This window comes from Ralstonia flaminis (assembly GCF_958415495.1).
GTDB classification, from domain to species: Bacteria; Pseudomonadota; Gammaproteobacteria; order Burkholderiales; family Burkholderiaceae; genus Ralstonia; species Ralstonia flaminis.
The window spans coordinates 223,501-280,943 of record NZ_CATZLL010000006.1 but is presented as its reverse complement, the minus strand read 5'-3'; the positions used below and the strand labels follow the sequence as shown (position 1 = coordinate 280,943).

52 protein-coding genes and 1 pseudogene (2 of these 53 only partly in view) are annotated in these 57,443 nt (G+C 63.8%); 13 read left to right on the top strand and 40 right to left on the bottom strand.

Annotated features, from left to right (window positions below):
* Positions 1-434: the 3' end of an isopenicillin N synthase family dioxygenase gene (locus R2N11_RS11985; RefSeq protein WP_316681209.1), read on the top strand. The gene continues 574 nt to the left of window position 1, outside the view; the window shows 434 of its 1,008 coding nt (coding positions 575-1,008); the start codon falls outside the window, past its left edge; it ends in the stop codon at positions 432-434.
* 3 nt (positions 435-437) lie between these two features.
* On the opposite strand, the gene R2N11_RS11980 is transcribed toward R2N11_RS11985, so the two are convergent.
* A complete protein-coding gene (locus R2N11_RS11980; protein ID WP_316681208.1) occupies positions 438-2,261 on the bottom strand; it encodes an ABCB family ABC transporter ATP-binding protein/permease in 1,824 nt (607 codons plus the stop codon).
* A gap of 91 nt (positions 2,262-2,352) precedes the next feature.
* On the opposite strand from R2N11_RS11980, the gene R2N11_RS11975 reads away from it, so the two are divergent.
* Complete coding sequence (locus R2N11_RS11975) at positions 2,353-2,790, top strand: acyl-CoA thioesterase (RefSeq protein ID WP_316681207.1); 438 nt, start codon at positions 2,353-2,355, stop codon at positions 2,788-2,790.
* A gap of 64 nt (positions 2,791-2,854) precedes the next feature.
* Here the strand turns inward: R2N11_RS11975 and R2N11_RS11970 are convergent, their stop codons facing one another.
* From R2N11_RS11970 to R2N11_RS11840, 27 genes are all read right to left on the bottom strand, one after another.
* Positions 2,855-3,619: an enoyl-CoA hydratase gene (locus tag R2N11_RS11970; protein WP_316681206.1), complete on the bottom strand. Its 765-nt coding sequence runs from the start codon at positions 3,617-3,619 to the stop codon at positions 2,855-2,857.
* 27 nt (positions 3,620-3,646) lie between these two features.
* Positions 3,647-4,609, bottom strand: a complete 963-nt coding sequence (locus tag R2N11_RS11965; protein WP_199029323.1) for a DegV family protein — start codon at positions 4,607-4,609, stop codon at positions 3,647-3,649.
* Positions 4,610-4,834: 225 nt separating this feature from the next.
* Complete coding sequence (locus R2N11_RS11960) at positions 4,835-6,034, bottom strand: acetyl-CoA C-acyltransferase (protein WP_316681205.1); 1,200 nt, start codon at positions 6,032-6,034, stop codon at positions 4,835-4,837.
* A gap of 32 nt (positions 6,035-6,066) precedes the next feature.
* Entirely contained in the window at positions 6,067-8,547 is a 2,481-nt protein-coding gene (locus R2N11_RS11955) for a 3-hydroxyacyl-CoA dehydrogenase/enoyl-CoA hydratase family protein (RefSeq protein WP_316681204.1), read from the bottom strand.
* A gap of 81 nt (positions 8,548-8,628) precedes the next feature.
* Positions 8,629-10,416, bottom strand: a complete 1,788-nt coding sequence (locus R2N11_RS11950; protein WP_199032969.1) for an acyl-CoA dehydrogenase C-terminal domain-containing protein — start codon at positions 10,414-10,416, stop codon at positions 8,629-8,631.
* 50 nt (positions 10,417-10,466) lie between these two features.
* Entirely contained in the window at positions 10,467-11,057 is a 591-nt protein-coding gene (locus R2N11_RS11945; protein WP_199032971.1) for a TetR/AcrR family transcriptional regulator, read from the bottom strand.
* Between the two features lie 404 nt (positions 11,058-11,461).
* On the bottom strand, positions 11,462-13,126 hold the full coding sequence (locus R2N11_RS11940; protein WP_316681203.1) for an acyl CoA:acetate/3-ketoacid CoA transferase: 1,665 nt from the start codon (positions 13,124-13,126) through the stop codon (positions 11,462-11,464).
* A gap of 51 nt (positions 13,127-13,177) precedes the next feature.
* Positions 13,178-14,446, bottom strand: coding sequence for a cardiolipin synthase ClsB (gene clsB / locus R2N11_RS11935; RefSeq protein ID WP_316681202.1), 1,269 nt, complete (start codon positions 14,444-14,446; stop codon positions 13,178-13,180).
* Positions 14,443-15,189 (bottom strand): endonuclease/exonuclease/phosphatase family protein, encoded by a 747-nt coding sequence (locus R2N11_RS11930; protein WP_199026707.1) that lies wholly within the window; start codon positions 15,187-15,189, stop codon positions 14,443-14,445. The genes clsB and R2N11_RS11930 overlap by 4 nt, the downstream gene beginning before the upstream one ends.
* Position 15,190: 1 nt before the next feature.
* Positions 15,191-15,676 (bottom strand): dihydroneopterin triphosphate diphosphatase, encoded by a 486-nt coding sequence (nudB, locus tag R2N11_RS11925; RefSeq protein WP_316681200.1) that lies wholly within the window; start codon positions 15,674-15,676, stop codon positions 15,191-15,193.
* 123 nt (positions 15,677-15,799) lie between these two features.
* Positions 15,800-16,678, bottom strand: coding sequence for a hypothetical protein (locus tag R2N11_RS11920; RefSeq protein ID WP_199026709.1), 879 nt, complete (start codon positions 16,676-16,678; stop codon positions 15,800-15,802).
* Between the two features lie 148 nt (positions 16,679-16,826).
* Complete coding sequence (gene aspS, locus R2N11_RS11915) at positions 16,827-18,653, bottom strand: aspartate--tRNA ligase (protein ID WP_199026710.1); 1,827 nt, start codon at positions 18,651-18,653, stop codon at positions 16,827-16,829.
* A gap of 100 nt (positions 18,654-18,753) precedes the next feature.
* Positions 18,754-19,491: a DUF502 domain-containing protein gene (locus tag R2N11_RS11910; protein WP_199026711.1), complete on the bottom strand. Its 738-nt coding sequence runs from the start codon at positions 19,489-19,491 to the stop codon at positions 18,754-18,756.
* A 31-nt stretch (positions 19,492-19,522) separates the two neighbouring features.
* A complete protein-coding gene (locus R2N11_RS11905) occupies positions 19,523-19,864 on the bottom strand; it encodes an FmdB family zinc ribbon protein (protein WP_199026712.1) in 342 nt (113 codons plus the stop codon).
* Positions 19,865-20,135: 271 nt separating this feature from the next.
* Positions 20,136-21,575, bottom strand: coding sequence for a high affinity choline transporter 1 (locus R2N11_RS11900; RefSeq protein WP_316681199.1), 1,440 nt, complete (start codon positions 21,573-21,575; stop codon positions 20,136-20,138).
* Between the two features lie 221 nt (positions 21,576-21,796).
* Positions 21,797-22,426, bottom strand: coding sequence for a class I SAM-dependent methyltransferase (locus tag R2N11_RS11895; RefSeq protein WP_316681256.1), 630 nt, complete (start codon positions 22,424-22,426; stop codon positions 21,797-21,799).
* 23 nt (positions 22,427-22,449) lie between these two features.
* Positions 22,450-24,027 (bottom strand): ubiquinone biosynthesis regulatory protein kinase UbiB, encoded by a 1,578-nt coding sequence (gene ubiB / locus R2N11_RS11890; RefSeq protein WP_048933986.1) that lies wholly within the window; start codon positions 24,025-24,027, stop codon positions 22,450-22,452.
* Positions 24,024-24,680: a ubiquinone biosynthesis accessory factor UbiJ gene (locus R2N11_RS11885; RefSeq protein ID WP_199026714.1), complete on the bottom strand. Its 657-nt coding sequence runs from the start codon at positions 24,678-24,680 to the stop codon at positions 24,024-24,026. The genes ubiB and R2N11_RS11885 overlap by 4 nt, the downstream gene beginning before the upstream one ends.
* Before the next feature lie 135 nt (positions 24,681-24,815).
* The gene (locus tag R2N11_RS11880) at positions 24,816-25,862 is read right to left on the bottom strand and encodes a Tim44 domain-containing protein (protein ID WP_199026715.1); all 1,047 of its coding nucleotides are present in this window, start codon (positions 25,860-25,862) and stop codon (positions 24,816-24,818) included.
* Positions 25,863-25,992: 130 nt separating this feature from the next.
* A complete protein-coding gene (gene ubiE / locus R2N11_RS11875) occupies positions 25,993-26,724 on the bottom strand; it encodes a bifunctional demethylmenaquinone methyltransferase/2-methoxy-6-polyprenyl-1,4-benzoquinol methylase UbiE (protein ID WP_039599093.1) in 732 nt (243 codons plus the stop codon).
* A gap of 63 nt (positions 26,725-26,787) precedes the next feature.
* Positions 26,788-27,204: a gamma-butyrobetaine hydroxylase family protein gene (locus R2N11_RS11870; protein ID WP_199026716.1), complete on the bottom strand. Its 417-nt coding sequence runs from the start codon at positions 27,202-27,204 to the stop codon at positions 26,788-26,790.
* Positions 27,205-27,228: 24 nt separating this feature from the next.
* Entirely contained in the window at positions 27,229-29,073 is a 1,845-nt protein-coding gene (locus R2N11_RS11865) for an ABC transporter ATP-binding protein/permease (RefSeq protein ID WP_199026717.1), read from the bottom strand.
* A 102-nt stretch (positions 29,074-29,175) separates the two neighbouring features.
* Entirely contained in the window at positions 29,176-29,628 is a 453-nt protein-coding gene (locus R2N11_RS11860) for an HIT family protein (RefSeq protein WP_316681198.1), read from the bottom strand.
* The gene (locus tag R2N11_RS11855; RefSeq protein WP_199026719.1) at positions 29,625-33,653 is read right to left on the bottom strand and encodes a DUF3683 domain-containing protein; all 4,029 of its coding nucleotides are present in this window, start codon (positions 33,651-33,653) and stop codon (positions 29,625-29,627) included. The genes R2N11_RS11860 and R2N11_RS11855 overlap by 4 nt, the downstream gene beginning before the upstream one ends.
* Before the next feature lie 200 nt (positions 33,654-33,853).
* Complete coding sequence (locus tag R2N11_RS11850) at positions 33,854-34,435, bottom strand: YqaA family protein (protein WP_316681197.1); 582 nt, start codon at positions 34,433-34,435, stop codon at positions 33,854-33,856.
* A 31-nt stretch (positions 34,436-34,466) separates the two neighbouring features.
* Positions 34,467-35,714, bottom strand: a complete 1,248-nt coding sequence (locus R2N11_RS11845; RefSeq protein WP_316681195.1) for a nucleoside recognition domain-containing protein — start codon at positions 35,712-35,714, stop codon at positions 34,467-34,469.
* A gap of 31 nt (positions 35,715-35,745) precedes the next feature.
* Positions 35,746-36,678 carry an ion channel gene (locus R2N11_RS11840; RefSeq protein ID WP_199026722.1) on the bottom strand — a complete coding sequence of 311 codons (933 nt, stop codon included), beginning with the start codon at positions 36,676-36,678 and terminating at the stop codon, positions 35,746-35,748.
* Between the two features lie 142 nt (positions 36,679-36,820).
* On the opposite strand from R2N11_RS11840, the gene ilvA reads away from it, so the two are divergent.
* The 3 genes from ilvA to R2N11_RS11825 all read left to right on the top strand — a co-directional run bounded on the left by ilvA (position 36,821) and on the right by R2N11_RS11825 (position 40,766).
* Positions 36,821-38,341: a threonine ammonia-lyase, biosynthetic gene (gene ilvA, locus R2N11_RS11835; protein WP_199026723.1), complete on the top strand. Its 1,521-nt coding sequence runs from the start codon at positions 36,821-36,823 to the stop codon at positions 38,339-38,341.
* A 20-nt stretch (positions 38,342-38,361) separates the two neighbouring features.
* Positions 38,362-39,198 (top strand): NADPH-dependent 7-cyano-7-deazaguanine reductase QueF, encoded by an 837-nt coding sequence (gene queF / locus R2N11_RS11830; protein ID WP_199026724.1) that lies wholly within the window; start codon positions 38,362-38,364, stop codon positions 39,196-39,198.
* Positions 39,199-39,428: 230 nt separating this feature from the next.
* Positions 39,429-40,766: an acetate kinase gene (locus R2N11_RS11825; RefSeq protein WP_199026725.1), complete on the top strand. Its 1,338-nt coding sequence runs from the start codon at positions 39,429-39,431 to the stop codon at positions 40,764-40,766.
* Positions 40,767-40,793: 27 nt separating this feature from the next.
* Here the strand turns inward: R2N11_RS11825 and R2N11_RS11820 are convergent, their stop codons facing one another.
* The 5 genes from R2N11_RS11820 to R2N11_RS11800 all read right to left on the bottom strand — a co-directional run bounded on the left by R2N11_RS11820 (position 40,794) and on the right by R2N11_RS11800 (position 46,416).
* A complete protein-coding gene (locus R2N11_RS11820) occupies positions 40,794-41,351 on the bottom strand; it encodes a hypothetical protein (protein WP_199026726.1) in 558 nt (185 codons plus the stop codon).
* A 39-nt stretch (positions 41,352-41,390) separates the two neighbouring features.
* Positions 41,391-42,095 carry a C39 family peptidase gene (locus tag R2N11_RS11815; RefSeq protein ID WP_430715438.1) on the bottom strand — a complete coding sequence of 235 codons (705 nt, stop codon included), beginning with the start codon at positions 42,093-42,095 and terminating at the stop codon, positions 41,391-41,393.
* A 28-nt stretch (positions 42,096-42,123) separates the two neighbouring features.
* Positions 42,124-42,555: a hypothetical protein gene (locus R2N11_RS11810; protein ID WP_316681194.1), complete on the bottom strand. Its 432-nt coding sequence runs from the start codon at positions 42,553-42,555 to the stop codon at positions 42,124-42,126.
* Between the two features lie 125 nt (positions 42,556-42,680).
* Entirely contained in the window at positions 42,681-43,982 is a 1,302-nt protein-coding gene (locus tag R2N11_RS11805; protein ID WP_316681193.1) for a hypothetical protein, read from the bottom strand.
* A 706-nt stretch (positions 43,983-44,688) separates the two neighbouring features.
* A complete protein-coding gene (locus R2N11_RS11800) occupies positions 44,689-46,416 on the bottom strand; it encodes an AMP-binding protein (protein WP_316681192.1) in 1,728 nt (575 codons plus the stop codon).
* A gap of 222 nt (positions 46,417-46,638) precedes the next feature.
* Here R2N11_RS11800 and R2N11_RS11795 point away from each other — a divergent pair, with 222 nt between their 5' ends.
* On the top strand, positions 46,639-47,148 hold the full coding sequence (locus tag R2N11_RS11795) for a gluconokinase (RefSeq protein WP_316681191.1): 510 nt from the start codon (positions 46,639-46,641) through the stop codon (positions 47,146-47,148).
* Positions 47,149-47,160: 12 nt separating this feature from the next.
* Here the strand turns inward: R2N11_RS11795 and R2N11_RS11790 are convergent, their stop codons facing one another.
* The 3 genes from R2N11_RS11790 to R2N11_RS11780 all read right to left on the bottom strand — a co-directional run bounded on the left by R2N11_RS11790 (position 47,161) and on the right by R2N11_RS11780 (position 49,806).
* Positions 47,161-47,973, bottom strand: a complete 813-nt coding sequence (locus tag R2N11_RS11790; protein WP_316681190.1) for a hypothetical protein — start codon at positions 47,971-47,973, stop codon at positions 47,161-47,163.
* A 77-nt stretch (positions 47,974-48,050) separates the two neighbouring features.
* The gene (locus tag R2N11_RS11785; protein WP_199026732.1) at positions 48,051-49,013 is read right to left on the bottom strand and encodes an alpha/beta hydrolase; all 963 of its coding nucleotides are present in this window, start codon (positions 49,011-49,013) and stop codon (positions 48,051-48,053) included.
* Positions 49,014-49,113: 100 nt separating this feature from the next.
* A complete protein-coding gene (locus tag R2N11_RS11780) occupies positions 49,114-49,806 on the bottom strand; it encodes a TetR/AcrR family transcriptional regulator (protein ID WP_316681189.1) in 693 nt (230 codons plus the stop codon).
* Positions 49,807-49,839: 33 nt separating this feature from the next.
* Here R2N11_RS11780 and R2N11_RS11775 point away from each other — a divergent pair, with 33 nt between their 5' ends.
* From R2N11_RS11775 to R2N11_RS11760, 4 genes are all read left to right on the top strand, one after another.
* Entirely contained in the window at positions 49,840-50,949 is a 1,110-nt protein-coding gene (locus R2N11_RS11775) for a DUF2855 family protein (protein WP_199026734.1), read from the top strand.
* A 161-nt stretch (positions 50,950-51,110) separates the two neighbouring features.
* The gene (locus R2N11_RS11770) at positions 51,111-51,545 is read left to right on the top strand and encodes a YeeE/YedE family protein (protein ID WP_316681188.1); all 435 of its coding nucleotides are present in this window, start codon (positions 51,111-51,113) and stop codon (positions 51,543-51,545) included.
* Between the two features lies 1 nt (position 51,546).
* On the top strand, positions 51,547-51,960 hold the full coding sequence (locus R2N11_RS11765) for a DUF6691 family protein (protein WP_316681187.1): 414 nt from the start codon (positions 51,547-51,549) through the stop codon (positions 51,958-51,960).
* Between the two features lie 47 nt (positions 51,961-52,007).
* Positions 52,008-52,817 carry a c-type cytochrome gene (locus tag R2N11_RS11760; protein ID WP_316681186.1) on the top strand — a complete coding sequence of 270 codons (810 nt, stop codon included), beginning with the start codon at positions 52,008-52,010 and terminating at the stop codon, positions 52,815-52,817.
* 110 nt (positions 52,818-52,927) lie between these two features.
* Here the strand turns inward: R2N11_RS11760 and R2N11_RS11755 are convergent, their stop codons facing one another.
* Both R2N11_RS11755 and R2N11_RS11750 read right to left on the bottom strand, forming a co-directional pair.
* Complete coding sequence (locus R2N11_RS11755; RefSeq protein WP_316681185.1) at positions 52,928-53,761, bottom strand: hypothetical protein; 834 nt, start codon at positions 53,759-53,761, stop codon at positions 52,928-52,930.
* Positions 53,762-53,906: 145 nt separating this feature from the next.
* Complete coding sequence (locus tag R2N11_RS11750) at positions 53,907-54,488, bottom strand: tetratricopeptide repeat protein (RefSeq protein WP_316681184.1); 582 nt, start codon at positions 54,486-54,488, stop codon at positions 53,907-53,909.
* Positions 54,489-54,778: 290 nt separating this feature from the next.
* Here R2N11_RS11750 and R2N11_RS11745 point away from each other — a divergent pair, with 290 nt between their 5' ends.
* Entirely contained in the window at positions 54,779-55,360 is a 582-nt protein-coding gene (locus R2N11_RS11745; protein ID WP_199026740.1) for a TetR/AcrR family transcriptional regulator, read from the top strand.
* A 13-nt stretch (positions 55,361-55,373) separates the two neighbouring features.
* On the opposite strand, the pseudogene R2N11_RS11740 reads toward R2N11_RS11745, so the two are convergent.
* A pseudogene (locus tag R2N11_RS11740) lies at positions 55,374-56,068 on the bottom strand (glycosyltransferase family 2 protein).
* Between R2N11_RS11740 and R2N11_RS26395 the strand changes: the two are divergent.
* Positions 55,973-56,368, top strand: a complete 396-nt coding sequence (locus tag R2N11_RS26395; RefSeq protein ID WP_430715437.1) for a hotdog family protein — start codon at positions 55,973-55,975, stop codon at positions 56,366-56,368. The pseudogene R2N11_RS11740 and the gene R2N11_RS26395 sit on opposite strands and share 96 nt — an antisense overlap.
* A gap of 86 nt (positions 56,369-56,454) precedes the next feature.
* Positions 56,455-56,661: a hypothetical protein gene (locus R2N11_RS11730; RefSeq protein ID WP_430715439.1), complete on the top strand. Its 207-nt coding sequence runs from the start codon at positions 56,455-56,457 to the stop codon at positions 56,659-56,661.
* A gap of 75 nt (positions 56,662-56,736) precedes the next feature.
* On the opposite strand, the gene R2N11_RS11725 is transcribed toward R2N11_RS11730, so the two are convergent.
* Positions 56,737-57,443, bottom strand: partial view of an OmpA family protein gene (locus R2N11_RS11725; RefSeq protein ID WP_199026742.1) — the 3' portion only. Its footprint extends 211 nt past the window's final position; only the last 707 of its 918 coding nucleotides appear in the window; the start codon falls outside the window, past its right edge — the gene reads right to left on this strand; its stop codon occupies positions 56,737-56,739.

Here is a 57,443-nt window from a genome sequence, read left to right as displayed (position 1 = left end):
GGCTGCTGCACTACTTTCCGACCGATCCGTCCATGCCGAGCGGCCTCTGGCGCGCCGGCGCACACACAGATTTCGATTGCCTGACGCTGCTGTTCCAGCGTACCGGCCAGGGTGGCCTGCAATTGTGTCCGGGCAAGGAAATGCAAGGCGAGGCATGGACCAGCATCGAACCGGCGGACGATGTCATCACCTGCAATATCGGCGACATGCTGATGCGGTGGAGCGACGACCGACTGCCGTCGAACTTCCATCGGGTGCGCAACCCATTGCCGCACGAGTACCAGGGTTCGCGCTACAGCCTGGCTTTCTTCTGTCAGGCCAACCGTGACGTAATGATCGAAAGCCCGTCCGGCAAGTACGTGCCGATCAGCGCGGAGGACTACCTGCGCCAGCGTGTCGCCGCCAACTTCCACGCGGTAGCGCAGGCCATGTAGCCGTCAGATGGCCGCTTCCTGTTCGCGCTCGGGCTCGCGCGCCTGCATGCGCCACATCTGCGCGTAACGCCCTTCGGCGCGCAGCAGTTGTTCATGCGTGCCACGCTCGATGATGCGGCCGTGCTCCATCACCAGGATCTGGTGCGCGCCCACGATGGTGGACAGGCGGTGCGCGATGACCAGCGTGGTGTGATTCTGCGCCAGGCGCATCAGCTCTTCCTGGATGGCGTGCTCGGTGCGCGAGTCGAGCGCCGAAGTGGCCTCGTCGAACACCAGAATCGGCGGACGCTTGAGCAGCGTCCGCGCGATCGCCACGCGCTGCTTCTCGCCGCCGGAGAGTTTCAGCCCACGTTCACCGACCTGTGTGTCGTAGCCATCAGGCAGCGATTCGACAAAGTGGTGGATCTGCGCGGCGCGGGCGGCTTCGATCACCTCTTCGCGTGTCGCCTCGGGGCGGCCGTAGGCGATGTTGTAGTAGATGCTGTCGTTGAAGAGCACCGTGTCTTGCGGAACGATGCCGATGGCTGCACGCACGCTCGCTTGCGTAACGTCGCGCAAGTCCTGGCCGTCGATTTCAATGGCGCCGGATTTGACGTCGTAGAAGCGGAACAGCAAGCGCGCGAGTGTCGACTTGCCCGAGCCACTTTGTCCGACGACCGCCGTGGTGGTGCCTGCAGGAATGGTGAAGTCGACATCAAACAGGATCTGGCGCTTGGCCTCGTAGCTGAAGTCCACATGCGCGAAACGCACCTCACCAGCGTGGACGGCCAGCGGTTGGGCATCCGGCTTGTCGGCCACCTCGCGATTGGTTTGCAGCAGGTGAAACATGCGGTCCATGTCGGTCACCGCCTGCTTCAGCTCACGGTAGATCACACCCAGGAAATTGAGCGGAATGTAGATCTGCAGCATCAGCGTATTGACCAGCACGAGGTCGCCCAGCGTCATATGCCCAGCCGCTACACCCTGCGTGGCGCGATACAGGATCAGGATCAGCGCAGTGGCCACGATGACCTGCTGACCAAAGTTCAGCAGCGACAGCGAGCTCTGCGAGCGAATGGCGGCAGCGCGGTACTTCTGCAAGTTTTCGTCGTAGCGGCGCGCTTCGTACTCTTCGTTGCCGAAGTACTTGACCGTCTCGAAGTTCAGCAGCGAATCGATCGCCTTCTGATTGGCGCGCGAGTCCAGCTCGTTCATCTTGCGGCGGAAGTGCGTGCGCCAGTTCGTTACCGTCACCGTAAAGACGATGTAGCTGACCAGCGCGCAGAACGTGATGAGCGCGAACCACACGTCGTACTTCACAAAGAAGTACGTGATGACAAGGCCCACTTCCACCAGCGTCGGCAAGATGCTGTAGAGCGAATACGAGATCAGCGACTGGATACCGCGCGTACCACGCTCGATGTCGCGGCTCATGCCGCCGGTCTGGCGCTCCAGGTGAAAGCGCAGCGACAGCGCATGCAGATGCCGGAACACCTGGAGCGCGAGCGTGCGCACCGAGCTCTCCGTCACCTTCGCAAAGAGAATTTCACGCAGCTCAGAGAACAGCGACGTCGACAGCCGCAGCAGCCCATACCCGATGATGATGCCTACCGGCACGACCAGCAGCGCGCGCGGGTCCGAAGGCGATACGTTCATCGCATCGATCAGCCGCTTCATGACCATCGGCACGCCAAGGTTGGCGACCTTGGCCGCGATCAGAAACGTCAGCGCAAACCCGACACGCCACTTGTAGGCCAACAGGTACGGCAGCAGGCTCTTGATGGTGCGCCAGTCACCGCGGTTACCCCCGGGCGGAGGCGGTTCGGAAGAGGCGGGGAAGCGGCGCATGTGCGGTGCAATAAAATGGCGGATTGTGTATTCTCCCACCGATCACCTGCGTGCGCCCCGCACCCGCTGGTGGGTACTTCTCTCCGCTTCAATGCTGCCCTGCATCATCATGTCCGATACCCAAGCCTCCACTGAGACCGTCAAGCTGCCCGCCGGCAAGCAACCCGCTGTGCGTGTCATGCCGATGCCGTCCGACGCCAACGTGCACGGCGACGTGTTCGGCGGCTGGATCATGTCGCAGGTCGACATTGCCGGGTCGATTCCGGCGGTGGTGCGTGCCAACGGGCGCGTGGCGACGATTGCGGTCAACTCGTTCGTCTTCAAGCAGCCCGTGTACGTAGGCGACTTGGTGAGCTTCTATGCCGAGGTGGTCAAGACTGGCCGCACTTCCATCACCGTGGATGTCGAGGTCTATACGCAGCGCATGGGCACCAACGGCCGCCACGCCACCGTCAAGGTCACGGAAGCCACCCTCACCTACGTCGCCACCGACGAGACCCGCAAACCGCGCGTGCTGCCGCAGCAGTAAATCGCAGCCTTGAATAAAAGAACCCGGCCTAGGCCGGGTTTTCTTTTGCGTTGAAGCAGCGTGCTCAGTTGAACTTGGAGAAGTCCGGACGGCGCTTCTCGAAAAATGCCGTGAAGGCCTCGCGCGCTTCCGGCGCACGCAGCATCTCGCCAAACTGCTTGCCTTCCACCGACATGCGTGCGGCAATCTGCGGCATGGCACCTTCTTTCATCAGCCGCTTGGTGGCGCGCAGCGAAGCCGGTGGCAGCAACGTAAGCTTGCGCGCCTGCGTACGCACGAAGGCATCGAGTTCACCCGCCGGCAACACGCGATTCACCAAGCCCAGTTCGCGCGCTTCCTGTGCATCGAATGGCTCACCAAACAGCAGCTTGTCGGCCGCGCGGTGATAGCCGGCCAGTTGCGGCAGCAGTAGGCTCGACGCTGCCTCCGGGCACAGCCCCAGTTGCGCGAACGGCATCGACAGCTTGGCCGTCTCCGAGGCATAGACGAGGTCACAATGCAGCAGCATCGTCGTGCCCACACCAACCGCCGCACCGCTCACCGAAGCAATCAACGGCTTGGTCGCCGTGCTGATTGCCTTCAGGAACTGGTGCACCGGGGCGCTTTCATCCTTGGGCGGATGCTTCATGAAGTCTTCAAGATCGTTGCCAGCCGTGAAGACGCTTTCGTGGCCCGCCAGCACGATCACGCGGATGGCGGGATCGGTCTCGGCGGCCACCAGTGCATCCGCCAGCGTCTGGTACATCGCAGCGGTGATGGCGTTCTTGCGGTCCAGACGGTCGAAAGTGAGCGTCAGGACGCCGTCTGCGGTTTCGGTACGAATCGACATGAAAACTCCAAGGTAAAACCCGTGCCGCTAGATTGGCACAGGGGAATCCGATAAATAACCGACGGAGAACGCGTTGGCCCCAACGTTCAACGCCACGGTCAGGCTCATCGGCGCGAGCAGCACTTCCACGCCGTGATCCTGTGCGGTTCGCATCAACGCTTGCACCGGCTCCATGCGGCGCACGTTGTCGAGCGAACCGGAATACGTGATCGCCACCACGGGCGTGGCCAGACGCTCCTCGGCGATCATGGTTTCGGTGTGCGCGAGCAGGCGGCGAATCCCTTCATCAGAGCCGCGCACCTTGGCAATGGCTTCGGTCTCGCCGCGATGCATATGGATGAGCGGGCGCACATTGAACGCCGTGCCCATCATGTAGCGCCCCCAGGTGATGCTCTTCTCGCCCTTTTGCTTGGCACGTGTGTACATGTACAGCAGCTCGTCCGGCACGAGATAGACGTGCGAGGCATCGCGCAGGCGGTTCTCGATCACATGCACCACATCGCGCACTTCGGCGCCTTCGCGCAGCATGCGTGCGGCCTCGTGCACCATCAGCGCCTGGCCAGGGCCAATGGCGCCGGTGTCCACCACCGTCAGCTCGAACAGACCCGAGCGGCCGGCATCCTTGCGCGGCTTGAAGCTCTTGGCCGTGGTGCCTACCACCGCGCCAGTGGCGTGGCTGTAGAAATGGCTGCGTGAGCTGGCAATCGTCAGCAGCAAAGCGCGATCGTGTTGGGTGACCACGTGCTTGAGCAGGTAGTCTTCAATCTCGCGCTCAAGCAGCGGGATCGACTCGGCATAGTGGTCTTGCTTATCAACGAGGTACTTGCGGTAGAGCTGCGGCAGCGCCACCTCGTCGCGTCGGTCTTCCACGAAGATATCGCCCGCACGGATGCGGAACGGCACCACGCCCAGACCCAGTTGATCGATCATCGAGCGCGGCATGTCGCATGCCGCGTCGGTCAACACGATTGTGTCGCTGATGTTGCCCATCGCGCGCCCTCCTCTTGGTGCACCGCCGGTGACCCGGTGGTGTGTCTCCTCTGTCGCGGAATCGTGGCTCCGCTTCTGTCGCGTGCCCACTGGCGTGGGCCGCATTCTTCGGCGCGCTTGTTCTGTATTGCTGTGCGCGCCTGCGCAACTATGCGTGGTGAGACGGGCGATATCAAGCAGGGGAAGGCCCTAAAGAGCGGCCTGAGCCTTCCCCCTCACGTGGGGTCACATGCGTTCGAAAATGCCCGCAGCACCCATGCCGGTGCCGACGCACATCGTCACCATGCCGTACTTCAGGTTGCGACGGCGCAGGCCGTGCACAACGGTCGCGGCGCGGATGGCACCGGTCGCGCCCAGCGGGTGACCCAGCGCAATCGCGCCGCCCAGCGGGTTGATCTTGCTGGTGTCCAGGCCCAGGTCCTGAATCACAGCCAACGACTGCGCGGCAAACGCTTCGTTCAACTCGATCCAGTCGATCTGATCTTGCGTCAGGCCGCCAGCCTTCAGTGCGGCAGGAATGGCTTCCTTCGGGCCGATCCCCATGATCTCCGGCGGCACACCGCGCACCGCAAACGACACGAAGCGCGCCAGCGGCGTCAGGTTGAATTGCTTGAGGATCTTCTCCGACACCAGGATCAGCGCGCCCGAGCCATCCGACGTCTGCGAGCTGTTGCCCGCCGTCACGCTGCCCTTGTTCGCGAACACGGCACGCAGCTTGCCCAGGCCCTCAACCGAAGTATCGGCACGCGGGCCTTCGTCCAGCGACATGGTGCGCGTCTTGATGTCCACAGCGCCCGTGCCCAGGTTCGGGAACTTCTCGATGATCTCGATCGGGGTGATCTCGTCCTTGAACTCACCGGCCTGCTGCGCCGCCAGCGCCTTCTGGTGCGACAGCAGCGAGAAGGCGTCTTGCGCCTCGCGCGAGATCTTCCATTGCTGGGCGACCTTCTCCGCCGTCAGGCCCATGCCGTAGGCAATGCCGACGTTCTCGTCACGCGTAAAGATCTCCGGCGACATCGACGGCGAGTTGCCCATCATCGGCACCATGCTCATCGATTCGACACCGGCGGCGATCATCACATCGGATTCACCCACGCGGATGCGGTCAGCCGCCATGGCCACGGCGGTCAGGCCCGAGGCGCAGAAGCGGTTGACGGTCACGCCGCCCACCGTGTTCGGCAGGCCCGCCAGCAGCGCGCCGATACGCGCCACGTTCAGGCCCTGCTGCGCTTCGGGAATCGCACAGCCGACGATGGCGTCTTCGATCACCGCCGGGTCCAGGTTCGGCACCTGGGCGACAGCGCTCTTGAGGATGGTCGCCAGCAGATCGTCCGGGCGCAGGTTCTTGAGCGTGCCCTTGGGCGCCTTGCCGATCGGTGAACGGGTCGCGGCGACGATGTAGGCGTCTTGCAGTTGCTTGGTCATGATGAAACTCCTGTTCTCTGTCGTCGCGGCGATTAGTTACGCACCGGCTTGCCGGTCTGCAGCATGCCCATGATGCGTTCCTGCGTCTTGGAAGTGCCGAGCAGATCGACGAAGGCCTTGCGCTCCAGCGCCAGCAGCCATTCTTCATCCACCAGCGCGCCGGCTTCCACATCACCGCCGCACACCGCTTCAGCGATGCGCGAGGCGATCGTGAAGTCGTGCTGCGAGATGAAGCCGCCGTCACGCATGTTCACCAGCGATGCCTTGATGGTCGCAATGCCCGAACGGCCCGCCACCGGAATGCCCACCGGACGCAGCGGCGCACGGTAGCCCGAGTCGGACAGCGCACGCACTTCGTTGCGCGCCACGTGCAGCAGCTCGTGCACGTTGAAGACGATGGTGTCGGTCGGTTGCAGGTAGCCGATCTTCTGCGCATCCAGCGCCGAGCTCGACACCTTGGCCATAGCCGCAGCCTGGAAGCGGTTGGTCAGGAACTGCAGGATGTTGGTGCTGCCCGCAGCCTGTGCAGCCTTGGCAGCCGCCAGTGCAGCTTCCTTCAGGCCACCGCCTGCCGGCACCAGGCCCACGCCCACTTCCACCAGACCGATGTACGTTTCCAGCGCAACCACACGCTTGGCCGAATGCAGCAGCAGTTCGCAGCCGCCGCCCAGCGCGATGCCCGACGCTGCGGACACGACCGGCACACCGGCGTACTTCACGCGCATCATGCCGTCCTGGAACTTCTTCACGAACGGCTCGATGCCCTTGGCGCCGCCCATCATGAAGGCCGGCATGGCTTCTTCCAGGTTCGCACCGGCAGAGAACGGACCACCCGGCGCGCCCAGCTTGAGCGACGTCGGCTGCCACACCACCAGACCCTTGTAGCCGGCTTCGGCCAGATCAACCGCACGCGTCAGGCCGTCGATGACGCTCGGGCCGATCGTGTTCATCTTGCTCTTGAACGAGATGATCAGCACGTCGTCCTGACCGGCAGCATCGTCCACCCAGATGCGCACGGCGTCGGTCTCTTCGATGGTCTTGCCGTACGTGAGCGGGTTGACCGTCGTCGCACCCTTGATCGGTGCGCGGAACACCTGGCGGCCGTACACCGGCAGTGTGCTGCGCGAGAGGAAGGTGCCTTGCTTGGCCGACCACGAACCCTGCGCCGAATGCACGCCGCCGTTGTCCGCCACCGGGCCCGAGAACACCCACTGCGGCAGTGCTGCGTTCGACAGCGCCTTGCCCGCATCAATGTCTTCCTTCACCCACTCGGCCACCTGCTTCCAGCCAGCCTCTTGCCAATCTTCGAACGGGCCGCTGTTCCAGCCGAAGCCCCAGCGAATGGCCAGATCGACTTCCGCGGCCGAATCCGCAATCTGCTCCAGGTACACAGCGATGTAGTGGAATACGTCGCGGAACACAGCCCACAGGAACTGCGCCTGCGAGTTGGTCGATTCACGCAGCAGCTTCAGACGCTCGGCGGGCTCCTTCTTCAGGATGCGCACGACGATGTCGTCAGCCTTCTTGCCGCTCGGGCCGTACTGGCCGCTTTGCGGGTCCAGCACCTTGATGTCCTTGCCTTCCTTCTTGTAGAAGCCGGCACCGGTCTTCTGGCCCAGGGCACCCGCTTCCACCAGCTTGGCCAGCACAGGCGGCGTGGCGTAGACCGGGGCGAACGGATCGTCCTTCAGGTTGTCCTGCATCGTCTTGATGACGTGCGCCATGGTGTCCAGGCCCACCACGTCCGCCGTGCGGAACGTCGCCGACTTGGCGCGGCCCAGCTTCGAGCCCGTCAGATCATCCACCACGTCAAACGGAATGCCGTACTTGGCCGACTCCGCAAACACCGCCAGGATCGAGAAGATGCCGACGCGGTTGGCGATGAAGTTGGGCGTGTCCTTCGCACGCACCACACCCTTGCCGAGCGCGGAGGTGAGGAACGTTTCCAGCTTGTCGAGAATGTCGCCACGCGTGTGCGCGGTCGGGATCAGCTCGACCAGGTGCATGTAGCGCGGCGGGTTGAAGAAGTGCACGCCGCAGAAGCGCGACTTCAGCTCCGCATCAAAGCCATCCGACAGCTCGGTGATCGACAGGCCCGACGTGTTCGACGCAAAGATCGCGTGCGGGGCGATATGCGGTGCGACCTTCTTGTACAGGTCGTGCTTCCAGTCCATGCGCTCGGCAATCGCTTCGATCACGAGGTCGCAATCGCGCAGCTTCTCGATGTCGTCTTCGTAGTTGGCAGCCTGGATCAGGTTGGCATCATCCTTGATGCCCAGCGGCGCCGGCGACAGCTTCTTCAGGTTTTCAATGGCCTTGAGCGCGATGCCGCTCTTCGGGCCTTCCTTGGCCGGAAGATCGAACAGCGTGACGGGAACCTTGGCGTTGATCAGGTGCGCGGCAATCTGCGCGCCCATCACGCCGGCGCCCAACACGGCCACGCGCCGGACGAGGAAGTTGGAGCGCTGGCCGGCCTGCGGCTGCGCGCTGGTGGGGAGTTCGGTGCGGGTCATGACATCCTCAACTGAGAAGAGGAAAGAGACGAGCGGGGCGACATCTGTATGCGTCGCCCCGAGGGGTGTGCGGCTGTTTGCTTAGAACAGATCCGCTTCGAGTGCCATCAGCGTCGCGCCGCCAGCACGTGCCATGCGGATCTGCGAAGCCGTTTCAGGCAGCAGCTTGGCAAAGTAGAAGCGTGCGGTCGCCAGCTTGACCTTGTAGAACGTATCGCCGCTGTCTTGCTTTTCCAGGGCGATCTTGGCCATGCGGGCCCAGAAGTACGAGAACACCAGGTGACCAACCACACGCAGGTACGGCACAGCCGCAGCGCCCACTTCGTCCGGGTTAGCCATGGCCTTCATACCGATTTCCATGGTCAGCTTCTGGACCTTGTCACCAATGTCTGCCAGCGGGTTGATGAACTCCTGCATGGCTTCGTTGGTGCCTTCGGCTTCCACAAAGTCCTGCACGAGCTTGCCGAACTTCTTCATCTTGGCGCCCATGTCGCCCAGGATCTTGCGGCCAAGCAGGTCCAGCGACTGCACGGTGTTCGTGCCTTCGTAGATCATGTTGATGCGGGCGTCGCGCACGTACTGCTCCATGCCCCACTCGGCAATATAGCCGTGGCCGCCGAAGACTTGCATGCCTTCGTTGGTGGAGATGAACGCGTTGTCGCTCAGGAAAGCCTTGGCGATCGGGGTCAGCAGCGCGACCAGGTCAGCCGCATCCTTACGCACGGACTCATCCTTGTGCGACAGCTCGCGGTCGATCTGCAGGGCGATCCAGTAGCTGAACGCGCGGCCGCCTTCAGCAAAGGCGCGCTGGGTCAGCAGCATGCGGCGCACGTCCGGGTGCACGATGATCGGGTCGGCCGGCTTTTCCGGTGCCTTCGGGCCCGACAGGCTGCGCATCTGCAGGCGTTCCTTGGCATAGGCCGCCGAGTTCTGGTACGCAACCTCGGTCAGGCCCAGGCTCTGCATGCCGACACCCAGGCGGGCCGCGTTCATCATCACGAACATGGCGTTCAGGCCCTTGTTCGGCTCGCCAACCATCCAGCCGCGGGCACCGTCCAGGTTGATCACGCAGGTGGCGTTGCCGTGGATGCCCATCTTGTGTTCGATGGAGCCACACTTCACGGTGTTGCGCTCGCCGGGGTTGCCGTTGGCATCGGGGATGAACTTCGGCACCACAAACAGCGAGATGCCCTTCGTGCCGCCCGGTGCGTCCGGCAGACGTGCCAGCACCAGGTGGATGATGTTTTCGGCCAAGTCATGCTCGCCTGCCGAGATGAAGATCTTGGTGCCGGTGATGGCGTAGGAGCCGTCGGCCAGCGGCTCGGCCTTGGTGCGCAGGATGCCGAGGTCGGTGCCGCAATGCGGTTCGGTCAGACACATCGTGCCGGTCCACACGCCCGAAACGAGCTTCGGCAGATAGCGCTGCTTCAGTTCATCGGTGCCGTGTGCGTGCAGGGCTTCGTACGCGCCGTGCGACAGGCCGGGATACATCGTCCAAGCCTGGTTGGCCGAGTTCAGCATCTCGTACAGCGCGTTGTTGATCAGGATGGGCAGGCCCTGGCCGCCGTATTCCGGATCGCAACCCAGTGCCGGCCAGCCTGCCTCGACGTACTGCTGATACGCTTCCTTGAAACCCTTGGGTGCGGTCACCACGCCATCGCCGTGGTACGTGCAGCCTTCACGATCGCCCGACTGGTTGAGCGGGAAGATGACTTCGGAGCAGAACTTGCCGGCTTCCTCGATCACTTGGTTGATGGTGTCGGCATCGATCTCCGCGTGCTGCGGCATCTCCTTCAGGTGATCCTCCACGCCCAGAAGCTCGTGAAGAACGAAGTGCATGTCGCGCAGCGGTGCGGTGTATTGACCCATCTTGGGCTCCTTAGGTGTTACTGCGCGACCGCTAGGTGTGCGATGCCGCGTCAGGTTCGGTAAGACTGAATCAGTTTGTTAAGTGCCACCATGGCCAGCTCGGCGCTGTCCGGAAGCCGCAGGAAACGTGCATCGTGATGCAAGCCCAACTCCAGGCTGTACATCTCGAACAGCATCAACCGCGGGTCCGCCTCAGCACGCAGATGGCCTTCTTCCTTTGCCTGCTCGATCGCGCGGGTCAGCGCCGCCCGCCAGATCGTCACGCTCTTGACGAGTTCGTCGCGCACCGGACTTTCGGCGCGATCGTCGTACTCCACCGCGCCGCTGATGTAGATGCAGCCTGTGGTCACTTCTTGAATGCGCTTTTCCATCCAGCGGCGCACCATGCTCCACAGGCGCGGCAGGCCGCGCGGTTCCGTCAAGCTCGGGTAGAAGACTTCCTGCTCGAACCGTTTGTGATACTCGCGAACCACTTCCACCTGCAGATCCTCGCGCGAGCCGAAGTGCGCGAACACCCCGCTCTTGCTCATCTGCATGCGCTCCGCGAGCACACCGATCGTCAACCCTTCCAGTCCGTCGCGTGAGGCCAGTTCCAGCGCGGCATCGAGAATCGCCGCACGCGTCAGCTCGCCCTTGCGCATCGGCGTGGCTGCTGCGTGATTTGATTCGAGACGAGCGGTCGGGTGACGCATGATGATTTCTCTCCGTTCTTTTCTGGGGCGTGACACACTTAAAATTCAGCGCTTCGCAAGGCGCCTTTCGCGTGTCGGGCAGGACTGTAAACCAGCCTGCGGAAACACTCTAGCCCAAAATCGAACGGTCGTTCAATTATTTACAGGGCCCTGTATGGCAGCAAGTGTTTTATTAGAAAGCCGCATCTAAATGAAGGCGTCGCAATGGCGTCTTCCGCGGCGCAGCGCGAATCCCGCAAACCCTTTCTGGCAAAGACTTTGCAAGGTGTGCGCTGCACCCATAAAACCCGTGCAGCGCAGCATGTCCGGTCGATTTTCTAGTGCTACCCGTCAGTAAATAAAACGGAGCGCAATCAGGCCAGCGAGGTGCTTGCGCACATAGGGCCGCGGCGGAAAATGCGGGCATCCATTTCGCGCAGATCCGGTGCCACGGCAACCTCTGCGGCACATTGGTCGAGCACATCGCGCTGCAGGTCGATGCCGGGGGCGATTTCGGTGAGCGTGAGACGTCGACCACCCTGACCGTCGTCGCGCATCTCGAAGACGGCGCGCTCCGTCACATAGCGCACAGGAATGCCGGAGCGCGCTGCATAGTCGCCGTTGAATGTGAGGTGCGAGACAGCCGGCACGATCTTCTTGAGGCGCCCTTCGCGCACGATGCGCAGTTTGCCGCCGTCGGCTTCGACCTGAAGGCCACCCGCCGTGAGCGTGCCCATGAACACGACCGAGCGTGCGCTCTGCGTGATGTTGATGAAACCGCCCACGCCCGCCACGATTGTGTCACCACCCTCGCCGAACAGGCTCACGTTGACGTTGCCGGCACCGTCCAGTTCCGCCAGGCCGAGGATGGCAAGGTCAATACCGCCGCCCTCGTAGAAATCGAATTGTGCGGGCTGGTCAACCACCGCTTCCGGATACGCGGATGCACCGAAGCTCAACCCGTCTGCGGGCGTACCTCCAATCGGGCCGGCCTCCACCGTGAGCGTGAAACCGCGTGCGCCTTCCTGTTCGGCCAGCGCGCCCACGGCAGCCGGCATGCCGACGCCCAGGTTCACCACACGCGGTTGCTGCGCCATCAGTTCAAGCACGGCGCGGCGCTGTACCAGCGTGCGGGCATCGAGCGCACCTTGCAGGTTGGCTTCTAAGGCCTCACTCGCCTCCAGCGCGTCTTCCTTCAACTGAACCGCCTCGCCTTGCCACGGGCGGATGTAGGTCGGGTTGAACGCCTCGCCAAAGGTCATCTGATGCTCGGCTTCATCCTCCGCGACGACCACGTAGTCGACCAGAATGCCCGGCACGTGAATCGCCTGCAGGTTGTCGTGCCGATCCACCAGCCGCCGCACCTGGGCGATCACGATGCCGCCCGATGCGCGCGCCGCCTGCGCCATGGCCAGCAGTTCGTGGTGGAAGGCCTCTTCGTGGGTGCTGATGTTGCCCCGCGGGTCGGCGGCCGTGCCGCGCAGGAACACACAGTGCAACGGGAAGCTCGGATAGAAGAGGTAGTCTTCGCCGCGAAAGCGTTCGAACTCGACCCACGATGCGGTGCCCGCCGCCCGCGCCGCCTTGGCACGCGCATTGATGGCGGCACCGTGATAGCGCACATCGAGTTCGGTACGTGGATCGACGAAGGTATGCAGGCCGATCTTGGTAAGCACGCCCGGCTTGCCACCCGCGATGGCGCGATACAGATGCGTGAGCACCCCCTGCGGCAGGTTGAACGCATCGCACTGTTCGGCCAGCGCCAGGTCTGCCAAACGCGTTGCTGAGCGCCAGTGCCCACCCACCACGCAGCGCGTCATACCAGGATTGCCGAAGTGGTTGACGCCGCGCGTGGCGCGATCGCCCTGGCCTGCCGAGTAGACCAGCGTGAGATCGCGCGGCTCGCCGGTCGCCAGAAAGCGGCGCTCCAGCGCGTGCGTGACGGCCTCCGCGTGACCCGCGCCGACAAACCCGGCGCACGCCACCGACCATCCGGGCTGCACCAACCGAGCGGCTTCGTCTGCTGTGATGACCTGCATGTCTCCTCCGTCCTTGTTTTGTTTTCGATGCGCGTCTAAACCAGCATGCCGCTAATACTGTGCGGCCTGTCCGCTGATGACCACCCCCAGACGCACGACCCGGTATGCGCACCAGTCTGCCAGGCGCCACCACCAGCGGCGCGCGGCATGGGTGTCTGCGAGCACGGGGCGGGCGTGATGTGCGATGGCCTCTTCCAATTCCGTACGTAATTCGCCGGCGACTTCGGCATCCCATGCGACAACGTTGGCCTCGCGTGCGAGCAGCAGGCTGAATGGGTCGATGTTGCTGGAGCCGACCGTGGCCCAGCGCTCGTCCACCACCGCCACTTTTGCGTGCAGGAAGCTGGCCGTGTATTCGTGAATCTCCACGCCGTCACGCAGCAGCATGTGGTACAGCGAGCGCGTTGCGAAATGCTGCAACGGATACTCAACACGCCCCTGCAGCAGCATGCGCACGCGCACGCCGCGCCGCCGGCATGCCGCCAACGCACGCATGAAGCGCACACCCGGCAGGAAATACGCATTGGCGATGATCACTTCGTGCCGCGCCGTACCGAGCGCCCGCAGATACTCGCGCTCGATCGCACGCCGATTGCGCACGTTATCGCGCAGCACCAGCGAGGCAAGCACGCTGCCCGGCGCACGCTCACTCTGTGCCCCTGACTCACCGCGATGACGCGGACGGGGCGTATCGGTCATCACCGGAAAATCGGCCGCCACGCCAGTCACACCCACCTCGCGCACGCCGGAGCGCACCCCCATCTGCCACCAGAGTCGATCGACCGTCAGCACGATCTGCGCAACCAGCGGCCCGCGCACGCGTACCGCAAAGTCGTAGCGCGCGCCGAGCGTGGCGTCGTTCAGTGGCGCGTGGTTCAGGTCGTCGATGATGTTGATGCCGCCGACGAAGGCGATCTCATCGTCAACGATGGCGATCTTGCGGTGCAGGCGGCGCAGGTAGCGCCGCTGCAACGCGAAGCCACGCACGGGGCGGTACACGCGCCAGACTACGCCTGCCGCGTCGAGCATCGTGGCGATGTCGGCGGGCAATGCGCCGGTGCCGAAACCATCGACCGTCAGGTGAACCTCCACGCCACGCTGTGCAGCGCGCGCAAGTGCTTGGGTCACGCTGCGTGCGACGTCGTCGTTGGTGTAGATGTAGGTTTCGAGCGCGACACGATGTTGCGCACCATCAATGGCCGCAATCAGTGCGGGGAAGAACGCTGCTCCGCCGCACAACAGGTCGACGTCGTTGCCTGGCAGGGGCTTGCCCCGCCGCCACTCAGAACGCAGCGGACCCGCATCGCGCACGACCCTCATGGGCGCGCCAGTTCCGCCATCAGGGGCACGTGGTCGGAGCGCTGCGCCCACTCGCGGCCCGTGAGCGCATGCGCGCGTTCAATGTCGAACCCGCGCACGTAGATGCGATCGAGCCGCAACCACGGCATATGGCTTGGGAAGGTGCGCACGGGGCGTGCATCGGCTGCCTTGTCGGCCACTTCTGTCGCACCCAACGACTGGCAGATGATGCGGTCGAGGCGGTTGTTCCAGTCGTTGAAATCACCGGCCACCACGAGCGGTGCGTCTTTCGGTACCACGGCGCGCACGCGGTCGATCAGTGCTTCAGCCTGCCGCTGCCGGCTGCGCGCAAACAGGCCGAAATGCGCGCACAAGAGGTGCACCTCACCGAAGCCGAGATCGGTCACCGCATGCAGCAGGCCGCGCTGCTCAAAACGGTGATCGGAAATATCCAGATTCTCCGACAACAGAATCGGAAACCGCGAGAGGATGGCGTTACCGTGGTGTCCGTGGTCGTACACGGCGTTGCGGCCATAGACCGAGTGCGGATAGACGTCGGTCGCCAAGTAGCGCAGTTGCGTATAGCTCGGGTCGAATAACTCGGAAGCGACCAGCCGGTCGTTGCGGTCCTGCACTTCCTGCAGGAAGACGATGTCGGCGTCCATGGTGTGCAAGCCTTGCCGCACATCATGCACGCGCACGCGACGCGCAATCCCCGTTACGCCCTTATGGATGTTGTAGGTGGCGACGCGCAAGCGGAGCATGTCAGGCCTGGTCCTTTGCGATGGCGCCCTGGCGGGCCGTGTAGGCCGCCAGACGCTCGGGCAGTTGCAGGATGGCCTCGCCGTTGCTGCGTGAGAAGCAGCGCGCAGCGGCTTCTTCATAGGGCAGCCACTCAGCCTGGAGATGCTCGCGTGGCGATAACCGCACCGGCACCTTGCTGCTCACCAGCAGGCCGAACCAGTGCTCGGTGTTGCGTGTGACGCCCGGTGCGTAGCGGTGGCGCCAGCGCGGGTAGATCTCGTATTCGATCTGGTGCCCCCAATCGATCAGGTGATGCCGGCCCGTATCGATGCCGGTTTCTTCCTGCACCTCGCGGCGGGCGGTTTCGGCCAGGGGCTCATCAAGGGCGTCGCAACTGCCGGTGACGGATTGCCAGAAGCCAGGGTGATCCGCCCGCTCCATCACCAGCACATGCAGATCAGGCGTGTGGATGACGACGAGAACGGAAACGGGAATCTTATGCGGCATGACGGTTTGGCAGCGGGTAACGGCGGGCGACATAAGCGCACCGCAGTTCGATAGCTTACCGCAGCCGGATGCCGCTGATTGTGATGATCGCCATTGCCAGGCAGCGCTGCGATGCCGCAGCCATCAAGCCGCGCGCAATGGGCCCTGGCCGGTACGCATGCGTGCAAGCCACAGCACGGTCTCATCGGTGGCACTGCCGTGGCCACCCTCGTGGCCAAGTTCGCGGCGCGCGACCGCCAGCAGTGGGTCGAGCATCGCAGCGTAGTCCGCGGCGGCCAGGTCCGATCGGGCCCACAGTGCCTCGGTTCGTTCACCCAGTTGCTGGCGCAACGCACTGACTTGCGCCGTCAGCTCGCGCTCGCGCGTGCCCAGCGCGTTGAACTTCTGGATCAGGAACCGCTGTACCTCGGTCTGCTCGGACTGCGCGTTCGCCTGCTCGAAGCGCACCACAATGGCGGACGTCTCACGCTCAATGCGCTGCAGCTCTTCGCGGCCTTCACGCTCGGCAGCCTCAAGGGTCTGCAGGGCACGGCGGGCGGCCTGCAGCGCGTGGGCATGCTCGGCAAAACAGCGCTCAGCGGCAAGGTGCTTCTCTGCCAACGAACGTGGCGTGTCGTACAGCAGCGGATGGACCGGCGCCTCCGGTGCGGCCAACGGCAAGGCGGCATCCGGCACACGCAGATTGGCCACACCGCGCAGCCAATGCATGCGATCTGCAGCCAGGCGCCCCAGATCGCGCAACGCGTCGTCCAGGCGTGCGGTTGGAACCGAGGTTGCCGCGGCGGTTGGATGTGCACTCTGCGCTGCAGCGGCGATCTCCGGCACGCAAGCCGCTACGGTTGTTGCCACGGCCTCAGTCATGGCGATGGCCGCACGGCGGGTGGCACGGCGGATTTCGATCCACGCCACGGTCATGATGACCAGCGCGGCGATCAGCCAGGTCAGCAGGAATTCTGCGTGCGCCACCACCCAGGTGCGCACAAAATCAACAGGATCATTCAAGGTGGTCCTCCTTCGCCGTCACCCAACGTGACAACTCCAAGGGACTCCGCGTAGCAAGTGACGTTCCCGCACGAAGCCAGTGCCCAAAAACAAACCGCGCCGCCCTTGCGGGTCGGCGCGGTGTGCGTCGCAGCGCGAACGACGAGAATCAGGCCGTCGTTGCAGCGTTCGGTGCTGCCACCTTTGCCTCGGCAGCGCGCAGACGAATGTGCAATTCGCGCAATTGTTTCTCGTCCACCGGGCTCGGGGCCTGCGTGAGCAGATCCTGCGCACGCTGCGTCTTCGGGAAGGCGATCACGTCACGGATCGAATCCGCACCGGCCATCATCGTGACAACGCGGTCCAGACCGAATGCGATGCCGCCGTGCGGGGGCGCGCCGTACTGCAGGGCGTCCAGCAGGAAGCCGAACTTGGCACGCGCCTCTTCCTCGCCAATCTTCAGGGCGCGGAACACCTTGCTCTGCACGTCCTCACGATAGATACGCACCGAGCCACCACCGATTTCCCAGCCGTTGAGCACCATGTCGTAAGCCTTGGCGATGCACTTGCCCGGATCGGTTTCCAGGTATTCCAGGTGCTCGTCCTTCGGGCTCGTGAACGGGTGGTGCATGGCCACCCAGCGGGCATCTTCCTCGTCGTACTCGAACATCGGGAAGTCCACCACCCACAGCGGCTTCCAGGCATCTTCAAACAGGCCAGTGCTCTTGGCAAAGTCGGAGTGGCCGATCTTCAGACGCAGCGCGCCCATGGCATCGTTGACGACCTTGGCACGGTCCGCACCGAAGAACAGGATGTCGCCATCCTGCGCACCGCTGCGCTTGAGGATTTCAGCGATGGCCGCGTCGTGCAGGTTCTTCACGATCGGCGATTGCAGGCCGTCGCGACCCTTGGCCACTTCGTTGACCTTGATCCAGGCCAGGCCCTTGGCACCGTAGATCTCGACGAACTTGCCATAGGCATCGATATCGCCGCGCGACAGGGCGGCGCCGCCCGGCACACGCAGGGCCACCACGCGGCCGCCTTCAGCGTTGGCTGCAGCCGAGAACACCTTGAAGTCGACATCCTTCATCGCGTCGGTCAGCTCGGTGAACTCCAGCTTGACGCGCAGGTCCGGCTTGTCCGAACCGAAGCGGGCCATCGCCTCGCGGAACTCCATCACCGGGAACTTGGCATCCAGCTCGACCGACATGGTGTTCTTGAACACCGTGCGGATCATCTCTTCAAACAGATCGCGGATTTCCTGCTCGGTCAGGAACGACGTTTCGCAGTCGATCTGGGTGAACTCGGGCTGGCGGTCAGCGCGCAGGTCTTCGTCGCGGAAGCACTTGGTGATCTGGTAGTAGCGGTCGAAGCCCGACACCATCAGCATCTGCTTGAAGAGCTGCGGCGATTGCGGCAGCGCAAAGAACTGGCCAGCGTTCACACGCGAGGGCACGAGGTAGTCGCGCGCGCCTTCGGGCGTGCTCTTGGTCAGCATCGGCGTTTCGATGTCGATGAAGCCCTTGTCGTCGAGGTACTTGCGCACCTCCATCGCCACCTTGTAGCGCAGGCGCAGGTTGTACTGCATCTGCGGGCGGCGCAGATCCAGCACGCGATGCGTCAGGCGCGTGGTTTCCGACAGGTTGTCGTCGTCCAGCTGGAACGGCGGCGTAACGGAGGCGTTGAGCACGGTCAGCTCGTGGCACAGCACTTCAATCTTGCCGCTGGCGAGGTTGGCGTTGGTGGTGCCTTCCGGGCGAGCGCGCACGATGCCCTTCACTTGCAGGCAGAACTCGTTGCGCACACCTTCTGCCACCTTGAACATCTCCGGGCGGTCCGGGTCGCACACGACTTGCACCAGGCCTTCACGGTCGCGCAGGTCGATGAAGATCACGCCACCATGGTCACGACGGCGATGCGCCCAGCCCGACAGGGTGACGCTCTGGCCGAGCAGTTGTTCGGTGACCTGACCGCAGTATTGAGTACGCATTTGCATGTTGTGATTTTCCGCGAAGCGCGCTGCCAACAGGGCAACGCGCGAGAAAGTTGATCGAGGGGCCGGAGGGATGGGCTCACGCTACCGGCCGAATGCGTTACTAAGGAGCTGATACGGCGCCGCCGGTTTCAGGCAGCGCGCTCGGATTCGAGGGGTCGCGCGGCGAGTTTGCCGGCGACCGGTCCTCCGTATGTGGCGAGGCATCAGGCGGGTCCATGCGGCGCGGCAGCGTCTCAGGCGCCACTACCCCCATCGACACGATGTACTTGAGCGCCGCATCCACCGTCATGTCCAGCTCGATAGTGTCGGCCTTGGGCATCATCAGGAAGAAGCCCGACGTCGGGTTGGGCGTGGTCGGCACGTACACGCTGACGTACTCGCCCTGCAGATGGTTCTCGACGTCACCGCCGGGGCGACCGGTCAGGAAGGCAATCGTCCACGAACCCTCGCGTGGGTACTGCACCAGCAGCGCCTTGCGGAAGGCATTGCCGTTGGACGACAGCAGCGTGTCCGATACCTGCTTGACGCTCGAATAGATCGGGCCAACCACGGGAATGCGGCCCAGCAGCGCTTCCCACCACGTCACCAGCTTCTGGCCAATGAAGTTGTGCGCCAGCACGCCCACGATCAGGATGAACAACAGCGTCAGGATCGCGCCCAGACCCGGGATCTTTACGCCGAGCAGGCGATCGGGCTGCCAGGCCGACGGCAGCAGCGCCAGACTCTGGTCCATCGTGCCGATGATGAGCGACAGCACCCACAGCGTGATCGCAAGCGGGACGAGCACCAGAAGACCGGTCAGGAACCACGTCTTGAGCGCGCTGGTTTTCTGTTTCATGGGGCGGCGGACCGAGAAATCAACGATGCGATCAGTGGCACGCGCACGACGTGCCGCAACCGCCGGAGGCCGCCGGAGCAGCGCTGGATGCGGTGGAGGAGGCGCTGTCGGACGAAGCGGCCGGCGCGGCAGCGGATGCCGCAGCGGCATCCGGCTTGGCCGCCGTGCTGGCAGCCGACGTACCGCCCGAGCCGCCACGGAAGTCCGTCACATACCAGCCCGAGCCCTTGAGCTGGAAGCCGGCAGCAGTGAGCTGCTTCTTGAACGCCGGCGCGCCGCACTCCGGGCAATCCGTCAGCGGCGCGTCGCTCATCTTCTGCAGCACATCCTTGGCGTGGCCGCAGGCGTCGCATCGATAAGCATAGATCGGCATGGTGTCCTCACCCTGGAACAAACGAAATTCGAGAAAACGATTGAAATGCCCGTCGCCAACCGCGATTCCGGCACAGAAAGCGTGTGCGGGCTTGCGAAAGATCGGGGCAACTGCGCCGGTTGCAAGTCCATCTGACAAGCACGGGCGCGCAAAGCCTTGAATTATAAACCCTTTCAGTGGGATTCCTGACCGCGGTTGCGGTACAGGCGATGGCCGCGCGCCACAATGTGGCACACCGTGCATTTCATCGCTCCTGCCCAACAGCGCTTAATCAGGCTTGCGTAGCGGCCTTGGTGGTTGGCGTACGATTCTCGATCCACTGCGGCCCGAGCGAGCCAAGGATCATCGCGCCCAAGCTGGCCAGCAGGCCAACCAATTGTGGCGGAAGCGCCGCATCCGGCAAGAACACTTCACACCATATCCACGCGGCCAGACCCAGGATGATGGCCAGCAACCCCCCCTGCTTGGTCGCGCGCTTCCAGAACAGGCCGAAAGCCAGCGGCACGAAGGCGGCCACCAGCGTCACCTTATAGGCACTCTCGACCATGTGGAAGATCGACAAGTGCGAGTTCAGCGCAAACAGCGTCACCAGCACCGTAAAGGTCAGCACCACCGCCTGCATCACACGCAGGAAACGCTTGTCGTCCATGTTTGGCAGCAGCGGGCGCAGCACGTTTTCAGCAAAGGTCACGGACGGTGCCAGCAACGTCGCACTGGCGCAACTCTTGATGGCCGACAGCAGCGCACCGAAGAACATCACCTGCGCAAAAACCGGTGCGTGCTGCAGCACCAGGTTGGGCAAGATCATCTGCGAATCGGTATCGATGTATTTAGCGACCATCTCCGGATCGATCAATGTGGCGGAGTAGGCCAGGAACATTGGCACGAACGCGAACATGAAGTACAGCACGCCGCCCAGCACCGAAGCCGACCCGGCGATGCGCTCGGTGCGCGAAGACGTCACACGCTGGAAGACGTCCTGCTGAGGAATCGAGCCCAGCATCATGGTGATCCAGGCGGTCACAAAGCCGATGATCTCGATCGGGTTGAACGCCGGCCAGAACGAGAACTTGCCCGAAGCCGCCGCATGCGCCACCACCGTGCCCACGCCGCCGGCCTGCCCCGAGACTTCCCAGCCGATGTACAGCATGCCGATCACAATGATGATCATCTGGATGAAGTCGGTCACGGCCACCGACCACATGCCGCCAAACAGCGTGTAGACCAGCACGCTGCCCGCACCGATCATCATCCCCATGTCCTGCGAGACCGCGCCGTCCGACACGGTATAGAACACCAGGCCCAACGCCTTGATCTGCGCCGCCACCCAGCCCAGGTACGACACGACGATGCACAGGGTGGTCAGCGTTTCGGCCAGGCGGCCAAAGCGGTTGCGGTAGAAGTCACCAATGGTGAGCAGGTTCATCCGGTACAGCGGCTTGGCGAAGAACAAGCCCACCAGGATCAGGCACAGGGACGAACCGAACGGATCGGCCACCACGCCATGCAGGCCGCCCTTGAGAAATTCTGCGGGAATGCCCAGCACCGCCTCGGAGCCGAACCAGGTGGCAAACACCGTGGCGGTCACGACATAGAACGGCAGGCTGCGGCCGGCCACCGCAAAATCGGCCGCATCGCGAACACGCAGCGCAGCCCAAAGGCCGATCCCGACCGAAATCACCCAGTAAATAATGACGAACCAGATCAGCATGGCAGCGCGGAAGAATTGCAGGAAATCCCGTTGGCGGCCAAGCCGGGCGCCGGGCGAAGTGGCGGGATTATAGCGATGGGACTGTGCGACGGGGCATCGGTGCGACCACGAATACCACCCCGTTTGCCACTTTTTTGTGCGGCGCCCCGCAACGGGCGTCCGTAGGCTTTTTGTTGACTGCCGCCATTGTTGCTTCGCACCAACACTGGCCGCAGTCAGGATCAACCGGCCCGACGCCGCCAGATCTGCCAGCGCTCGCGGCCGGCAAACACCGGGATCGTATCGGCCTCGGCGATCGGCATATCGCTGATACGCTCGAACGTCGGCAATAGCAGCGTATCCAGCTCAGCCTGGGTCGTCTCGAACGGCGGGCCCTTGGGCAGAGCATCCCGGCCCTCCACCACGGCAAAGAAACCTGCCAGCAGTCCGCCCGGCGGCAACAGCTTCGCAACCTGCGTGGCGTAATCCGGCCACAGCCGACGCGGCATCGCGCACAGGAATGCGCGCTCGTAGATCCATTGCACCGGCCGGTGCGGCTCAAAACGGAAAAAATCCGCCAGTTCCACCACATCGGCATACGGGCCCAGCACGGCCTTGGCTGATGCCACCGCGCTCGGCGCAAAATCGATGGCCGTGACGGGCCAGCCGCGCTCGGCCAGCCAACCGGCCTCATAGGCATTGCCGCAACCCGGGATCAGCGTAGAAAGTGGCGCGGGCTGCGCTTCAAAGAATTGCTGGAAAGCGGCCGGCACACCGTGTGCATCCCAGGGCGTGTGATCGCGGCTGAAGCGCTCATCCCAGAAAGCAGGATCAGCGGCGTCACGGGATTGGAAGACGGGCAGCTCGGCCATGGCAGCAACGGACAATCAGGGAATCAATGACGGGCCAGCCATGCCAGCACATGGGTGGCGATGATGCCGACGGCGAACCCACCGATGAACAGCAGCGCGGCCGAAAGCAGCCGATTGGTGCGCCGCTGCTCGGCAAGCAACGCGGTTAGCGCTTCGGTTTGGGCGTTGCCGTTGTTGCTCGCGTGGCGATCCAGGATCTGGTGCACCAGGCGCGGCAGGTCCGGCAGCTTGTTGGCCCATTGCGGCGCCTCAACCTTCAGGCGCTCGACAAAGCCGCGCCAGCCGATCTGCTCGTGCATCCAGCGTTCGAGGAACGGCTTGGCCGTCTTCCACAGATCCAGATCCGGATCGAGCTGGCGGCCGAGACCTTCCACGTTCAGCAGCGTCTTCTGCAAGAGCACCAGTTGCGGCTGCACTTCTACGTTGAAGCGGCGCGAGGTCTGGAAAAGACGCATCAGCACCAGGCCGAGCGAGATCTCACCCAGCGGCCGGTCGAAGTACGGCTCACAACAGGCGCGGATGGCACCCTCGAGTTCCTCCACGCGCGTTTCTTCAGGTGCCCAGCCGGACTCGATGTGGAGCACCGCCACCCGGTGGTAGTCACGCTGGAAGAACGCCAGGAAGTTCTGCGCGAGATAGTTCTTGTCGAACTCCGACAGCGCCCCGACGATGCCGAAATCCAGTGCGATGTAGCGACCCAGCGTCTCGGGCGCCACGCTCACGAGGATGTTGCCGGGGTGCATGTCGGCGTGGAAGAAACCGTCGCGGAAGACCTGCGTGAAGAAGATCTCCACCCCGTCGCGCGCCAGCTTGTGCATGTCAACGCCGGCGGCACGCAGTTCTTCGGTATGCGAGATACGCATGCCGTGCATGCGTTCCATGACAAACACGTCGGAGGTGCACCAGTCCCAGAACACCTCAGGCACCAGCAGCAGATCGGACTTGGCGAAGTTGCGGCGCAGCTGGCTGGCATTGGCCGCCTCGCGCATCAGGTCAAGCTCGTCGTGCAGGTACTTGTCGAACTCGGCGACCACCTCGCGGGGTTTCAGGCGCTTGGCGTCAGCCCAGAGTTTTTCCATCCACGTGGCCAGGTCACGCATGAGCGCAAGGTCACTGTCGATCACGGGCAGCATGCCCGGGCGCAACACCTTGACCGCTACCTCGCGACCGTCGTCTGGGCCACCGCGCAGCGTGGCAAAGTGCACCTGCGCAATCGATGCGCTCGCAACCGGGTGATGATCAAAGCGATGGAACAGTGCGGACAGCGGCTTGCCCAACGACTTCTCGACAATCGTTGCGGCGACCTTCGGATCAAACGGCGGCACGCGATCCTGCAGCTTGGCGAGTTCGTCCGCCACGTCAGGCGGCAGCAGATCACGCCGCGTCGACAACACCTGACCGAACTTCACGAAGATCGGCCCGAGCTGCTCGAGCGCCAGGCGCAAGCGTTCGCCGCGCGGGCGCTTGGGCTTGCGGCCCAGCGTCAGCAGCCACACCAGCGCGCGGATGCGCCGGCTCTTGAACCCCGACAGCGCGAGCTGATCCAGCCCGTAGTACAGGATGACGAAAACGATCTTGCCCAGCCGGAAGAAGCGCGTCATGCCGATTCACCCGGACGTGCCATCGAGATTGCCGGGCGCGGGAGCCTCTCAAGCCGCTCCAGGCGTTTGGTCAGCCGCGCCTCCGCATCGCGCAGCGCGGCCACATCGGCAGCGAATTGCGCGAGGCGCGCGTGGCGCACCAGCGTAGGTTGTTCATCGGTCAGGTACGACGCCACCGCCTCTGCCAGCGAGCGGCTGACGCGCGTCGCCTCGGTGCGCGCGGCCTGCGCCCCGCTCACCATGCGCTGCGCGATCACATCGCCAAACACGCGCGAGAGGTCTTCCGCCGCGTCCCAGCGCAGGTTGCGCAGTAGCGTCGACAAGACGTTCGCAAACTCAGCCTCGCCCTCGATACGCACGTGCTTGAGCACGGCGGCCTGCCCGCCCGTCGCGTAGTCGCTGGCAGCCGCGGCGAGCGGCACGACTACGGTCACGGCGGGCTCCAAACCGGCCTCTGGCACCGTCACAAGGCCCGCCGCATCCACCTGCAGCGTCACCGAGACGGGGGCCAGATCAAAGCGCGCGACACGGCCCGCGAACGGCCGCAGCGTCTCCTGCGCCCAGGGTTCCTGGCGTAGCAGATGGTTGAGCGCGAGCAGCAATGGCTGCATCAGCATGGAGGGAAACGAAGACGAAGTGGCTGTCGAAGACATGCGGCAAAGGTGCGCAAAAGCGGCCAGAAGCGGGCTAGCCGGCAGGCAACAAAAAGGGCCCGAACCGGATGGTCGGACCCTATTTTACGGGGAATGTTGAAACGGCCGTTTTGCGCCGCTTCAACTGTTACCGCATCACTGCAATTGCTGGATACCAGCCAGCACCCAGCCACCGCTGCCTTGCGTCGGCTTGGACAGGTTCCACACCTCGGCAAACGGCTGGGCCGGTGCGCTGGCTTCCTCGCGGATCATGCCCGAGAAGCGCACGCTCGCCAGGTACTCGCTGGCCTGCGTTTCGATACCGAGCATCTCCGCCTCGACCGACACCACATCCGTCTTGTTAGGCGTCGCGCCACGATCGGCCAGGTCCATCTTGATCTCGGCGAACATCTCCGGCGTGGTGAATTCGCGGATGTCGTTCAGGTTGCCGGCATCCCATGCGGCCTGCAGGCGGATGAAGTAGACCTTGGCGTTGCGCAGGAAGGCTTGCGTATCGAAATCGGCGGGCACGCCCCACGGCTGTTGCGGTGCAGCTGCAGCAGGCTGCGCGTTGACCGCAGACGCAGCGGCTGGGCCACCCAGGCTCCACGATTGCGCGGCCGTCGGCGCGCCCGCGCCCAAGCCCGACGTACTGGTGCTGCCGGTGTTGAACGACGAAGCTGCCGGTGCGGAAGCCTGCGGCGCCGGCGCGGCGGGTTGCGGCACATACGGCTCGCGATCACCACCAAACGACGGGCCACCCGTTGCGTAGGCCGGGCCCTGCGGACGGCTGCCGCGCACCTTGCGGATGATCCACATCACCACGAAGGCGACCAGTGCGATCAGGATCAGATTCGACAGCAGCGAGGCAAGGCCTGCGCCCAGACCGAACTTGGACAGCAGGTAGCCGATGCCCAGACCGGCGGCCAAACCACCCAACATACCGCCCCAATTACGACCAGGCTTTGCGGCCGGTGCGCCCGGGGCTGGTGCTGCCGGCGACGGCTGCGCGGCTGGAGCGGCCTGCTGCGCCGGCGATGGCGTGGTCGGCGGCGTTTGCTGACGTTGCGTCACGGCAGACGACTGCTTGCCGACGCTGCGGCTGCTGCCCATGCGCTTGGCGTTGGCGTCCATCGCCGTACCCAGTGCGATCGTCGCGACCATCGCGCCGACCATCAATTTTCCACCCCAATGCAAACTCATCGCTGTCTTCTCTCCAATGGCAGTGACGCCATTAGATGAAGACGTCAACGCCGAAATTCAATGTGAAGGATCGTGGCATATCGTCGCAGTGCGCTGCATCGCCCATCTGGTGGACCGGATGAACCGCCAGTCAGAGGCGACGACCAACGTGCAGGGCCACGACACCCGCCGTCAGGTTGAAGTATTCGACCGAGTCCAACCCAGCCTGTTCCATCATCTGCTTGAGCGTTTCCTGATCGGGATGCATACGGATGGACTCGGCCAGGTAGCGGTAACTCTCAGGATCACCGGCCACCTTGCTGCCCAACCACGGCAGTACCTTGAACGAGTACACGTCATAGGCCTTCTCCAGCGGCTGCCACACCTTGGAGAACTCAAGCACCATCACCTTGCCGCCCGGTTTGACGACACGGCGCATCTCGGCGAGCGCTCGATCCTTGTGCGTCATGTTGCGCAAGCCGAATGCCACTGTCACTACATCGAAGTAAGCATCTGGAAAGGGAATGTGCTCGGCGTCGCACAGGCAGTTGGGCGTGAGCACGCCGGCATCAAGCAGGCGGTCGCGGCCGACGCGCAACATCGACTCGTTGATGTCGGTCAGCCACACCTCGCCGGTGGGGCCGGCCTGGCGCGCGAAGGCCTTGGCCAGATCACCCGTGCCGCCCGCGATGTCGAGCACCTTGTAGCCCGGACGCACGGCTGCCTGGGCGATAGTGAACATCTTCCACACGCGGTGCAGGCCACCGGACATCAGGTCATTCATCACGTCGTACTTGCTGGCGACGGAATGGAACACGCCGGCGACCTTGCCGGCCTTCTCGCGCTCGTCGACCTTCTCGAATCCGAAGTGGGTTTGGCTCATGACAGAAAGAAATGCGAATTGGGTTGCGCTCGGGCGCTTATGCGCCGCGATGTGAATCTGGAATCAGTGGCTGTGGCCGCAGGCGTGGCCGGCATTGGCGGCCATCGGCGCATCACGGTCAAGGCCGGCGGCGACCAAGCGATCGAGGTAGGCCTGCCACAGCGCGTCGTGCTCGACGCCCAGGCGGTACAGGTAAGCCCAATCGAAGATGCCAGAATCGTGGCCATCGGAGAACAGCGGACGGATCGCATAATTGCCCACCGGCTCTACGCCAGTGATGCCGACCTCGCGCTTGCCGGTCTGCAGCACTTCCTGCCCCGGCCCATGCCCCTGCACTTCAGCCGACGGCGACAGCACACGCAGGTATTCGAACGGCAGGCGGAACTGTTTGCCATCGGCAAAGGCGATCTCCAGCACGCGCGATTGCGTGTGCACGGTAATACCGGTCGGGTGCGGGGTGTCGGCGGAAAGTCCTGCCATGAAAAACGTCTCGTTGATTGTGTTTCAGGAAGCGGCCAACGCCATGTGCGCAGGCTCTTCCACCACCCGATAGCTTACCGCAGTCGACGGGTCGCCCTCAGGGATGTAGCGCAGGCGGCGATGGTGGAATCGTGCCACGGTGCTGCGGTGCGCCACGCTGACGATCGTCACATCGGGCATCGATTCGAGCATCAGGCTGTACATGAATGCCTCGGTATCCTCATCGAGTGCGCTGGTGGCCTCGTCGAGGAAGAGGTAATCGGGGCGCTGCAGCAAGGCGCGTGCGAAAGCCAAGCGCTGCTGCTCCCCAGGCGACAGGCGCAGGCTCCAGTTGCTGACCTCGTCCAGCAAATCCATGAGTGCCGGCAGGCGGCACGCGACCAGCACCTGCGAGAGGCGCTCGGCGGTGTATTCGGTGGCGAGCTTAGGGTACGACAGCGCATCCGCCAGCGTGCCGGACGGCAAGTAGCTGCGCTGCGGGAGGAATAGCACGCTGGCATCTTCCGGAATCTTGATCTGACCATTGCCGTACGGCCAGATGCCGGCCACGGCGCGCACCAGTGTGCTCTTGCCGCAACCCGACGGGCCGTTGACGAGCACACGCTCACCGCGCGCGAGTGTCATGTCGAAGGGTTCGACCAGCAGATCTTCAGGTTTGCGGTTCGGCAAGTTCAGCGCGAGATCGCGTGCCTCGATGGCGGGCACGGCAGCGGTTTCGACTTCGATGTCCTGGATACCGGCGCGGTGTTCTTCTTCACGCTCGGCGGCACGCATGGCACGCTGGAATTCGATCAGACGATTGGTGGACGCCTTCCAGCTCACCAGCGTGCTGTAGTTGTCGACGAACCACGACATCGCGCCCTGCACCTGCCCGAACGCGGTGGCCACCTGCATCATGCCGCCCAGCGTGAGCGTGCCGCCAAAGTAGCGCGGCGCAGAAACCAGGAACGGAAAGATAATGGCGAACTGCCCGTAGCCCGAGCTGGCGAAGTTCAGGCGCCGGGTGTAGTCCATCAACTGGTTCCAGTTGGCGCGGATGCGCTCGAAGCGGCCGCGCAGGATGGCTTTTTCGCTGGGCTCGCCACGATACAGGGCGATGCTCTCGCTGTTTTCGCGCACGCGCACGAGCAGGAAACGGAAGTAAGCCTCGTAACGCTCCTGCTGGAAAGACAGCCCGATCAAGGGACGGCCGACGAAGTGGATGATGACCGAGCCCAGCACGGAGTACAGCAGCGCAAACCACACCATGTAGCCGGGGATGATGAAGTCGTGACCGCTCAATGTGAACGCGAGCGGCCCTGACACTGCCCACAGGATGCCGAAGAACGACACCAGCGTGACCGCTGAGTTGAAGAAGCCGAACCCGAGGTTGACCGTGGCGTCGGTGAAGTTGCGCAGGTCGTCAGAGATCCGCTGGTCGGGGTTGTCCGCCGTGTGTGTCTGTTCGAGCCGGTAGAAGGCCTGCTTACCGAGCCAGCCGTCGAGGAAACTGCCGGTGATCCACGTCCGCCAGCGGATGCGCAGCAGCATCGTGTAGTACTGGCGCAGCACCGAGGCGATGATGATGCAGGCCGCAATCCACGAAAAACGCCCCAGTTGATGCCAGAACTCCGCTTGGTTTTTCTGCTCCAGCGCGTTGTAGAAGAACTTGTACCACTCGGTGTACAACACGGTCATATAGACCGTGAACAGGCTCAGCGCAATGACCAACGCCAGCAGCCCCCACGCCTTGTAGCGGTCTTCAGAAAACCAGTAGGGCTTGATGAGCTGCCAGGTCTCGGACAGGTTCAACCGGCCGTGATGGACATTCAGCTCGGCGATCGAATCCTTGTGGGAGTCGGGTGTGGCGGCGGTGCGCGGTGTCGTCATGGCGATGTCGATGGCTGTAGCGCGACGGAAAATGAATCTGACGCCCTGCGCACCATGAGGGTTCCGCGCTGGGCGTGGCGATGCGTTACGGGTGGCGGCCGCTCAGACGTCGGCCAGCGCGGATTGCAGCGCGTACGACAGCGCCGGCAGCCTGGAAGTCACCTCGGCCATACGCGCAGCATCCGCCTCGCGCTGGGGCGGGCCCCAGACGGCCTCGGGAAAATGCGTGTCCCACCGATAGCGCGGAATGACATGCCAATGCAGGTGCGGGACGAAGTTGCCGAAGCTGGCGAGGTTGATCTTGTCCGGCGCCAGCTCGGCGCGCAGCACCCGCTCCACGCGTGTGACGACTTCCATCAGCCAGTGGCGATCCGCGTCGGACAAGTCCGTCTGCTCGGCGACGTGGTCGTTCCAGATCACGCGGCAGAAACCCGGAAAGCGCGCGTGCTCGACCAGCACCACGCGCGCCCGGGCGTTGCGCCAGACGGGCTCGCCGCCGTCGGTCTCGCACAGCGCGCAGCCGGGCACCCGATCGGCGGTCGCGCCCGTTGTCACACCAGCACCCGCTCGATGCCGCCGGCGTTGGCCCGGGCCACGTAGTCCTGCAGCCAGCTCTCGCCAAGCACATGGCGCGCCATCTCGACCACGATGTAGTCGGCCTGCACCGAGACATCTTCGGTGTAGCGCGACAGACCCTGCAGGCAAGCCGGGCAGCTCGTGAGGATCTTCACGTCGCCGTCAAACGCCTGTTGACCACCCTGCCCGTCGGCGCGCAGCTTGTCGGCGCCCTTCTTCATCTCCTCTTCCTTGCGGAAGCGGACCTGCGTGGAGATGTCCGGGCGCGAGATTGCCAGCGTGCCCGACTCGCCGCAGCAACGGTCGTTCTTCTCGATCGCGCGGGTTTGGCCGTCGGCCCCAAGGTTTCCACCCATAAGCTGGTTGACCAGCTTGGTCGGGTCCATGGTCTTGATCGGGGTGTGGCAGGGGTCGTGGTACATGTAGCGCGTACCCTGCACACCCTCGATCTTCACGCCCTTCTCGAGCAGGAACTCGTGAATGTCGATGATGCGGCAGCCCGGGAATATCTTGTCGAATTCATAGTCGGCGAGCTGGTCGTAGCACGTGCCGCAGCTCACCACTACCGTCTTGATATCGAGGTAGTTGAGCGTGTTGGCCACGCGGTGGAACAGCACGCGGTTATCGGTGACGATCTTCTCGGCCTTGTCGTACTGGCCCGAGCCCCGCTGGGGATACCCGCAGCACAGATAGCCCGGCGGCAGCACGGTCTGCACACCGGCGTGCCAGAGCATCGCCTGCGTGGCCAAGCCCACCTGCGAGAACAACCGCTCCGAGCCGCAGCCCGGGAAGTAGAACACGGCCTCGCTATCGGGCGTGGTGTTCTGCGGGTTGCGGATGATCGGGACGATCTCGTTGTCCTCGATGTCCAGCAGCGCGCGCGCTGTCTTCTTGGGCAGATTGCCCGGCATCTTCTTGTTGATGAAGTGGATCACCTGCTCGCGCACCGGCGGTTTGCCCACCGTGGCGGGGGGATGCGCGGTCTGCTTCTTGGCAAACTTCTTCAAGATATCGTGACCCAGGCGCTGCGCCTTGTAGCCCCAGTCGAACATCACCTTGCGTGTGAAGTTGATCGTCTCGGGGTTGGTCGCGTTCAGGTAGAACATGGCCGCGGCGGTGCCGGGGTTGAATTTCTTCTGCCCCATCTTGCGCAGCAGGTTGCGCATGTTCATCGACACGTCGCCAAAGTCGATCTTGACCGGGCACGGCGTCACGCACTTGTGGCAGACCGTGCAGTGGTCACCCACATCGGCAAACTCCTCCCAGTGCTTGACCGACACGCCGCGGCGCGTCTGCTCTTCGTACAGGAAGGCCTCGATCAGCAGCGAGGTGGCGAGGATCTTGTTGCGCGGGCTGTACAGCAGGTTGGCGCGCGGCACGTGCGTGGCGCACACGGGCTTGCACTTGCCGCAGCGCAGGCAGTCCTTGATCGACTCCGAGATGGCGCCGATGTCGCTCTGCTGCATGATGATCGACTCATGCCCCATCAGGCCGAACGACGGCGTGTAGGCATTGCGCAGATCAGCGGCCAGTGCTTGCGGGTCGTTGATGTCGCGCAGCAGCTTGCCCTTGTTGAAGCGGCCGTTCGGATCGACACGGCGCTTGTAGGCGGCAAAGTCGGCGATCTCGTCGTCAGTCAGGAATTCCAGCTTGGTGATGCCGATGCCGTGCTCGCCCGAGATCACGCCGTCGAGCGAGCGTGCCAGCGTCATGATGCGGGCCACCGCCTTGTGGGCGTCCTGCAGCATGTCGTAGTCATCCGAGTTGACCGGCAGGTTGGTGTGCACGTTGCCGTCACCGGCGTGCATGTGCAGCGCCACGAAAACGCGGCCGCGCAGCACCTTCTTGTGGATCGCCTGAGCCTCGTCGAGGATCGGCTTGAACTCGCCGCCGTTGAAGATCTTGCGCAGCTCGGCGCGGATCTCCGCCTTCCACGACACGCGGATCGTGCGGTCCTGCAGCAGGTGGAACAGATTGGCGTCCGGCTGATTCACCAGGCGCTCGTCGATGGTCTGCGCGAGATAACCCAGGCCCAGGCCGATCAGGCTGGCGCGTGCCGTATTCACCGGCGTGTCGAGATGATCCAGCAGGTACTGCCAGCGGGCGCGCGTGCTGCGCACCAGTTGCTGTGCTTGCTGCACACGGTCTTCCAGCAGCTCGGCGCTGGGGATCTCGTTGGCGTCGTCGGTGCGGCCCAGCGGCAGATCGTTGCGCGCGAAGAAGTCTTGCAGCGCGTCGGCCAGCTTGAGCTTGTTCTTGATCGACAGCTCGATGTTGATGCGCTCGATACCGTCGGTGTACTCGCCCATGCGGTTGAGCGGAATCACCACGTCTTCGTTGATCTTGAAGGCGTTGGTGTGCTTGGCAATGGCCGCGGTGCGCGAGCGGTCGAGCCAGAACTTCTTGCGTGCCTCGGGGCTCACGGCCACAAAGCCTTCGCCGCTCTTGCCGTTGGCCAGGCGAATCACTTCCGAGGTGGCACGCGCCACGGCGTCATCGTCGTCGCCAACGATGTCACCAATCAGCACCATCTTCGGGAAGGCGTTGCGCTTGCTCTTGGTGGCGTAACCGACCGCGCGCAGGTAGCGCTCGTCCAGGTGCTCCAGGCCGGCGAGGATCGCGCCGCCGGGCTTCTTGGTCTCGGCGTCGAGGTAATCCTTGATTTCGACGATGCTCGGGATCGCGTCACGCGCCTGGCCGAAGAACTCCAGGCACACGGTACGCGTGGCCTTGGGCATGCGGTGCAGGATCCAGCGCGCGCTGGTGATGATGCCGTCGCAGCCTTCCTTCTGCACGCCGGGCAGCCCAGCCAGGAACTTGTCGGTAACGTCTTTGCCCAGGCCTTCCTTGCGGAACTTGCGGCCTTCAATGGTGAGCGTCTCGCTACGCAGCAACTTGCTGCCAACCGGGGCGTTGCCGTCGAACCACTTCAGCTCGAACGTGACGAGCGGCGCGTCGTGGATCTTGCCGAGGTTGTGATTGAGACGCTGGACTTCGAGCCAGTTGCCGTCCGGATCGACCATGCGCCACCAGGCGAGGTTGTCCAGCGCGGTGCCCCACAGCACAGCCTTCTTGCCGCCTGCGTTCATGGCGACGTTGCCGCCGATGCACGAGGCGTCGATCGAGGTCGGGTCCACGGCGAAGACGAGACCAGCCTTTTCAGCGGCTTCCGCCACGCGGCGCGTGACCACACCGGCGCCCGAGTAGATGGTCGCCACAGGGTGGTCGACGCCCGGCAAGTCGGTCTGTTCAACCGCGTCCAGACGTTCAAGCTTCTCGGTGTTGATGACGGCCGAGAACGGCGTGAGCGGCACGGCGCCACCGGTGTAGCCGGTGCCGCCTCCGCGCGGGATGATGGTCAGCCCCAGTTCGAAGCAGCCCTTGACGATGCCGGCGATCTCTTCTTCCGTATCGGGCGTGAGCACCACGAACGGGTATTCGACCCGCCAGTCGGTGGCGTCCGTCACGTGCGAGACGCGCGACAGGCCGTCGAACTTGATGTTGTCCTTGGCGGTGACACGGCCGAGCACCTTCTGGGCGCGGCGGCGCAGGTCATATACCTGGGCAAACTCTTCCTGGAATGCCTTCACGGCGCGGCGGGCGTGCACGACCAGCTGCTCGACCTTGCTGGCGCGCTCGTCGCCCACCGGGTCATGGTGGGAATCGTGGTCGGCCACGCGGCGCTTCTCGATCTCCGCCAAGCGGTGATTGAGCGCATCGATCAGCATCTGGCGGCGCTTGGGCGTCTCGAGCAGATCATCCTGCAGGTACGGGTTGCGCCGCACCACCCAGATGTCGCCCAGCACTTCGTACAGCATGCGTGCCGATCGGCCGGTGCGGCGCTCGGCGCGCAGCTCGTCCAGGATCTGCCACGCAGACTCGCCCAGCAGGCGGATGACGATTTCCCGATCCGAGAACGAGGTGTAGTTGTAGGGAATCTCGCGCAGCCGGGGCGCAGCGTCCTGCGCCGCGAGTTTGGCGTCGATCAGAAGTGGGGCATTCATGGCGTGCCGCTGGGAGGAGGGGCGCGACAAGGAGGGCTCAAGCCGCGCGGTCTTTAAAGGGCGATTGTACTGCAAGGTTCAGCGTTGATGCGCCGCAGCAACGTATCCCATGCCGGGAGCATGGCCGCGAAAACTGCCGCGTTTTCAATAGCTTGCGAACGACGTTCCGCGCAATAAGTGATGAATAAACCACGCAAACGTCACATCAGCAGGTTCTTGATCCAGCCCAGGATGCCGTGCCAGAAATCGTCGGGCAGCATCAACAGCGCGCCCGTCATGACGAGATAGCGCAGAAACTTGCCAATGGCCATATACATGACGCTTGGCCAGAACCGTAGGCGCAGCCAGCCAGCCAGCGTGCAGAGCGGGTCCCCAATGCCCGGCAGCCACGACGCCAGCAGCGACACCGGCCCAAGACGGCGCATCCAACGGAAATACTTTTTGTCGAGCGGCGGCGCGCGGTGGCGTTTGGGGTGCGGCACATGCTGGGCGTGCTCGGCATCATGCTGGCGGCGGCGGCGTGCCAGGTGGTAGCGCACCAGCGCCAGCTTGGCCGCGTAGCCCATCCACCAGTCGACCGCGCCGCCCAGCGTGTTGCCGATGGTGGCCACGATGATGGCCGGCCAGAACATCTCCGGGTTGAGCTTGATGTAAGCGAAGACCGCCGGCTCGGAGCCCAGCGGCAAGAGCGTCGCCGAAACGAAGCTGATGATGAAGATAGCGGGCAGCCCTACGGTGGGCAGCGCCAGCGTCGTGAACAGCCAGTCGATGAATGCGTCCATGCGGTCGATTGTACTGGCCGGGGTAACCCGCTCAGCCGAAGAACAGATAGGCGATGAACACGGCGCCGATCAGTCCGATCAAATCGGCCCACAGCCCGCAGGCCAGCGCATACCGCGTGTCTTTGATGCCAACGCTGCCGAAATAGACAGCCAGCACGTAAAACGTGGTCTCGGTCGAGCCTTGGATGATGGCGGCCAGCTTGCCCTGGAAGGAGTCGACGCCGTAGGTGGTCATCACGTCCACCATCAGGCCGCGCGCGCCCGCGCCAGACAACGTCTTCATCAGCCCCACGGGGAGCGCCGGTACGAAGCGGGTGTCGATGCCGAGGTGCGAGAACAATGCGGAAAGCCCCTGCATCAGCACATCCATGCAGCCCGCTGCGCGAAACACGGCAATCCCAACCAGCACCGCCACCAGGTACGGCACGATGCCGATGGCGACCTGGAAGCCATCCTTGGCACCGTCGACAAAGGTCTCGTAGACGTTGATGCGGCGGATCGCCCCACACGCCAGGAATGCCACCACGATGGTGAGAATGGAGCCCGCGCCGATCAGTCCGATCCACGCTGCCATCTGCTGCGGTGGAAACTGGTGCAGCCACGCAAGCAGCAGCCCCATCGCCACGACAAAGCCGCCGAAATAGGCCAGCAGCGCCGGCTTGAACAGGTTGATGCGCTGATAGACCGCCACCGCCCCGATGCCCGCGCAGAAGCCGATGAAGGTGGACAGCAGGGTCGGCAGGAAGATGTCTGCCGCGTTGAACCCGACCAGCCCCTGCTTGACCGCCATCGCCTGCCGGATGGCAATGACAGATGTCGGCACCAGCGTGACGCCCGCCGTATTGAGCACCACGAACATCAACTGCGCATCGCTGGCGCGCTGCGGCTGCGGGTTGATCTGCTGCAACTCGCGCATGGCCTGCAGGCCGAGCGGCGTGGCGGCGTTGTCCAGGCCCAGCACGTTGGCCGACACGTTCATCATCATCGCGCCGTTGGCCGGGTGGCCGGCGGGCACGGACGGGAACAGATGCCGCATCAGCGGGTTCACCAGCCGCGCGAACACATCCACCACCCCGGCACGTTCTCCCACGCGCATGATGCCGAGCCACAGCGCCATCATGCCGGTCAGGCCGAGTGCGATCTCGAAGCCGGTGCGTGCGGCATCAAACATGGCGGTCAGCATGCGGGAGAAGACTTCCATGTCGCCCTGCACCACCTGCACGCAGGCCGTGACAAAAGCAACGAGAAAGAAAGCCAGCCAGACGAGGTTCAGGGCCACGGACGTTGCGCGTTGAGATTCGACAAGCTGCTCATTGTGCCTGGGCCGGCGCCTCGGTTGGCGCATCCACCGGCACGATCTTGTGGAAGTTGTCGTAGTTCACATGCGTGACGCCGTTCTCGTCGTCGCGCATCAGATCGACGTAACGGTAGCCCCAGCGGATCTCGTCGTGACGCCAGGCGTTGCGCGCCTGCAAGGTTTGCGCGGCGGTTTCGTCCGAGCCCGCGATGGTGAGCATCAGCAGCGCATCGCCGGCAGCGAGGGACTCGGGGGTGGCGTTGTACAGCGGGCTCGTCTCGTCGATCACGTGCATCAAGACCCAACCGAGCAGGAAGATCGGGTGCTCACTACGCTCCAGGTGCAGATCGCGGATGCGGTAGATCGAGTAGCCCTCGGGCGAGCGCTCATCTTGCAGCAAACGCAGCTTGGCAGTGGCCTCGGCGATGACGTTCTGGCGCGCATTGGCTGCCCGCACCATCAAGGTCATCTTGCCGTTGAGCGGCCGCACCACAGCGTTCTGCGCGAACATGATCTTGGCACGCGGGCGCGAAAACCGCGCAAACACCAAGCCCGTTGCCATGGCGATGCCTGACATGCCGATAAAAATCTCCAGCGTGGCGATGACATGCGCGTACAGCGTCTGCGGGTGCATGTCGCCATAACCCACGGTGGCGAGCGTTTCGACGCTGAAGAAGAACGCCCCCGCAAAGCCGGCCGGCGACTGATTGGCGATGGCCGCATCGCCCAGCGAATACAACCCCGCAAACACGGCGTTGAGGGTCAGGAAGAGTCCCGCCAGGATGCCAAAGAAGGTCGGCCAGTTGACTTCCAGCGCGTGGTGATAGATGTCGCGCCAGCCCAGCGATGGCATGCCGTACGCGATGACCTGCTGGGTGCCGGACCAGACTTTGCGACCCCGGCGCGGGTGCCTTGGGGCTTGGGACGAAGACCACGGGCTGTTCATTTGGGAGCCTCACGCCGAAGATGGGCCGCACTCCCAGGCGCGGCCGGGGCAGTGTACCGACCGGCCCGCCGGTCCTGCAAGGCAGGCTAGGCAACGCATGATAGGCTTACGGGCTCTCCTCACGTCCAACCCGGTCCGCACCATGGCCATCGATTACCTCAAGAAGATCCTGACCGCGAAGGTCTATGACGTCGCGCTGGAAACCGAGCTGAAGTTCGCGCCCAACCTGTCGACGCGCACCGGCAACCGCGTCTACCTCAAGCGCGAAGACGACCAGCCGGTGTTCTCGTTCAAGCTGCGCGGCGCCTACAACAAGATGGCTTCGCTCACACCGGCCGAGCGCAAGCGTGGGGTGATTACGGCATCGGCCGGCAACCACGCGCAGGGTGTGGCGTTCAGTGCGGCCCGGATGGAGTGCAAGGCCGTCATCTGCATGCCGGTCACGACACCGCAACTGAAGATTGACGGCGTACGCTCGCGCGGCGGCGAGTGGGTCGAAGTCGTGCTGCATGGCGAAAGCTATTCCGACGCCTACAACCACGCCGCCAAGCTGCAGGAAAAGCACGGCTACACCTTCGTGCACCCGTTTGACGACCCCGAGGTGATCGCCGGCCAGGGCACCATCGCCATGGAGATCCTGCGGCAGCATCCGCAACCCCTCCATGCGATCTTCTGCTCGATCGGTGGCGGTGGCCTGATCTCCGGCGTGGCCGCCTATGTCAAGGCCGTGCGGCCGGACATCAAAGTGATTGGCGTGCAGAGCGTGGATTCCGATGCGATGGCGCGTTCGGTGGCTGCAGGCAAGCGCGTGGAACTGAAGGACGTGGGTCTGTTTGCCGATGGCACCGCCGTCAAGCTGGTGGGCAAGGAAACCTTCCGCATCACGCGCGAGCTGGTCGACGAGATCATCACCGTGGATACGGATGCCATCTGCGCGGCGCTCAAGGACGTGTTCCAGGACACGCGCAGCCTGCTGGAGCCCTCGGGCGCGCTGGCGCTGGCGGGTCTGAAGCAATACGCCGAGACGCACAAGCTGAAGAACGAATCGCTGGTGGCCGTGGCCAGCGGCGCCAACATGAACTTCGACCGCCTGCGCTTCGTGGCCGAACGCGCCGAGGTGGGCGAGGCACGCGAAGCCGTATTTGCCGTGACGATTCCGGAAGAGCGCGGCAGCTTCAAGCGCTTCTGCGAACTGGTCGGCTGGTCGCGCAATGTGACCGAGTTCAACTACCGCATTGCCAGCAAGGACGCCGCGCACATCTTCGTGGGCGTGCAGATTGCGTCGCGCTCGGAGAGCGACAAGATTGCCGAGAACTTCCGCAAGCACGGCTTCCCGACGCTGGACCTGTCCAACGACGAACTCGCCAAGCAGCATATCCGCTACATGGTGGGTGGGCGCTCGCCGCTGGCCGAGAACGAACACCTCTACCGCTTCGAGTTTCCGGAGCGGCCGGGCGCGCTGATGAAGTTCCTCTCGAGCATGAGCCCGAACTGGAACATCAGCCTGTTCCACTACCGGAATCAGGGCGCCGATTCGAGCAACATCCTCGTCGGCATCCAGGTGCCGAAGAACGAGAAACGCGAGTTCAAGACGTTCCTGGGCACACTGGGCTATACCTATTGGGACGAAAGCGAGAACCCGGTCTACAGCCTGTTCCTCTGATCGCCCGCGGAGCCTTTGTCATGAGCAACCAACCTGAACACTCGCCGCTGGGCAAGACGTCTGCCTACAAGACGGAGTACGACCCCAGCCTGCTGTTTCCCATCCCGCGCCAGGGCAAGCGCGACGAGATCGGTCTGCCTGCCGGAACCGCCCTGCCGTTCTTTGGCGTGGACCTGTGGAACCTGTATGAACTGTCGTGGCTGAACCTGCGCGGCAAGCCGCAGGTGGCCATTGGCACCGTGATCGTGCCGGCAGATTCGCCCAACATCATTGAATCGAAGTCGTTCAAGCTGTACCTGAACTCGTTCAACCAGACCAAGGTGGCTTCGCATGAGGCGCTGCAGCAGTTGATCCACCATGATTTGTCGGAAGCCTGTGGTGCGCCGGTGCAGGTGCGCATCCTGCCGCAGGAAGAGTTTGCACGGCAGAAGATGCACGAGCTTGACGGCCTGCTGCTCGATCGCCTGGACATCGAAACCGATGTCTACCAGCCCACACCCGAACTGCTGCATGCGGACGAGGAAGAGAGCCCGGTAGAGGAAACGCTGGTCTCGCACCTGCTCAAGTCCAACTGCCTGGTAACGGGCCAGCCGGATTGGGGCAGCGTGCAGATCCGCTACGTGGGTGCGCCGATCAATCAGGAGGCGCTGCTCAAGTACCTGATCTCGTTCCGCGAGCACAACGAGTTTCACGAGCAGTGCGTCGAACGCATCTTCACCGACATCCAGCGCCAGTGCCGCCCAGTCAAGCTGGCGGTGTATGCGCGCTACACGCGGCGCGGTGGGCTGGACATCAACCCGTTCCGCACGAACTACAACACACCGTGGCCGGATAACTTCCGGAATGCGCGTCAGTAACAGTAAGTGCTGACCCTTGGCAAGACACGCAAGGCGCCTTCGGGCGCCTTTTTCCATGCAAGAGCGATCGGCCAAACGAACACGCTCGCCTCCTCCATTTTGGGTACGCGATGGCCCTATCGTTTCACGCCCGCTCGCCTATAGTGATACCGCAGTAAAGCTACCCGGGGGAATCGTGAAGAGCCTATCCACTTTTCGTGGAGAGGGCACTCTCGACGGGGGACATTGCCATGAAGAACGCACCATGGGGGCCGCAAGGTTGGTCGATTCATGCGGTAGCGTGCGCATGCCTGCTGTTGTGTGGCAGGACGGCCCTTGCACAGACCAGCGAGCCGGTGGATGACAAACCACCCAGCTTTGAAACCCTGCAGCGGCAACTGGCCGAGGAGCAGGAGCGGCTGATCGAACTCAAGCATTCGATCCAGCAGCAGGAAGCGCGACTGAAGAGCATGCGGCGCGCGCTCGGCATGAGCGAGCTCGACACCGTGCGCGGTGCCGGTGCGCCCGGTGCTGGCGGAGATGCCTCCTCCGGCGAAGCCGCCGCCCAGATGGCACAGAACAACGGCCAGCCCGGCAGCACACCCGTCGGCAAGCCGCCGGAACCTTCCGACCAGCCACCACGCGTCGCTCAGATCTTCGACGAGCCCAGCGCGCTCACCCCGCCGGGCAAGTTCGTGGTCGAGCCTTCGCTGCAGATGGCGTACTCGTCGTCTGACCGGGTGGCGCTGGTGGGTTACACCATCATCCCCGCGCTGCTCATTGGCCTGATCGATGTACGGGAGGTAAAGACCACCACGCTCACCAGTACGCTGGCCGTGCGCTACGGCCTGGCCAAGCGCTGGGAGCTGGAACTGCGCATGCCTTACGTCTACAGCTCCAGCGATACGGTCAGCCGCGAGATCTTCACGGGCACCGCCGCCGACAACGCCTTCAGCTCGCACGGCCACGGCATCGGCGACGTAGAAATGACGGCGCGCTACCAGATCAGCGCAGGCGGTGTCGACAAGCCGTTCACGATCGGCTGGCTGCGCTTCAAGACGCGCACCGGCAAAGACCCGTTCGAGGTCACCACGGATTGCGTGACACGCTGCGTGAGCAACACCACAGGCACTGGCCTGCCGCTGCAGCAGCCGACCGGCTCGGGCTTCTACGCACTGCAGCCCGGCCTGACTTGGCTGTATCCGACTGACCCGGCCGTGTTCTTCGGCAGCGTGAGCTACCTGCACAACTTCGAGCGCAAAGGTGTCAGCCTGAACCTGGTGGATGGATCGCAACAGTTCTTAGGCGACGTGAAGGCGGGCGACATCATCGGCCTGAACTTCGGCATGGGGCTGGCATTGAACGAAAAGGCGTCGTTCTCGATTGGCTACGACCAGAGCATCATCGGGCCGACCACGCAGAACGGCCAGCGCGTGCCCGGCTCGGTACGCACCATCCTGGGCACGCTGCTGGTGGGCTATTCGTACCGCATCTCGCCCAAGATGACGTTGAACCTCTCGGTGGGTGCGGGCCTGACGCGCGACACGCCAGACCTGACAGTCACGCTGCGCTTGCCGATCCAGTTCTGACGCTGACGTTCTGACGCGGCTTCGGCTTCAGTGCAAGCCTGTCACCACGTTGGCCAGCGCACTCTGCAGCGCGTTGCCGAGGCTGAGCTGACGGAACTGCGGCAGGCTGTTGACTGCCGCATTGATGGTCGTGATTGCTTGCAGGGTCTGGTTGTTCAGGCTGTTCTGGATAACCGTGGCGGCCGCTGCCGCACCCGCAGCAATGTCGGGCGGCGCAACGTTGTTCGGCCCGTTCTGCACAACATTGACGGTGTTGACCACGTTGGCGAGCTGCTGCGCCTGGGCCGCTGTCATGCGTGTGACATCCGGAATATTGACCGTCATGCTCGCGACTAGATCGCCGTTGATGTAGACGGCGCGATCGATGCCAAACGAGATTTGCAGGTTGGTCGATGGAATATCAAATCCGCCGCGCATGTCGTCGAGCTGGTCTTCCGATACGGCCTTCCACGCGTGGACCGGGTTGTTCACGCGCGGGCCATCCACGGTATCCGTATCACCGTCCATGCCCGCCGCCAGCGCATGACCGGACCCAGCCAGCACAAGCGTGCTCGCTGCCCACAGCACCCCGCCAAACCATCTCATGGTGCCCTCCTACCGCATGTCATCCAAGAGACGCCGCGCTCAGAAGTCAGACGGCCCAAACTTGGGGATCACGATGTTCCCCAGGCCCGTGCGGTCCACCCCTTCCTGCAACGGCGCGCGCGGTGCAACGTGCCAGTCCGATCCCGCGTTGAACGTCGCACGCTCTTCACGGTTATGGATGACGAACAGCAAATGGTTGTCCCACATGTGCTCGAAACTCGCACGTGGGATCGCACGTGTGCCCATGGCCGGATCGCCCACCAGCACGCGCCCCTCCTGTATGCCCTTGACCACCACGAAGTGGTGATAGCCGTTCTCGCTCAACAGCACGATGGCCGGCAAGTGAGCGTTGTTCAATGCATCCAGCGGCTGCTCGAAACCATCGGCCTGAAAGCCTTGCGACTCCAGATAGCGTTTGATGTCGAGCAGCGAAAAGCCTTCTCGCCGGATCTTCTCCTGATTGCCATTCACGTACATGGCCTGGAACACCGTCTGCTCACTCACCGGATAGCCGTACTGGTAAGTCAGCAGCGTCGCCACGGCGGCCGAGCCGCAACTGAAGTCGAAGCGCTGATGAATCGTGCGCTGGAAACGCGCCTCCTTCATGCTCGTGACCGGCACGTTGTAGGTTGCGCCGCCCGTGCCGAGCATGTCGATCGAACCCGCGAATGTCGGCACAGCAGTCGACATTGCCGCCAGCCCGCACGCGCACAAGATCGGCACCGCGCCCCACATCCGTCGCATCGCTCCACCCCGCATCGCCGTCATTGCATCACTGCCTGAACTGCACGTTGACGATGGTGGAGTTCTGGATCAGCACGTTCGCTCCGGTGTTCTGGATGACCGTGGGGATCCCGGCAGCGTTGGCGAACGAGCCACCGCCCACGATGTTCGAACCCGTCGCCACGTTGACTGCGGTGTCGTTGCTCACCGTGCCGGACAGCCGTGCATCGTTGACGGTCTGGTACAGGTCCTGCGTCCCACCGCGATAGCCTTCAAGCTTGTCTGCATCGATCGCGTGACCAAACCCAGGCACCGACGCGGGCGCGGCGACCGGGGGACGCACCGCTTCCACGTTGGCTGTCTGAAGATCGTTCGTGACCGGCGCATCCTCCGCTGCCGTCACCGCCGTTGCCGGCAACACCACCAAGCCGCACGCCAGGAGCCATGCCGCCCATCCTGCTGCTGTTCTGTCGGATCGCATCGAATATCTCCCAGATGCCCCAACCGCGGTTCCGACGGGGGCCGGACCTGGTTGCCCGGTCCGGCCCTGTCAGCCGTCGCTACCAACGTAGCGGCGGTACTTCCCCGCTCAAGCCTGATGCCGGTTCAGTGGCCGACATTCAGGTTGGCCTGCACATTGACGCTTTGTTGGATGAGAGAAGCAAAGCCGCTGTTTTGGTTTGCGATCATCACCCCGGCAGCCGACTGGCCGACGCTGGTCATGGCATTGGACATGTTGAACGTGCCCGCATCCACCGCCACCGTACCGCCAGCACCACCTGCACCGCCGACTGCGCCATTGCCAACGCCACCGTTGCCAGTGCCACCGGCACCGCCTGCTGCACCCACCGCGCCCATTGCGCCCGCAGCACCGTTGCCGGCCATGGACGTAGCTGAGCCATTGGTTGCGCTGCCGTTGGTTGCGCCGCCACCTGCACCGCCGTTGCCTGCAAGGTTGGTTGCCGCGCCACCTGCTGCGCCTGCGCCGCCTGTGCTGGTGCCGGTTGCTGTGCTGGTACCAGAGCCTGCACCGCCGGTGGCCGTTGACGCACCGCTGGTGCCCGTACCGCCGGCAGCACCGGCGCCACCTGTCGCAGTGGCTGCGCCACCGGTTGCCGTACCGCCACCGTGGTGATTGCCGGCATTGCCACCGGTTGAGCCCGCGCCACCGCCACCACCACCGCTGCCACCACCAGCTGCGCTGCCAGCCCCTGCCAAGCCACCCAGGCCTGCACCAAGGCTGGCCGACAGCGTGCCGGAGGCACCGCCTGCACCGCCTGCGCCGGCATTGCCATGGGCATTACCGCCATCGCCAGCACTGCCGGCAGTTGCGCTGCCGTTGGTCGCGCTGCCGTTCGTGACGTTGCCCGAGCTGCCGCCCGAACCGCCGCCGCCGCCTGCGCCGCCCGCGCCACCGTTGCCGCCGCCGCCGCCCATGCCAACGCCGCCAGTACCGCGGCCACCACGGCCGCCAGCGCCGCCGTTGGCAGAGCCGCCGTTATTGGTAGCGATGTTGCCGATGCCAGATACGCTGAGGTTGGTCACCGTGCCTTCCAGCTTGGAGATGGCAATGGCTTTGCTGGAGTTGAAGGCATCGCTGAAGGTTGCGGTTGAAGTGCTGCCATTGTTGGCAGCCGCGGTGCCGTAGCCGGAGGCAGTGGAAGCACCGCTGTTGTCGCGGTCGTTGCCTTGGCTTTGGTTGTTGTGTTGATTGGAATTGTCAGTCGCTTTGGTTTTCGTGTGGGTACTGCTGTCCGTGCTGGTTGTGGTCGTGGTGTTGGTGATGGTGGACGTGTTGGTCTGGGTCTGAGTCCCCGGGCCTGACGCCGAATTCCCGATATCAGCCAGTGCAACGCCTGAGACCCCCAATCCCATGGCGATCGCGGTGGCCAGTAAGGTCTTCTTCATAACGCACTCCATAAAGTTGAGAGGGGCGGTTGGAAGCGCAGCCGATGGGGCCCCTGCGCTCTGCCTGTGGGAAAAAAAACATCACCCACCCCGGGGGGCGCTGATCGCATATTCAGTGCCATCTGCTCGCGCGACTGCTCACCGCATCGCCGGAGAATTGAAAACACTGTGAAATCAATGGCTGGCGCACGCAGCGCGTGGCCGATCAAATGGAATCGTGCCAAGGCATACTCTTTTTGGAGTAGCTGTTCGTCCGATCTGGTTGCAGTGCTGAAACAGCAAAATTGCAACCGCGGCGCCAGCGCTGTTCTGCCATTGGGCCAAGACCAAGAACTGGCCCGCAGATTGCGCTCACGCGGGTGTTCGAGTGCGCCCGCTTTCAGGGTGTTTCAACATGGATACATCGGCGCATCAAGGCTCACATTGCGCGAGCCGACGTTGATCAGGAGCGTGCATCCCGTCACGCACGTTGCAACGGAATTGACACGTGATCGCGAAGAGGTGCAGCAATGCGCCAGGCATGCGCGGCGCTTTCCTGCGAGTGCCCCCTATCGGCAAGACGCATGCGGCGTCGGCGTTTCGCTTTTCACGTTCCACCTCGGGCGGACACGCGCAAAAGAATGCGCACGGCAAACATCGTCATGGCAACGACATGCCGTGCGCAACCGGTTCGCATTTCAGCGGAGAAACCGCGCGCAGCGTCTGTTCATGCCGTTTGTGCGACGGTCAGCTTGAGCTCGTCGATCATGCGGTCACGCATGACGAACTTCTGCACCTTGCCAGTGACCGTCATCGGCATCTCGGTGACAAAGCGGATGTAGCGCGGGACCTTGTAGTGCGCGATCTGGCCTTTGCAGAATTCGCGAATCTCATCTTCCGTGGCCTGCTGGCCCGGTTTGAGCACAATCCACGCGCACACCTCTTCACCGTACTTCTGGTCGGGCACGCCAAACACGTTGACGGCCTGCACCTTCGGGTGGCGGAAGAGGAACTCTTCGATCTCGCGCGGGTACACATTCTCGCCACCGCGAATGAGCATGTCCTTCACGCGGCCGACGATGTTGCAGTAGCCCTCGGCATCAAAGGTGGCCAGATCGCCCGTGCGCATCCAGCCGTCGTGGATGGAGTCGGCGGTCTTGGCTTCGTCATCCCAGTAGCCAAGCATGACCGAATAGCCCTTGGTCCAGAGCTCGCCCTTCTCGCCCACCGGTACGGTGTCGCCCACACCATCCACCAGCTTGACCTGCAGATGCGGCTGAATGCGGCCAACGGTGGTCACGCGCTTGTCGAGCGGGTCCGTCACGGCGCTCTGGAACGACACGGGGCTCGTCTCCGTCATGCCATACGCGATGGTGACTTCGCGCAGGTTCAGCTCTGACACCACGCGCTTCATCACCTCGATCGGGCACGGCGATCCGGCCATGATGCCGCCACGCAGGCTCGATACGTCAAAGGTCTTGAAGTCCGGATGATCGAGCTGCGCAATGAACATGGTCGGCACGCCGTGCAGTTGCGTGCAGCGTTCTTCCGCCACGGCGCGCAGCGTGGCGAGCGGGTCAAAAGCCTCCCCCGGGAACACCATGCACGCGCTGGTGGCGGTACACGTGAGCACCGACATGACCATGCCGAAGCAGTGGTACAGCGGCACGGGAATGCACAGTCGGTCGCCGGCCTGCAGGTTCATCGCCATGGCAACAAAGCGCGCGTTGTTGACCACGTTCATGTGCGTGAGCGTGGCGCCCTTGGGCGCACCCGTGGTGCCGCTGGTGAACTGGATGTTGATCGCGTCGTCGGGCGACAGCGTGGCGGTAATCGCATCCAACGCATCAACGGATACGCCGCCTTTGTCATCTACGCCACGCGCAATCACGTCGGCAAAGTTGATCATGCCGGGCGTCACAGCCTCGCCCATCCGGATGACCCAGCGCAGCGCGGGCAGCTTGGCGGCGTTCAATGCCCCGGGCTGTGCGCTCGCCAGCTCGGGGGCGAGCGTTTGCAGCATCTCCAGGTAGCGCGAGGTCTTGAACGCCTCGGCCGCCACGATGGCCTTGCAGCCGACTTTGTTGAGCGCGTATTCCAGCTCCGAGAGCCGGTACGCCGGATTGATGTTGACGAGGATGAGCCCCAGGCGTGCCGTCGCAAACTGCGTGAGCACCCATTCATAGCGGTTGGGCGACCAGATGCCGATGCGGTCGCCCCGCTCCAGCCCCAGCGCATGCAGGCCAGCGGCCAGCGCATCGACCTGCGCGGCAAAATCGCGCCACGTCCAGCGCACACCTTGCTCGCGAAACACCACCGCCTCCGCGTCGGGGTAGCGATTTACCGTCGCTTCCAGCAACGCGGGCACTGTCACGTGCGCAAGCGGCACTTCCGTATCCCCCACCACGTACGACATGCCGTTGTGTGGACGCGGGTCGAAACCTTCACCAGCCATGGACGTCTCCTCCAGTCAACGTTGGTCCTTTTGGGACCTTGTTTTGAATGATTCTTCCTACTGCGTTTGCCCGCAATTTGACGCAGCTTGACGCATTTGGCAATCCGTTCTCTGACGAACAATGACGCGGAACAATTGCTGCACCGCAGCAGCAAAAATCTGCGGCCGGTATCGTCAACGCGCTAACATGCCGGACTGACGTTTTTGCCAGTGGGAAGCGTGATGATTGTTGTAGTGATGGGTGTTTCGGGTTGCGGCAAATCGACGGTGGGCCAGAAGATTGCCGAGCGTCTGGGCTGCGCCTTCCGAGATGGCGATGAGTTCCACAGCGAAGCCAACCGCGCCAAGATGCACGCCGGCATCCCGCTCAACGACGACGATCGCAAGCCCTGGCTCGAATCCATCCGCACCTACATGGACGAGACGACGAACGGCGGCGGATCGCTGGTCGTTGCTTGCTCCGCACTCAAGCAGCGCTACCGCGACGTGCTGCGCGGCAAGACCGGCAACACCGAGTTCGTCTACCTGAAGGGCGACTTCGATCTGCTGCAAGGCCGCCTAGCTGCCCGCAAAGACCACTTCTTCAACCCAAATCTGCTGCGCAGCCAGTTTGACGCGCTGGAAGAGCCGACTGACGCCATCGTCGTCAACATTGCCCTGCCGCCCGACAGCATCGTCGATGAGGCTGTCACGCAACTGCAGACACGCGCAACACATCGCCCGGCGGCCTGACCCTCGGGCGCGCTAGCTGCGCACAAGCTGCTGTAGCACGGCTTGCACTGCGCCGTTGCAGACTCGGCTCATGCGGTCCTGCTCTTGCGGCGTATCGATCTGTTCGTGCGCCTGCAAGCCCAGTTGGATGAGCGACTGCGCGCGCGGCAGCCAGTGACGCGTCAACTGTGTCTCCAACTCGACTGCAATGCGATCCGGATCGCCAAAGTACAGCCGCCCGCCGTATTCGCGCTGGATCTCCTTGCGGATCACCTCTGCTGCACGCGGCAGCACGGCGCGGTTGACGGCCACGTGGCGCAGCTCGTGCTCGCGGATGGCGTTGTAAGCGCAGCTGCCGGGCGCGAACTCACGCGCCACCGTCACGCGAAAATCACTGAGGATCAACTCCACATCCACCGAGGGCCGCAGGCACGTGGTGGGCGGTTGGGTCGGCAGCGCGATGTAGTGCGTGGTGACGTCAAACTGCGCACCGAGCGTGGCGTAGGTTTTGCCCAGTACACGGGCGGCACGGTCGTAAGGCGGTGCCTCGGCAGTGAGCTGGCTGACGGAACGGTCATTGGTGAACGTCAACGGTGTTTCATTCGCGTGCACCGTCACGCTCATCGGCCCGAGCTTTTCGTCGCAGATCTTTAGCCAGTAGCTCTTGGGGGCCGATGCGCTGACCGGCGTGGCAGTCCCGACCATCTGTCCGCTGCCAGCTGCCGCGGCAACGGTCTCAATGGGCGCAAACCGGACATCGGCCAACCGCGCACGGTAATGCCGCGTCCACACACCCGCGCCGGCAACGCATGCCAGCGCCAACCCCAAAACCAACACCCGACGCATGCTGGGCTCCCCGTCTGCGCTTGCCTGACTGGGGCGCGAGCATTCATGCGGGGCGACCGGTCAGTTCATTGGCAACATCATGCCGGCGTCAGTTCCACCGGTTCTTGGTTCTCATGTTGGGCGGCGACCAGTTGTCTGATCTGCTCACCCGATCGTTTGAGCGCAATGCGCGCCTCTGGAAGGAAAGGATAGAAGATCGGCCACACGTGCGGAAGCCGGCGGCCCATTTCCACCGAAACGGATACCCCGGCCGCCTGCGCGCGCTCAGCCATTCGGAGGGTGTCATCGCGCAGCACCTCGCTTGTGCTCACGTAGCAATGCAGTGGCGGCAGACCCGCAAAATCGGCGTACAGCGGCGACACCAGCGGGTGATCCACCGGCATGCCCGAATCGCCCAGGTAGATCGTGGCGCCATAGGCCATCCACGCCCCGCGGAACATCACGTCGGAGTCATCGTTGTCGATCAGGCTCTGGCCGGTGGCGGCCAGGTCCGTCCACGGCGAGTAGAGAATCGCGCCGGCCGGCAGAGGGTCCCCCGCATCGCGCAGCGCCACCAGCAGCGCCAGCGCCAAGCCGCCCCCCGCCGAATCGCCCGCCACCACGATCTGCGCTGGCAGCACACCTTGCGCCAGCAGCGTGCGATAGCTGGCCAGCGCGTCTTCAATGGCTGCGGGAAACGGATGCTCGGGCGCCAGGCGGTACTCCGGCACGTGCACGCGTGAGCGCGCATGCGTGGCCAGGCCGATCGTGATGGGGCGATGCGTACGGGGGCTGCAGAAGAAGTAGCCGCCGCCGTGCAGATAGAGCACCACGGGTGGTGGGTCGTCCAGCATGTCGAGGTCGGCAGGTTCGATCCACTCGCCGGTCAGGCCGCTCCTGGCAGGCACGATGCGCCAATCCGGCGGCAACTCCACCGGCGACGGCATCTTCCGCTTCTCCGCGCCGATGCGCGTGGCAACAGGGTCAAAGGGCTCCCGCTCGGTCGGCCGCTTGATCTGCCGGCGCACTTTCCATGAGACGACCCAGTTCTGCCAACTCATCGCGCGGCCCTCAACAGCAAAATTCCAGCCTAGCGAGGATGCGTTGCCCAGACAATCGGTTCGCACCCTTGTTTGTACACAGTGTCGGCACTATGCGACATCAAGCAACGTCTTGCGTGGCAGCCAAGGCAACGAGGCAGAGCCGCTCCATCTCGCCGATCCACACGTCGGGTGCGGGTGGCGCATCGGGCAACAGCACGCGGTAACGCCGGGCGCCCCAGATGGCCAGCAGCAATGTCTGCAGCAAGGCGTCCCCGGGCCGGGTCGGCAGGTCGGCACAGGCATCCAGTGCGTGACGCCAGGCGGCGCGCAGTTCATCGAAGAAGCGCCGGTGGTGCTTGGGCTCGGCGATGCGGTCTTCGCGCATCAACATGGCGTGGTCGAAGTACGGCGGATCGAGCGCCGGATCGCCGCAGGTCAGGCGCACGAGATGGCGCACGCGGTCGGGCCAAGGCAAGTCGGTGCGGTCGATCACCTCGCGCTGAATGCGCCCGAGCAGCACCTCGATGGTGTGCCGCACGTAGCCGGAGAGCAGCGCCTCCTTGTTCGGGAAGTACTCATATAGCGTGCCGACCGAGCAGCCGGCCTCCAGCGCAACGGCGCGCGTAGTGGCAGCCTGTGCCCCGTCGCGCTGCCAAATCCGAACAAACGCGTCATAGATGGCTTGTACGGTGAACTTTGCGCGGCGCTGCGACGGCCGCTTCAGCGGCTTGGCGGGGCCTGCCGGTGCAGTGTTTTCCGCCGGCGCATTTCCGAACCCGGTGCCGGATTGCCGGCGATAGAGTGAAGCCATCAGCCCATCGATCCCAAAAATGAAGGAGACACCATGAACGCCCCCAAGAACGCCCCTTACGAGCGGCTCTTCACGCACAAGCATGCCCTAAACGAAAGCCGGCTGGAACGCGCCGATATGGCCCCCGTGGCCGCCCCCGGCGAGGTCATCTTGCGCCTGGACCGCTTCGCGCTCACCACCAACAACATTACCTACGCGGCCTTTGGCGATGCCATGCAGTACTGGTCGTTCTTCCCCACCGGGCAGGACGGCTGGGGCCACATGCCGGTGTGGGGTTTTGCCGATGTGGTGAGCTCCACGGTGGAGGGCATTGACGTGGGCGAGCGCTTCTACGGCTATTTCCCGATCGCCACGCACCTGCGCATGCAGCCAGAACGGGTAACGCCGCGTGGCTTCTACGATGGCGCAGCGCACCGCCAAGCGCTGGTCTCCGCCTACAACCAGTACACGCGCGTGACGCAGGATGCTGCCTACGACGCGACGCTGGAGAACTACCAGATCCTGTATCGGCCACTGTTCATCACGTCGTTCATGCTGGCGGATTTTCTCTCGGACAACGCCTTCTTCGGCGCACGGCGGCTGGTGTTCTCCAGCGCCTCCAGCAAAACGGCGTATGGCACCGCGTTCTGCCTGCAGGACACGCCGGGGCTCACGCTCACCGCACTCACCTCCGCCGGCAATCGCGCCTTCGTCGACGGCCTGGGGTGCTACCACGACAGCGTCACCTACGATGCACTCGGTACGCTCGCTACCGATGTCCCCACGCTCTATGTCGACTTCTCCGGTGATGCGGCGCTACGCCGGCGCGTGCACGAGCACCTTGGCAACGCGCTGGTGTACGACTGCTTTGCGGGCTCCGCGCAGAACACGGATTTCATCCAATCCGAAGATCTGCCCGGCCCAGCACCGCAGTTCTATTTCGCGCCGGTGCAGATCCGCAAGCGCAACGCCGACTGGGGCCCCGCCGTCGTCACCGAGAAGTTCAACGCCGCACAGCGACGCTTCATCGACCACGTACGCGAACCCGCGCACGGCTGGCTCACCCTGATCGAAGAGCACGGCATGACCGCAGCACAAGCACGCATCGCCGCGCTGCACGCCGGGCGTACACACCCGCGTGAAGGCTATGTGATCCGACTGTGATGCGTGCGCTGGCTGCACGGAGGCCAGCGCCTCGCTCACGCGCTTGAAGACGTGGCATTCCGCGCGGGATGCTTTCGTATCCCTGGTGGGGAACCAACAAACAATCTACAAATTTATATATTATTTGAGGCTAAATTGATTTCGCCCCCACCTCTGTTCCCATGTCGATTGACTTTGCGCATTTCACGCCGGGCGCAGCCATGATTGGCGGCCTGATCATCGGGCTGGCCGCTGCCGTGCTGGTGTTGGGCAACGGACGCATTGCCGGCATCAGCGGCATCATTGGCGGGCTGCTGCAGCGCCCGCATGGCGACATGGATTGGCGTATCGCCTTTCTTGCCGGGTTGATGGGGGCGCCGGTCATTGCGGCGCTGCTCGGTCAACCGGTGGTGCCCGACATCTCTGCCGGCTGGGGCGAGGTCATCGCCGCTGGCTTCCTGGTCGGCATCGGTACGCGCTACGCGGGCGGCTGCACGAGCGGCCACGGTGTCTGCGGTTTGTCGCGCGGCTCCGTGCGCTCACTGGTGGCAACGCTCACTTTCATGGCAGCGGGCATCGTCACCGTGTTCGTGATGCGGCACGTGGTGGGAGGCTGACATGCCGATCGTGATGGCGTTGATCGCGGGCCTGCTGTTTGGTGCGGGGCTCATCGTGTCGGGCATGGCCAATCCGGCCAAGGTACTTGGTTTTCTGGATCTGTTCGGGCGTTGGGACCCATCGCTGGCCTTCGTGATGGCCGGGGCGATTGCGGTGGGCGCGATCGCCTTCTTTATCGCGCGGCGGCGCGGGCGCTCACTGCTTGGCACGTTGATCCAATGGCTGTCGGCCACGGGCATCACCACGCGGCTTGTGCTCGGCAGCGCGGTCTTCGGTGTCGGCTGGGGCCTCGCAGGGTTCTGCCCGGGGCCAGCACTGGTGGCGCTGGGCGCAGGCGTGCCCAAGGCCATCGGCTTTGTCGTTGCCATGCTGGCGGGCATGGCCGTTTTCAGCGCAATCGAGCGCAAGCGCTAGCCGCGCGCACCTCTACAACAACACACAACCCACCCACAGGGGGCAACATGACGCTTGGCAAACTCGGCGCCGCATTGGCGCTGGCCGTCAGCACATCCGCATTCGCACAAACCACACCGAGCACACTGCCGGTGCCCGACGAAGCCACCATCCCGGCCGGCCCGGTGGGCGACGCCATCAAGCGCGGCAAGCTGATCCTCACCGACACCAAGCGCCAGTTGCCCCACAACGTCGGCAACGGCCTGAACTGCACAAGCTGCCACCTGAACGGCGGCACCACGCCATACGCCTCGCCTTGGGTGGGGCTGACCGCCGCGTTTCCGGAATACCGCTCGCGCAGCGGCGCCGTCATTTCATTGCAGCAGCGCGTGAATGATTGCTTCCAGCGCTCCATGAACGGCAAGCCGATCGCCTTTGACGGCGAGGACATGAATGCCATCCTCTCGTACATGAAATGGCTCTCGAGCGGCGTGCCCGTGGGTACCAACGTGAACGGTCGCGGCTTCGAGAAGATCGACACTACGCTCGTGCCGAATCGCGAGAACGGCAAGGCGATCTATGCGCAGCGTTGCGCTGCCTGCCACGGCGCCGAGGGCCAGGGCATGCCGAACCCGCAAGGCGGCTACTTCATGCCGCCGCTGTGGGGCAAGGACTCGTTCAACATCGGTGCGGGCATGGCGCGCCTGTACACCGCTGCGCCCTTCGTGAAGCACAACATGCCGCTGGGCCAGGGCGGCACGCTCACAGCACAGGAAGCCGTGGACGTGGCTGGATTCTTTACCCAACAGCCACGCCCCGACTTTGCCGACCGCGCAAAAGATTGGCCCAAAGGCGATCGGCCCAAAGACGCACGCTGACGCAACGGCACCCAGCCAAGAAAAAAGCCTGCGACGTTACCGCCGCAGGCTTTTTCTTTGACACATCAGGACGGTTAGACGTCTCTTCTGTGTGAATCCCCGCTCAACACTCAGTTGACCTTGAGCTGACCGCCACGGCCCAGGCCACCCTTCACGTCTTGAGCCTTGTAGCTGCGCAGCGCAACGACCATCTTGTTCCAGGCATCAATAAAGGCGACCACCGTGGCCTTGCCTTCCGGCGTGCTGGAGAAGCCTGCCAGACCGCCGCCCACGCCACCGCCAAAGCCGGCCAGCACAGCGCCGTAGTTGGTGGCCGTCGAGCTGCCTTCGGCTGCGGCAATCTGCACGGCCGAGCGAACGTCAAACAACGTCAGCGTCACCACCGATGCCTTCGACTTCACGCTGCCGGCCAGCGCAGCAATCGCGCTGTTGCCCAGCAGGCCGCCCACGGCGCCAGCCACACCGCCGATCGGCGAGTCGTTGATGATGATCTGCGGCTCCATGTAGTAGTCAGCCGCCACGCGCTGGCCCTTCTGTTGCTTGGAGCCGGCACGGTATTCGCCGGAGTTGCGCTGCAGATCGGTGATGCGCGACAGGCGTGCATCGGTCTTCTGGTTGCCGATCGACGTGATCACGAAACAGTTGGACTGCTGAACAGCCAGACGCAGCAGCGGATCGATCGTGGTGATCTTGGTGGCGCTGCCGAACTGGCCGTACCAGTCGGCGTTGCGGCCGTCATCCATGGCGATCGTGCCCAGGGGCGAGGCGCAACGCTCGAGCGTCGGATCTGCGCCTGCACTGGAGCCGCCGGCTGCAGCACCGCTCACGCCGGCGTTCTGTCCGCCCGGGGTCACCATGCCACCGCCGGCACATGCGGCGAGGGATGCAGCGATGACGGCCACACCTGCAAACTTGGCAGTGCGGCTGAAGGGATTGGTTTTCATATTGTTTTGTGGCTCGAATTGAGTCGATTCACGGCTTACGCGTCCTTCGACTCGATAAGCCCCCCTTGGCAAGGCGCACGACGAGTTTTCCCCCTCCCCAAAGCGCCTTGAAAACGCGATAACGCTTTCGCTATCTGATTACCGGTCAGTACCAGTACCAGGTCGTTTGACGCCAAACGCCCAGATACGGGTAACCCGAGTACCAGTAGTTGTAATAGGTGGTGCGCCACTGCGTGCGCCACTTGTAGTCGTCCTGCTCCGACTGTTTCGCCTTGCGCGCTTCGTCGAGCAGTTTCTTGGATTCCTTGTCGCCGCGGCTCACCGCAATCGAGAGCCATTTTTCGGCTTCAGCCGGGTCGGAGCCCATCTCTTCGAGGCCAAACAGATAGAACGCGCCCAGCGCCTTCTGCGCCTGCAGGTTGCCGTGCTCTGCAGCCTCGCGCATCCACACCAGCGCCTGGTAGCTGTCCTGGCGCACGCCGTCACCACGGAAATAGCGCAGACCCAGGTCATAGGCGGCCTTGGGTTCTCGTTTGGCGACTTCCTTGAGGGCCTCGATACGCGGGTTTTCGTCCGGGATATTCGCCTGATCAAAGGCCACTTGAGCCTTGGGCCGATCGGCACACCCACGATCGTCGCAAATCCGCACCACATCGCTGGGCGGTTGAGGCTGGGCACAGGCGGCCAGCCACACGACTGCCCCCAGCATCAGCAAACGATTACGCATTCGTCGACCCCTACTTTTTTATTGTTGCTATCGATTGAGAGGCTTTGTCAGCCTCGGATGGTATGCCCCAGCCGATCGCGCAAAGCCTTCTTTTTCCCGCCCCACCTACGAATTGCGGGCACATGATATAGATCGGTCTACTTTAGCGTCAACTATGTGCAGTTGTGTTACCAAAGCATAAAGCTGGCAAGGCAACAACAGTCTGGGCATGGCTTGGCTGCGGCCGAAATCCACAGGATGCGGCAAGAGGCCGATGCTAAGATGCAAGCCGGCAATCAAGAGAGGTCGCGATGCGCGCAAGCAAGCGCCAGCAAGTGGTGGACAAGGCCAGTGAGCTGTTTTCCCGGCACGGTTTCTACCCGGTCGGCGTCGATTGGATCATCAGCGAGTCCGGCGTTGCGCGCATGACGCTTTATCGGCACTTTTCCGGCAAGGAAGACCTGATCAAGGAAGTGCTGGAGCAGCGCTACACCTTCATCATGAACAGCATGGCCGAGCAGCTTTCGACCATGTCTGACGTCACGGCCCGCCTGAAGGGCATCTTCGACTGGTATGAAGCGTGGTTCCGCAGCCCGGATTTTGCCGGCTGCCTGTTCGAGCGCGCGCTGGCCGAGTTTGGCGCGACCTGCCCCAAAGTGACCGATGTGGCGGTGCGCTACCGCGACGACCTGCTCAACATGATCGAAACGCTCCTCGCGGAAATCGTCCCCGTCGATGCGGCGCGGCAGCTCGCAGGCATTTATGTGATGCTGCTCTCCGGCGCCACAGCCGATGCGCGCGCCGTGGGCGATCCGACTGCCGCCACCCGGGCGTGGCTTGCAGCGCAAGTCCTGCTGAACCAGGCCAGAACCAGCGCACGCGCCATCGCATAAGCCGGCGTCGTCTCTACCAGCCCCGCTGCAAGCGCCGGGCGATCTGCCAGGGCAGACGCAGCAGCCCACCAGCCGTCAGACGCAAGTGCATCCCCACCAGCAGGATGTTGTCGCGCAGATATTGGAAGTGCGACACACCACCTTCGCTCCCCCGGAAGTAACGCACTGGCGCATCCACCCGAATAGGCCGCACACCGGCCCAGCACAAGCGCACAGCCGCTTCGGGGTCGAAGTCGAAGCCGCGCATCCAGGTGTGCCGGCGCATGATGGCGACTAGCGGCGCGATCGGATACACGCGGAATCCGAACAACGTATCGCCAATGCCCGCCCATAGCGTTTCAAGGTCTGCGCACACGTTCGACAGACGCCGCCCCTGCACGCGCAATTGCGGCGCGCTGGCATCAAACACCGGTTGCCCGAGGATCATGGGGCATCCGGCGCCGCCTGCGAGGCGGCCATGAAGGCGGGGATCAGGTCCGCCGGGTGCTGGCCGTCGGAGTCCATCGTCAGCACGTAGGTGAAGCCGCGTGCGGCGGCAGCTTCAAGCCCGGCCTGAATGGCCGCGCCCTTGCCCCGGTTGCGCGGCAGCACGATGACGTGCAGCCCCGGGGCTTGCGCGGCCATTGCCTGCAGGCGCTCGACGCTGCCATCGGTACTGCCGTCGACCACGACCCACACGGGGTTCCATTGCGCGCGGGCGTTGCGCACGGTCTCGTCAAGCTTGACGCCTGGGTTGTAGCTCGGGATCGGGACGAGGTGCGTGGAAGATGCGCCAGTCATCGTCATGGCGTCATGCGTGTGCGTCCACGTGCGGGCTTTCTTGCCAGCGTGCGCGGTGTTGAAGCACACGTCGCGCGGCTCGATACGTTCGACGCACCGCTCGACATTGAAGTCGAGCGCATCAGCGGCGACGGCAACAACGTGCTTTACCGCTTTACCGTGCGCTGCGCCGAGCGCACGCTGCTCACTGGCCGCGCCGCCGTTGTGCTCGACGCGTCCGCCGTATGAATCTGTTTGAGAGGAATCCCGCCGTGACAGGTCGCCTGTTCCCGCTGTTGCCGCTTGCCGCGCTATGGTTGACGCTACTCAGCCCCATGGCCCATGCCGATCTGTCCGAGGTGAAGGAAAACATCAAGCAGGACACGAAGGAAGCTGCCAGAAAGACCGGACACGCCGCCAAGGAAGCCGGCCATACCACGGCCAATGCCGCACGTGCGGTTGGGCATGGCGTGAAGAACGCCGCGCATGCCACCAAATGCGGTGTGAAGCACGTGTTCAAGAAGCCTTGCGATAGCGATTGACGCTGCCAGTAAAAAACCCGGCATCCGTGATGGACTGCCGGGTTTCTATCGACGCCTACCGCGTGATAACGCGATCTACTTTGCGGCCACCGCAAAGGTAATGCGGCGGTTACGCTGACGCCCCTCTGCGCTCGCGTTGTCCGCCACCGGCACGCTGGACCCTGCCCCCGCCGCGTGCAAGCGTTCCTGCGGCACACCTTGGCCCGTGAGGTACGCACGTACCGACTCGGCACGTTCGAGCGACAGCTTCTGGTTGGCGTCCTCATTGCCCTGATTGTCGGTGTGGCCAGTGATCACGATTGTGCGGTCGTCATCCTTCAACAACCCGGCGATATCGTTCAGGCGGCTCTTGGCCTCTTCCGGCAGCGTCGAAGAGCCGGAAGCAAACTCGATGCGCTCATCAAGCAGGTTGTCCGATGCAGCAGCCGCGCCGACTGTGCTTGCATTGGCATCGGTGGTCAATGCCACGTCCGACTTCAACTGGCTGGCGATCCAACCCGGTGCGACGGCGCCAGTAGCAGCGCGCACCGCCTCGCTCGGCGCCACACCGGTCAGCTTCATGCCCTCCGCGCTGGTCTGCAGATCAAAGCTGCCCAGTTGTTTCAGGCGAGCCAGCACGTCAACCGGGCGGGACTGCCACCACACGGCTGGCGCACCCGCAGCGACGGTCAGCTGATCGACCACGTTGTCCTTGCCCCACAGCACGCGTGCGGGCTTGAGCAGGCGCTCCTTCGTCGCCTCGTCGGGCACGGCACCGCTAAGGGTGATCTTTTGCGCGTTAC

Bases quoted from the DNA above. Each gene is read 5' to 3' on its own strand.
- R2N11_RS11970 (WP_316681206.1), bottom strand. From the start codon at position 3,619: ATGTCGATTCGTACCGAAACCGCAGACGGCGTCCTGACGCTCACTTTC.
- R2N11_RS11910 (WP_199026711.1), bottom strand. From the start codon at position 19,491: ATGAAACAGAAAACCAGCGCGCTCAAGACGTGGTTCCTGACCGGTCTT.
- R2N11_RS11965 (WP_199029323.1), bottom strand. From the start codon at position 4,609: ATGGGCAACATCAGCGACACAATCGTGTTGACCGACGCGGCATGCGAC.
- R2N11_RS11805 (WP_316681193.1), bottom strand. From the start codon at position 43,982: ATGAAGAAGACCTTACTGGCCACCGCGATCGCCATGGGATTGGGGGTC.
- R2N11_RS11855 (WP_199026719.1), bottom strand. From the start codon at position 33,653: ATGAATGCCCCACTTCTGATCGACGCCAAACTCGCGGCGCAGGACGCT.
- aspS (WP_199026710.1), bottom strand. From the start codon at position 18,653: ATGCAAATGCGTACTCAATACTGCGGTCAGGTCACCGAACAACTGCTC.
- R2N11_RS11895 (WP_316681256.1), bottom strand. From the start codon at position 22,426: ATGGCCGAGCTGCCCGTCTTCCAATCCCGTGACGCCGCTGATCCTGCT.
- R2N11_RS11930 (WP_199026707.1), bottom strand. From the start codon at position 15,189: ATGCTCCGCTTGCGCGTCGCCACCTACAACATCCATAAGGGCGTAACG.
- queF (WP_199026724.1), top strand. From the start codon at position 38,362: ATGAGCAACCAACCTGAACACTCGCCGCTGGGCAAGACGTCTGCCTAC.
- R2N11_RS11745 (WP_199026740.1), top strand. From the start codon at position 54,779: ATGCGCGCAAGCAAGCGCCAGCAAGTGGTGGACAAGGCCAGTGAGCTG.
- R2N11_RS11940 (WP_316681203.1), bottom strand. From the start codon at position 13,126: ATGCAGGTCATCACAGCAGACGAAGCCGCTCGGTTGGTGCAGCCCGGA.
- R2N11_RS11810 (WP_316681194.1), bottom strand. From the start codon at position 42,555: ATGCGATCCGACAGAACAGCAGCAGGATGGGCGGCATGGCTCCTGGCG.
- R2N11_RS11825 (WP_199026725.1), top strand. From the start codon at position 39,429: ATGAAGAACGCACCATGGGGGCCGCAAGGTTGGTCGATTCATGCGGTA.
- ubiB (WP_048933986.1), bottom strand. From the start codon at position 24,027: ATGACGCGCTTCTTCCGGCTGGGCAAGATCGTTTTCGTCATCCTGTAC.
- R2N11_RS11730 (WP_430715439.1), top strand. From the start codon at position 56,455: ATGGCCCATGCCGATCTGTCCGAGGTGAAGGAAAACATCAAGCAGGAC.
- R2N11_RS11865 (WP_199026717.1), bottom strand. From the start codon at position 29,073: ATGACGACACCGCGCACCGCCGCCACACCCGACTCCCACAAGGATTCG.
- R2N11_RS11755 (WP_316681185.1), bottom strand. From the start codon at position 53,761: ATGAAAACCAATCCCTTCAGCCGCACTGCCAAGTTTGCAGGTGTGGCC.
- R2N11_RS11870 (WP_199026716.1), bottom strand. From the start codon at position 27,204: ATGGCAGGACTTTCCGCCGACACCCCGCACCCGACCGGTATTACCGTG.
- R2N11_RS11780 (WP_316681189.1), bottom strand. From the start codon at position 49,806: ATGGCTTCACTCTATCGCCGGCAATCCGGCACCGGGTTCGGAAATGCG.
- clsB (WP_316681202.1), bottom strand. From the start codon at position 14,446: ATGAGGGTCGTGCGCGATGCGGGTCCGCTGCGTTCTGAGTGGCGGCGG.
- R2N11_RS11765 (WP_316681187.1), top strand. From the start codon at position 51,547: ATGCCGATCGTGATGGCGTTGATCGCGGGCCTGCTGTTTGGTGCGGGG.
- ubiE (WP_039599093.1), bottom strand. From the start codon at position 26,724: ATGAGCCAAACCCACTTCGGATTCGAGAAGGTCGACGAGCGCGAGAAG.
- R2N11_RS11975 (WP_316681207.1), top strand. From the start codon at position 2,353: ATGCTGCCCTGCATCATCATGTCCGATACCCAAGCCTCCACTGAGACC.
- R2N11_RS11955 (WP_316681204.1), bottom strand. From the start codon at position 8,547: ATGACCCGCACCGAACTCCCCACCAGCGCGCAGCCGCAGGCCGGCCAG.
- R2N11_RS11945 (WP_199032971.1), bottom strand. From the start codon at position 11,057: ATGCGCAAGGGCGAGCTGACGCGTGCGGCGATTCTCGATGCCGCGCTG.
- R2N11_RS11785 (WP_199026732.1), bottom strand. From the start codon at position 49,013: ATGAGTTGGCAGAACTGGGTCGTCTCATGGAAAGTGCGCCGGCAGATC.
- R2N11_RS11980 (WP_316681208.1), bottom strand. From the start codon at position 2,261: ATGCGCCGCTTCCCCGCCTCTTCCGAACCGCCTCCGCCCGGGGGTAAC.
- R2N11_RS11880 (WP_199026715.1), bottom strand. From the start codon at position 25,862: ATGAGTTTGCATTGGGGTGGAAAATTGATGGTCGGCGCGATGGTCGCG.
- R2N11_RS11790 (WP_316681190.1), bottom strand. From the start codon at position 47,973: ATGCGTCGGGTGTTGGTTTTGGGGTTGGCGCTGGCATGCGTTGCCGGC.
- R2N11_RS11900 (WP_316681199.1), bottom strand. From the start codon at position 21,575: ATGCTGATCTGGTTCGTCATTATTTACTGGGTGATTTCGGTCGGGATC.
- R2N11_RS11750 (WP_316681184.1), bottom strand. From the start codon at position 54,488: ATGCGTAATCGTTTGCTGATGCTGGGGGCAGTCGTGTGGCTGGCCGCC.
- R2N11_RS11795 (WP_316681191.1), top strand. From the start codon at position 46,639: ATGATTGTTGTAGTGATGGGTGTTTCGGGTTGCGGCAAATCGACGGTG.
- R2N11_RS11800 (WP_316681192.1), bottom strand. From the start codon at position 46,416: ATGGCTGGTGAAGGTTTCGACCCGCGTCCACACAACGGCATGTCGTAC.
- R2N11_RS11770 (WP_316681188.1), top strand. From the start codon at position 51,111: ATGTCGATTGACTTTGCGCATTTCACGCCGGGCGCAGCCATGATTGGC.
- R2N11_RS11950 (WP_199032969.1), bottom strand. From the start codon at position 10,416: ATGGGTCAATACACCGCACCGCTGCGCGACATGCACTTCGTTCTTCAC.
- R2N11_RS11840 (WP_199026722.1), bottom strand. From the start codon at position 36,678: ATGAACAGCCCGTGGTCTTCGTCCCAAGCCCCAAGGCACCCGCGCCGG.
- ilvA (WP_199026723.1), top strand. From the start codon at position 36,821: ATGGCCATCGATTACCTCAAGAAGATCCTGACCGCGAAGGTCTATGAC.
- R2N11_RS11820 (WP_199026726.1), bottom strand. From the start codon at position 41,351: ATGAGATGGTTTGGCGGGGTGCTGTGGGCAGCGAGCACGCTTGTGCTG.
- R2N11_RS11850 (WP_316681197.1), bottom strand. From the start codon at position 34,435: ATGGACGCATTCATCGACTGGCTGTTCACGACGCTGGCGCTGCCCACC.
- R2N11_RS11885 (WP_199026714.1), bottom strand. From the start codon at position 24,680: ATGTCTTCGACAGCCACTTCGTCTTCGTTTCCCTCCATGCTGATGCAG.
- R2N11_RS11760 (WP_316681186.1), top strand. From the start codon at position 52,008: ATGACGCTTGGCAAACTCGGCGCCGCATTGGCGCTGGCCGTCAGCACA.
- R2N11_RS11905 (WP_199026712.1), bottom strand. From the start codon at position 19,864: ATGCCGATCTATGCTTATCGATGCGACGCCTGCGGCCACGCCAAGGAT.
- R2N11_RS11775 (WP_199026734.1), top strand. From the start codon at position 49,840: ATGAACGCCCCCAAGAACGCCCCTTACGAGCGGCTCTTCACGCACAAG.
- R2N11_RS11960 (WP_316681205.1), bottom strand. From the start codon at position 6,034: ATGACCAAGCAACTGCAAGACGCCTACATCGTCGCCGCGACCCGTTCA.
- nudB (WP_316681200.1), bottom strand. From the start codon at position 15,676: ATGCCGCATAAGATTCCCGTTTCCGTTCTCGTCGTCATCCACACGCCT.
- R2N11_RS11815 (WP_430715438.1), bottom strand. From the start codon at position 42,095: ATGCGACGGATGTGGGGCGCGGTGCCGATCTTGTGCGCGTGCGGGCTG.